This window comes from uncultured Desulfovibrio sp., assembly GCF_902477725.1.
Lineage (GTDB): Bacteria > Desulfobacterota > Desulfovibrionia > Desulfovibrionales > Desulfovibrionaceae > Desulfovibrio.
The window spans coordinates 1-41,105 of sequence record NZ_CABSIF010000020.1; the positions used below are offsets into that span (position 1 = coordinate 1).

The window sequence follows — 41,105 nt, forward strand, 5'->3', positions numbered from 1 at the left end:
CCTGTCGACGGCGTGAAAGGCCGTTGTCCTGGGCCGGCTAGACGATGGGGACGCGGTGTTGTTGGCTGGGCTGCAAGGACTCGAACCTTGATTAACGGAGTCAGAATCCGTCGTCCTGCCAATTGAACGACAGCCCAACGCGAGAACCGTGTATATGTGAAACTGCTGGGTAGTGTCAACAGAAAATTTGAAAAAAATGTTATAGCCTGCATTTTTATACTCTGTCTTCCACCTCGAACGAGGTTTGGGGAAGAGGCGCATGGGCAGGCATGTGAATAGAAGGGCGAGGAGGTGGTGCGTTTTTTTAGATTTACCCGCTGGCGAAACAGCTCTGGTACTTGATGACTGATTGTTAAACTTTGGACTTAAGCTTGACAATATCTTGCATAAAGGTATGTTTTCCCACATGCGCCAATGGTCGGCAGACCGTAAAATTGGTGCTGCAAGTATCGGTTTCCAGCTGTTTCCGCGGCAAGACGCCTCATGAAGACTGCTCTGTTCTTTATAGAACAAGGTGGTCTGTGCGGCGTAGGTGCGGCTGGAGTTTGTTTGTTTAGCTTAACCTGTACGGAGGAGTTTGGGTATGGCATCAACAAAAGCCTATAATGAAGACAAAGTAGCCCTTATTATTGGCTGCTTCATCTTCTTGCTGGCGCTGGGCAAGTTCGCTGGCCTGGATCTGCTGGGCTGGGGCCTCAAAATGGGTATGTGGGTCAAAAGCCCGCTTGATTGCTGGTCTTCGGCCTCTAAGGGCGCATTGCCTGGCGTGGGGGCTCTGATCGCCAGCTATGTGTTTATTGCCGCCGTCATGTCTGTGGGCATCAAGCTCATGAAGGGCAACATCGGCAAGTTCCTTTACGGTTTTACCTGCATTTTCTTCATTGCCATCGCCTGCTACACTGTGGGCGCCAACGCTTACATTGCAGCCAACCCCACGGAAATCGCCAAGCAGGGCATCACCTGGTCGCTTGGTCTGAGCACCGAGGCTGGCCTTATTGTGGCCTTGGTCATGGGTATTCTGCTGGGCAACCTTACGCCCGGTTTTGCTGAATCCCTGCGCGAAGCCTGCCGCCCCGAACTTTTCGTCAAGATCGCCATCGTTATTCTTGGTGCCGAACTTGGCGTGAAGGCCGCCGACGCCGCTGGCTTTGCCGGTCACGTTATTTTCCGAGGCCTGTGCGCCATTGTTGAAGCCTATTTGCTGTACTGGTCCGTTGTTTACTACGTGGCTCGTAAGTACTTCAAGTTCAACAAGGAATGGGCCGCTCCCCTTGCTTCGGGCATTTCCATCTGCGGCGTCTCGGCGGCCATTGCCACCGGCGGCGCCATCCGCGCTCGGCCTGTGGTGCCGATCATGGTTTCCTCGCTGGTCGTGGTGTTCACCTGCATCGAAATGCTGATCCTGCCCTTTATCGCGCAGCACTTCCTGTACACCGAACCCATGGTGGCTGGTGGCTGGATGGGCCTTGCCGTTAAGTCTGACGGCGGCGCTATCGCCAGCGGCGCCATCACTGAATCCCTGATTCTTTCCAAGATGGCTGGCCTCGGCACCAAGTGGGAGCCAGGCTGGGTCGTGATGGTGACCACCACCGTCAAAATCTTCATCGACATGTTCATCGGCGTGTGGGCTCTGGTCCTCGCCTACATCTGGACTGCCAAGTTCGACAAAACCCGTGGCGAACGCACCATGACCTGGAGCGACGTTATGGATCGTTTCCCCCGCTTCGTGCTGGGGTATCTTGGCACCTTCCTGATCCTGTTGTTCTTCTGCCTGTCTTCGCCTGAACTGCACAAGCTCGGCAAGTCCATGGCTGGCGCCCTCAACGGCTTCCGCGTCATGTTCTTCCTGCTGACCTTCTTCAGCATCGGTCTGGTGTCCAACTTCCGCAAGCTGAAGGAAGAAGGCATTGGCCGTCTGGCAGTTGTGTACATCGTGTGCCTGTTCGGCTTCATCATCTGGGTGGGCCTGTTCATTTCTTATGCCTTCTTCCACGGCATGACCCCGCCTGTGATGGCTGGCTAGTCCAATATACGGAGTAAGTTATGGAAACGAAAACTGAAGTTAAGCTTCACGAAGAAATCGAGAAGATGGAATACGAACCGCTGGATCCCGTTGAACTCAAGCTCGTTCACTGGAGCTGGGGCATCGGCGTGGTTCTGCTGGTTGTGCTCTTTGTCATCAGCAAGTTTGTCATGACCACGCACTAGACGTGCCTGACGCCCATTGATATGAACGCCGGGGAGGGTTTCCTCCCCGGCGCTCTTGTGTGCTGCGACTGTAACGAGCTTGCAGCCCCCTGCAAGGTTCAAATGAATACGTCCGGCTGTCACGGCCAAGGTTGCGCGCCATTGGCATGCAACGGGTGGTGCGCTATACTGTCCACCCCGCATGACCATATCTGCGGCGCATGACTGCCCCTTGCACCCGGGCTTGATAACTGTTCGTTCGGCATCTGCTGGCGAAACTGTGCGAAGGATAAGGCTATGCCGCATTATCATCTGCGCTTTATGAAAGGCCCCAATTATACGCTGAATTTGGAATTTGAGGCTGTTGTGGAGGCATCTTCCTTTGAGGAAGCCTTGAAGCCCCACACAGACTGGCCCATAACAGAAAGTTATGACCACGCCACGGCTACGGCCTGGAATCCCGGCACCTGCATGTATTATCAGGAAATGTGGGAAGCGGCCCTGCTGCCCGAAGGTGAGAGCAAGTAATGACCCCGCGCTACATAGTCAGCGCCTGTCTGGCAGGTGAACGCTGCCGCTATGACGGCGGCGACAATACCTGCGCGCTTGTGGTGCGGCTGGTGGAAGAGGGCAGGGCAGTGCCTGTCTGCCCGGAGGTTCTGGGCGGGCTTGAAACGCCGCGCAGCCCTTGCGAACGGCTGGGCAACCGCGTTGTGAACCGTGACGGGCAAGACGTGACGGATGCTTTTGAGCGTGGCGCGGCCCTGGCAGTGGAGCTTGCCCGCAAGAATGCCTGCAACGCCGCAATTATTAAGAGCCGTTCACCGTCCTGCGGATTTGACCGTATTTATGACGGCAGCTTTAGCCATACATTTTGTGCGGGGGATGGCGTGTGGGCAGAGATGCTGCGCGCCGAGGGCTTTGCCCTGTTCAGCGAAGTCTCGCTCCCTGACGAATCCTGACCAGCATCAGACAAAAGCTGCTTGTGCGATAAGGCCGGGCGCGAGTCGGAAATTTCCGATAACGCGCCCGGCCTGTTTTATTTATGTGGCACAAAGCACAGCTTTGCAGACTGCCGTGATGCAGACAACCAGAGCGCCAAGCTCTTTCGCGGACGCGATACGTTCTCGCGCCTGCGTGGCGGCTCAGCCTCAAATATGCGCAGAATGCCTTTACAGCGAATTTTCTCAGGCGACAGGCTGTGCGGTGGCAATGCCGCGCTCAGCAAGCGCAGCAACAACCTTGGTGCAAAATTCCGGCAGCAATTTTTCGGCTTCCGGGGTCAGCCCCACCTGCATGGTGTGGTAGTCAAAAGGCTGTAGGCCAAAAACAACGGCCTGCACATCATGCCCGGCCATGCTGCATGTGATCAGTGTATCCAGAAGATCAGTCTGGTGCATGGAATCGCGGAAGCTCAGGCTTTTGCGCAGGTCTTCACCTTCCAGCATATAGATGGTGCCGGGTTTTTCCGGCCCAAGCACCACGTCAAGAACCACCAGCGTATCGCAATCCATCAGCGTGGACATAAGCAAAAGGCCTTGCGTGCCGCCATCTTCAAGCCGAACATTTTCCGGCCAGGTATACTTGGTCTGCAAATATTCCACGGCGCGTACGCCAAAGCCTTCGTCTGTCAGCAATATGTTGCCGACGCCCATAATCATTATTCTTTTTTGTTCCACGTTGGCGCTCTCATGTGGGGGTTGCTGCCAGTGTGCGCACGGCGTCCCAGGTGGATGCAATGCCGCATATCTGTGCAGTATGCCAAAATATTTTTCTCTGGTCTATGTTGTTTGCGCAACTGAGTTGCAGGCTGTTTGTGAGGATGCTGCAGCGGCAGCTCAAAATAAAAAAGGGCGGGGAAGCCCCGCCCTTTTCAAAGCCAATTTACTGCGTGTTCAATGCGCTGCTACAGCACCTTGAACTTGTGCACTTCGTTGGTTTCTCCATCGATAACGTGCACGGCACAGGCGATGCAGGGGTCGAAGGAGTGGATGGTGCGCAGGATTTCAACCGGGCGCTTGGGATCGGCCACAGGGGTGCCGACAAGCGCATGCTCGGCAGCACCCATAACGCCCTTGGCGTCCCGGGGTCCGAGGTTCCAGGTGGTGGGCACCACGAGCTGGAAGTTGCCAATCTTGCCTTCTTCAATGCGGATCCAGTGCGAAAGACCGCCACGGGGGGCATCCAGGAAGCCCACGCCCTTGGCATTGGCAGGAACAGCGTAGTCTTCGACGATCTGCTTGTCCTTGCCAATGTTGTTTTCGTACTCGTTGAGCCAGTTTTCGGTCTGCTGGGCGATAACCAGAGTCTGGATACCACGAGCGGCAGTACGGCCCAAGGTGGAGAACAGGGCTTCGGGGCCCACGTTCAAGGCCTTCAGCACGCCGTCAACCGCAGGCTTGATAGTCTTGTGGTTCTGGGCGTAGGCCACCAGGACCTGAGCGAGAGGGCCGGTTTCCATGGACTGACCCGCGTAGCGGGGAGCCTTGAGCCAGGAATAACGGTCGGTGTCGCCCATCTTGGTGAAGAAGGGTTTGGTCTCGCCTTCGTAGGGGGTGCGGGCCTTGTCGCCTTCGTACCAGCTGTGGCGCACGTGTTCTTCGATCTTGGAAGGATCAAAGGGCTGCACCGAGCCGATCTTGCGGTCATAAATGACGCCGGGCTTGTACCAGCGGCTGTTGAGGTCGCGTTCGCCGCCAGCAGCGGGGAACTCGCCAAACGCCATGAAGTTGTCGGTGCCGCCAATGGCCGCCCAGTCCTTGTACTGACCGGCAACCATGAGCAGGTCGGGAATGTAGACCTGTTCAATGAATGTGCGGGCCTTCTTGTACAATTCGCGGAATTCCTTGATGCGCTGGGGCGTCAAGGCTTCGTAACAGGTCACGCCGCCAGCCACGGTGAACTGGGTGTGCGGGTTTTTGGCGCCGAACACGGCCATGCCCTTGGCAATTTCCACCTGGGCGCGCAGGGCTTCCAGATAGTGGGCGGTGGCAACCAGGTTGGCTTCCGGCTCCAGGTAGTAGCTCGGGTGGCCGCCCAGGAAGTAGGCGTTGGTGAAGGGGCCAAGCTGGCCGCTTTCAATAAAGGTCTTCAATTTGGCCTGCACGGCGGCAAAGTCTTCAGCCTTGGCGGGACGCGGCGAAATGGACTGGGCCAGCTTGGCTGCCTTGGCCGGGTCGGCCTGCAGGGCATTGGCCACGTCCACAAAGTCGAGGGCGTGCAGGTGATAAAAATGCACCACGTGGTCATGCATGAACTGCATGGCCAGCACGAGGTTGCGGATATAGGTGGCGTTGGCCGGGATGGGCTTGTTGATGGCGTCTTCGAGCGCGCGTGTAGAGGCAAGGGCGTGCGTGTAGGTGCAGACGCCGCAGGTGCGCTGGGTGAAGTGCTGGGCATCACGCGGATCGCGGCCCTTCAGGATGACTTCAAGGCCACGGTAAAGTGTGCCGCAGCTGCGGGCGTCCTTGATTTTGCCGCCTTCAACTTCAACTTCAATACGCAGATGCCCTTCGATGCGGGTCAGCGGGTCCACCACAATGGGCCCGGTGTAGCTGCTCTGGGGCGTTTGTTTGATCTGGCTCATGATTCCCCCTAGTTCTGGTAGAACGGCGACATTTCGTCCCAGAAACCGGGTTCGCTGCAACCAATGCAGGGATGCCCGGCAGCCACCGGCCAGTTGGTCTCATTGAAGAGAACCTTGGGACAGTTGTTGTACGTCTGCGGGCCTTTGCAGCCCACTTCGTAAAGGCACCAGCCCTTGCGCGCTTCTTCCGAATTGAAGGAAGGCGCAAACTCGCCGGCGTCGAAGTGCTTGCGGCGTTCGCAAAGGTCATGCACGCTCTGACCAAAGAACATGAGCGGGCGGCCCAGTTCGTCCAGTTCAATCTTCTGGCCCTGCAAAAAGGCCACAAGTGCGCCGACCATATTGAGGGGGTTGGGGGGGCAGCCGGGAATATTGATGCCCTTGACGCCCAGGCTGGCAAAGCATTCGTTCACGCCCTTGGCGCCGGTGGGGTTCGGCTTGGCAGCCTGAACGCCGCCGTAGCAGGCACAGGTGCCAATGTTGACCACGGCCTTGGCCTTGGGCAGAATTTCTTTGCAGATGTCGTACATGGTATGGCCGCCAATGTAGCCATACTTGTTGTCCATGCCCGTAGGAATGGCGCCTTCGACCATGCAGACAAAGCCATTGGGGTTTTCCACGGCGGCATGCAGGGCCTGTTCGGCGGCTTCGCCGGCGGCGGCCATGATGGTTTCGTGGTAGTCAAGAGAAATGGTGTCAAGAATGACGGCATCAATAAAGGGTTTGTAAGTGCGCAGCAGCGCTTCGGAACAGCCCGTGCATTCAGCGGCGTGCAGATACACCACTGAAGGACGACGCCCGGTCAGCGCAGCGGCCACCTCGGAGGCGAATGAGGGGCCAAAGCCCATCGTCACCGCCACCGCCGTGCAGAATTTCATGAAGTCACGGCGGCTTATGCCCTGGCGCTCTAAACGCTCTTCTCCGCCTTTTTTGCCCAGACCCACGGCAATACGCATAATAGCCTCCTGGCAAAAGTGAGTGAAAGGCTTTGCTCGGCCCCGCCACAGGGCCCGCTTGCGGCGCAACAAAATCGCGCCAACTCCGCATCAAGACAGCGGCGCTACAACGTACAAAAGGCCGCTCTTTTTGCGGCGCTGTCAGCAAACAAAAATCAGAAACTCGGGCGGTGCGTCACAGAGCGTATTGTCATAGCTATCCCCAGAATGCCACACGCCACAGGGCGACCACCTGCTTCTTAGAATCCTATACTTCTACATGCAAACGGTCAATAGGAAGGAACTTTTTTTGCTTTCTCTTCATCAGCTGTACAGGAAATTTTTCAGGCAGGCTTGGTGGTTGCCTCGCCCCTTTGCTTGCGCTACGGTGCCTGAATCGCACGGCATTGCAGCCGGAGACATGCGGCAATTTCCAACACAAGCACAGCAGAGGACGGCATGAAAACGGAATCTCTTTGTCTGCACGCGGGCTATGAACCGGGCAATGGCGAACCCCGCGTTCTGCCCATAGTGCAGAGCACTACCTTTAAGTACAACACCACCGCCGAAGTGGCGAAGCTTTTTGATCTTGCCGAAGCGGGCTTTTTTTACTCCCGCCTTGGTAATCCTACGGTTGATGCCGTGGAGCAGAAAATCGCCGCGCTTGAAGGCGGCGTTGGCGCGCTGTGCACTTCGTCCGGTCAGGCGGCGAGCATGCTGTCCTTGCTCAATGTGGCCCAGAGTGGCGACCATGTGGTGAGCGCCGCCAGCATTTACGGCGGCACGTTCAATCTTTTTGCCGTTACCCTCAAAAAACTGGGCATTGAAGTTACCTTTGTGGATCAGACCGCCTCCGAGGAGGAACTGGAAAAGGCCTTCCGCCCCAACACGCGCGCCGTGTTTGGCGAAACGCTCTCCAACCCCTCCATGGACGTTCTGGATATTGAGCGTTTTGCCAATCTGGCCCACAGGCACAGGCTGCCCCTGATCATCGACAACACCTTTGCCACGCCCGTGCTTTGCCGCCCCTTTGAATTCGGGGCCGACATCGTAGTCCATTCCACCACCAAATATATGGACGGCCACGCTCTCCAGGTGGGTGGCGTTGTCGTGGACAGCGGCAACTTTGATTGGGCCTCCGGCAAATTCCCCGAATTTACCGAACCCGATCCCTCCTACCACGGCCTCGTGTACTCTCAGGCTTTCGGCAAGGCCGCCTACATCGTCAAGGCGCGCGTGCAGCTCATGCGCGATATGGGCTGCTGCCAGAGCCCTCAGGGCGCGTTCTACATCAATCAGGGCCTCGAAACCCTGCCCCTGCGCATGGAACGCCACTGCCGCAATGCCGAGGCCATCGCCGCCTATCTGGAAAAGCATCCCGCCGTGGAATCCGTCAATTATCCGCGCCTGCCCGGCCACCCGCAAAAAGCCCTGGCTGACAAGTATATGCCCAAGGGATGCAGCGGCGTCATCTCCCTCTCCCTTAAAGGTGGACGGGAAGCAGGCGCACGCTTTATCGACAGCCTTAAAATGATCTCTCTCCAGGTTCACGTGGCCGACATCCGTACCTGTGTGCTTCATCCCGCCAGCTCCACCCACCGCCAGCTGACCGATGATCAGCTGCGCGAAGCCGGTATCACCCCCGGCATGGTGCGCCTCTCTGTGGGCGTTGAGCATGTGGACGATATTATCGCCGATCTGGAGCAAGCTCTGGGGAGCTAGGGTCTTTTTGGCCGCTGACTGCGTCAGGCGGGTTTTCTGTTTGGGTCATGCACGTGTCTATGTGTGCTCCCCGCGCAGAGAATCCGCCTTTCTTGTCAGCGGGCAACCAAAAAGGTTGTGGAAAACTGACCTTCCGAGCGGCCAGTTTTCCACAACCTTTTTACGATGAAACTATATTGAATCTTTGAGCTTTTTTTAGCGTCTGTAGCCCATGGCGCGCCGGATTTTCTTTGGGTCGCCGCCGCCGTCAAAGCCTGCTTCGATCAACCGTGTTGCCATGGCATCCCTGGCATTGCGGCTTGTGCCGCCCATAACCACAGCCAGGATGCGGGTATTGCCGCGCTGGGCTGTAACAATAAGATTGTAGCCCGAGGCCACAGTCCAGCCCGTTTTCAGGCCATTGACGCCGCGCACAGAGCCGAGGAGCGCGTTTGTATTGGCCATTTGTCTGTTCCTGTGAGTAAAAACGCGGGTGCTGTGAAATTTTTGCGCGCCGGGGTGGGCGCGAAGGTAGGCGCGGGTCAGGCTGGCAATATCGCGAGGGGTGGAGCGCTGCCCTGCGGCGGGCAGACCCGTGGGATTTTTGAATTCCGTGCGGTTCAAGCCCAGCCCTTTGGCTTTTTGATTCATGGCGCGCACGAACTGCCGCTCGTTGCCAGCCACACGCAGGGCAAGCGCCGTAATGGCGTCATTGCCGGATGCAACAGCAGCACCGGTGAGCAGCTGCCTGACCGCCACGCGCTCCCCGTTGCGGAGGTGCATGGACGAGCCGCCCACGGTGGACGCGGCAGGTGTGATGCGGATTTTTTCGTCAAGGCTTAGCCGGTTGGCGCTGACGGCATCCATGGTCAGGAACATGGACATCACCTTGGTGAGCGATGCAGGCGGGATGGACATGTCGGCGTTTTTTTCAAAAAGCACCTTGCCAGTATCCATGTTGACCAGAATAGCCGCGCGCACGCCTCTGGCTGCACGAGATTCTGTTGCACCTGCAAGCAGCATTGCGCATATGGCGCAAAAAAGGATGCTGAATACCGCCACGCGCCGCAAGCAGCTCAGAGCTGATGGCGAAAACACCGCATCGCGGGGTTTGCCGTCTTGCGGACGTCTGCTGGGCTGCAATCTGCCGGGCTGATCGCCGGGGGCAAGCCTGCCAAAACCGGAATGTATGGTATCTATCTTATCCATTGTGCCTATAGGTGCGGTTGCCTTCTTCCACTGCCTGGATGGCAAATGCCAGCAGCACAGGGCCCACAATAAGGCCTACCGGCCCAAAGCTCGCCAGACCGCAAAGTATGGCGATGATCAATACAAAGAACGGGGCCTTGATGCCCTGCTGCAAAAAGAGCGGACGCAGGATGTTATCCACGCCAGCCACCACCACAACTCCCCAAAGGGCCAGGCCCACAGCTGCCATGCTGTTGCCCGTGAACCAGAGCGAAAGGCAAAGCGGCGCCCACACTATGGCCGTGCCAATGGCGGGAATGGGGGCCACGAGCGTGGCGAGTAGGCCCCAGAATGCTGGCTGGCGCACCCCTGCAAAGGCAAAGGCAATGCCGCACAAGATGCCCTGCGCCGCAGCCACCAGCACAATGCCCAGCAGAATGCCCCGTAACGCCCGGTGGATGGCAGCCGTAAAGCGGCAGAGCATTGCTTGCGGTATGTGGAATATCCTGCCGGAAATCTTGCGGATGTGGCGGGCATAAGTGGTAAAGATCACCGTGAGCGTAAAGAACAGAAAGCTTGTCCACAGCACTGTCATGGTGCCGCCGAGAAAATCCATGCTTCGGCTCAAAAGCAGGCTCATGGCGTCGCCAAAAAATGCATCCAGTTTTTGCAGAAAGTCGCTGACCATCTTTTCTGCGCGCGGATATTCTGCAAGGCTTAGCCGCCATTGCTGAATATTGGCCACCCACTCGGGCGGCAACTGAAAGTTGTTGGCTTGCAGTTCGCGCAAGCGCGCAAAACCAGCCGCCGCCTGCGGCGTCACCAGCAGGGCGAGCATGGCAATGGGAACTAGTATGGAAGAGAGGAGAGTGGTTATGTACGCATAAAGGGGAAGGGTGCTTGAAAGGCTAAGCCGGAATTTACGCCAGCGGGGGCCGCTCCGGGTTTTTTCAAGGCGTTTGCGCCACATCCGGCCCTTCATTTGTAGTGTCCGGTAAAGCGGCAACGAAAGGCATGACAGACAGGCAGCCATGAATATGGTCACCGGATTGTGCCAGAGCAGCATATACAGCGCGAGCGCGGCCAAGAGGTAGAGCAGACGCGGCAGCGTTAGAGTCATAGTAGGCCTTGGGTTATGTGGGCGCTGTTTTTTTACCAGCGCCGGAACGTTGGAACGCGCAAGAGTAGCAAAAGCGGGCGGGGTCTGCCAAGAGGCGCAAAGGTATAAATACGCCCGCGCGGGTCAGGGCTGGCAGCCGTGCGGCATATGCCAGTGCGCATCACGGCGCAACGGCCCGACCGGAAAGTTTTTGTCAGGCGCGCCCTGGCCGCCCTGCGGTTGTGCAGGGAGGCCAGAGCGCGCCATGTGGTCGCACTGCGGTATGTTTGCGCGTTGACGCGCTGCGGAAAATACGTCTGGGATAAAACCGTTGCCGCGAAGCCAGAAAGGCGCGGCGTCGGCTGGCGGAGACCAGGGCAGCAGCCCCGGCCCTAATTCAGCACGTTGCTGCCTTTAAAGCTGATGTTGATCACTTCGTAGGTAACCCGGCCACGCGGAATATCCACGGTCACTTCATCGCCTACTTCGCGGCCCAGCAGGGCCTGGCCCACAGGGGAAAGGAACGAGATGGAACCCTTGGCGGGGTCGGCCTCGTCAGGGCCGAGAATGGTGAAGGAGCGTGCTTCGCCGCTGTCCACATCCTCAACCTCAACTGTAGAGCCAAAGATGACCTTGTCGCCCTTCAGGGAATCAAGATCAACGACCTGATAGAGCGCCATGCGGGATTCAATGTATTTGATGCGGGCTTCAGCCATGCCCTGACGTTCCCGCGCGGCGTCGTACCCGGCGTTTTCTCGCAGGTCGCCTTCTTCACGGGCTTCTTTGATGGCCTGGATGATGGCGGGCCGTTCGCTCTTCAGGCGGGCCAGTTCGTCTTCCAGCTTTTTGTAGCCTTGCACGGAAATGGGGATGCTTGTCATGGTTGCCATAATCTGACCTCACAAACGAAAAAAAAGCGCCGCTGCCCAGGCAGCGGAGCAAGCAATGGGGGGTATTTTCCGAAAAAAAGGCTGCACGGGCCGCAGTGACTGTGCGCTAAACCCGGCTGCGTTAACCGGGTGATAATCCGTAACAGCAAGGACACACTACCTACTGGGCGCAAAACGGTCAAGCCCCGAAGCGCGCGGGCTGGGGAAGGCCTGCCCTGCCTCTGCATAATGTCATGTAATCGACATGAGGTTCAGGCTTGCGCGGCAGTGAGCCTGCGTATATGTTGGAGATGCGCCCAACGCGGCAGGCGCTTGCGCCCGCAGGGCAGAGCTGCGTAAAACGCTTGGTTTGAGCGGCATATAACAACTGTATGAACAACGGCAGACTATGAAAAAATATTTGCGTTATCTTGGGTCGGTGCTTGTCACGGCGGTGTTTTTTCTGGCTGTGTACCTTTTGTACCATAAGCTTAAAAGTTACAGCATAGCCCAGATTCGCGAAAGCATAAGCCAGATATCGCACGGGCGGATTCTCTGCTCGTTGCTGCTGATGGTGGTCAATTACATTATTCTTGTGGGCTACGACTGGCTGGCGCTCAAGGCCATTCACAAAACCCTGCCTTTGCCCCGCGTGGGGCTTGTTTCATTTGTGGGGCAGGCTGTCAGCTATAACTTTGGCGCGCTGCTGGGCGGCACCAGCGTGCGTTACCGGTTTTATTCAGCCTGGGGTTTTTCGCTGGCAGAGATTGTGCGCTTGGTGCTGATGCTGGCGGTCACATTCTGGGTTGGCGCTCTGGGGCTGTGCGGTCTGATTTTTATCATAAGCCCGCCTGCCATTCCTGATGATCTGCTGGCAAAAATGCCCATGACAGACGTGCGCATTCTGGGCGTGGTGCTGCTGCTTATTGCCTGCTCCTACCTGATTTTATGCTGTACCGTGCGCAAGCCCGTACACCTGTTTGGTAAGGAATTTGTCTTTCCGCCGCCGCATATCGCCTTTGCTCAGGCCCTTGTGGCCGGGGTGGACATTATCGCCGCAGCGGGCTGCATGTATGTGCTGCTGCCCGGCAACATGGGCATATCGTTTCTTGATTTTCTGCCAAGCTACCTCATGGCCCAGGTGGCTGTGGTGCTTACGCACATCCCCGGCGGGGTTGGTGTTTTTGAGCTTGTCATCCTGCACCTTACCCATACAACACAGGCACAGGCCGTATTTGCGGCGGTGCTGCTGTTTCGCATCATTTACTTTATTATACCGCTGCTGGCAGCCGCATTGCTGCTGGCTGTTTACGAGGTGCGCCAGCGCAGCGACATGCTGCGCGAAACTGGCCGCTGGCTTTCCGTACTCTCGCATTCCATTTCTGCCTATATGGTTTTTGCAGCGGGCGTGATTTTGCTTGTCTGCGCCATGCTGCCGCCCGGCAAGCATATGCTGCACGCCTTGCGCAGCATGATTCCTTACGAGGCGCTGGCTGTGGGGCATTTTCTTACGGCTATTTCGGGCGCGATGCTGCTCTTTGTTTCATACGGGCTTGAGCGGCGGCAGTCGCGCGGGTTCCAGATGGCGGTGCTGTTTCTTTGCCTGGGGATTGCGGGAGCCCTGCTCAACGGTTTTTCGTGGATAACCGCATCCATGGTCAGTATTGTGCTGCTGACTGTGTGCATGGCCCGGCGACGTTTTTACCGTTCGTCCTTTTTCTGGGAAGAACCCATTCCCGCCTACTGGCTGTTCGGTGCGCTGGGGGTGCTGGCCTTGATGGCTTCCATTGCCTGGGCGCTTTATCATCCCTCGTGGAATAAAGCCGCTGCCTGGGGTTTTGACCGCCCGCATATGGCCGCGCAAACACTGTTTGATTTTCTTGGCATCGCCGTGGGGCTGGCAGCGGGCTGGATGTGGCGCGTTGCCTTGCGATTACGCGCCCGGCGGCAAAAGGCCGCGCATCACGGGTAACGCGCTGAACGCATATCGTTATTGCAGTGTGTTTTATTGAAGAAGAGGCCTTCCGTGCTTACGGAGGGCCTCTTCTTTGTAAACGGGCTTGTTGGGTCTGCTGATCTGGCGGGTAGGAAGGTCTGCGCCCGTCTGCACGAATCTGATTGCGCGGGGCATGTCTGCGCCTTGCGGCGCGGACTAGACGGGTAATACAGAAAGAGTGGTCGGCCACACTGAGCGCGCACCGCGCATGGCTTTTGGCAGCATTTCAATCAGTTCGCCAATCTGGGTGCCGGGGTTGGGCGCGCAGAGCTGCGCCAGCAGGCGCGCCATGCGGGCCGCCGCCGTGCAGGCCTCGCCCATTGCCGCGCCGCCGCACAAAAAAGCTGTTGCCAGCCCTGTCACCAGATCGCCTGTGCCGCCAATGCATTCCATGGCCGGAACCGAGGGGGAGTCCACCGTGGCGATCACGCGGCCATCCACAACAATGTAATCTTTTGATCCCTTGATAATCAGATTTTTCGGGCAGTTGCCGTGCTCAAGAGCGCGTTGCAAAAGCGGCGGCACGTCGTCCTCGCGCGCCAGCAGAAAACCCCGCGTATAAAAGGGGTGGGGGGCTTTTTCATCTGCCAGAAAGGCCAGTTCGCCCAGATCCGGCGTAAAAAGGTCGTAGGCATCGGCATAACCGCTCATTTTTGCCACATACATAAAGCCCGCATCTGCCACCATGACTGGCGGCACGGCAAGGGCCTGAACGGCCATGAGCACCCGGTTGTGCCAATCCTGATCAGGGAAAAGATAGTGAAAGGTCAGCCCCGCAGGGGCAATGCCCGCCAGGTTTTGTTCCAGCCATGCGTAAATGGCTCGGCTGCCCGCGCCGGAACCAGGGTCGCCCGCCAGCAGCAGACGCGGCGGAGCAATGCCCAGTTCCTTGCAGGCAAGAATAGCAGTGGCGGCAAGGGCCGCAGTGCCCCGCTGCACGGGCACTGCCTGACCATCGGGCAGGTGGAGCAGGCCGCCTGCGACCGTGCTTTCGTCCTCAAGGCCAGCAGGGCAGAGTGCAAAATCCGGGTCGGGCAGGGTCCCTGCTATGCACCACATGCGACTTGTCTCCGTAATTCTTCAAAGGCCTTTTGCAGGCTGTAGCAACAGAGGGTCTGCCCAAGAGTCAGGGGGTCCGGGGCTTCATCAAGGCGCAGGCCGCACAGCCGATGCGCCACCCACGGCACATCAGGGCAGCCTCCGCCCGAAATATTCACAATGCGCCCGTCAGCAGCATCAAGGGTAATTTTCATGTTGGCGGCGCGCACCATCAGCCAGCGGTCATCCAGATGTTTTATCTGAAACAGGGACACTGGCTCCAGCAGCACATCGTGGGCGCTGACTACTTGGCTGGGCGCAAGACCTTCCCGCTCCAGAACATCCAGAACGCGCGCCTGACTCACCAGTTCAAAAACCACCACCATGTCGCAGCCTGTGCGCAGTTCCGGCGGCGGCCCTTTGACTTCCACATCCAGCCCGGCCTTGCGCAACAGGCGCTCGGCGCGGATAACCTCGCCTGTGTGGTCAAAAACCAGCAGGCCCCGGTCATTACAGCCGCGCTTGCCGCCGCCGCGAGAATCCATATCCGAACCTTTGCCGCCGGGAGAAAACAGGCCGCGCAGTTTTTGCGCAAAGCCCTGCAGCAGGCTGGTCTGAGAACTGTTCTGCGTCATGATTTCTCCCGAAACGTCTGGCTCGCCGGATATGTTGCAGCACTCATGCCGAGAGCTGGGGAATTGCAGCTTGCAGCCATCATTGGCTGATCAAGGCAACAGTGGCGGCGCGGGCGTTTTTGTTCACCCGCGCCGCCAGTCCCCCAATCTGACCGTTAATCCTTGCGGATGTCTATGCGCGTTATGCCTTCGCCTTCTTCAGTGGTGCTGACGGCAAATCCCCGGTTGCGGGCAGCGCGACTGACATTTTCAAGGCTGGCGTCGTTATCCACCAATACGCTGAAAGGCCCCTGTTCATCGGCCTTGGCAGCGGTAAGAAACATGAGCACGGGCTGCGGGCAGGAAAGCCCCCGGGTGTCGATGGTGGTAGACATTACGCGCCTCTCTTGCAGTTGAAAAATCCGATGCACAGGCAGATGGCAAGTCCAGCAAGGGTGGCTGCCATGCCGTGAGGGCCGACCCCTGCGGGGCTGGAGGCCAAACCGAAGTTATGGGCAACTGCGGTGCCAACGATCAGGCCAACAGCAAATACGGCGGCATCGTTGTCGCCTTCGCCAGCCATAAAGAGCTGACGGCCAGGGCAGCCGCCCGCAAGGGCAAAGGCCAGACCGGCAGTAGCCATGCCGAGGAAGTTCCAGAGGTTGTCGGGCTGGGCGATGGGCTGGTTTTCAAAGCCGGGCTTGAACGCGCCGAAGTACAGGTTCAGAACAAGGGCCGCGCCCAGCATGGCCAGAAAGCCCAGTGCCAGATGCCATTGCTTGAACAGCATCACGTCGCGCAGCGCGCCCATGGTGCAGAAGCGGCTGCGCTGGGCCAGAAAGCCCACGATCAGCCCCACGCCAATGGAGAGTATAAAGGGTGCATGCTGCGCGCCGGGGCCTTTGACGGAATAGAAGAGCACGCCGCTCTGCGGCTGTTCTGCAACCTGCGGATTGAGCAGATACAGGGCCACGAAGGAAAGCATGATGCCGGGCAGCACCAGGCCGGAAATTTTGCTCTGGCCCTGACTGCGGCCCAGCGAAAAGCCCATGCGGAAAAATATGGTGCCAATGCCCACGCCGCAGATCAGGCCCGCAAGACCAAAGAGCGCAAAGGCATCGCCGCCCGCAAGGCGCAGGATAACGCGCCAGGGGCACCCCAGAAAGACCAGCGCGCCAATACCCGCTATGCCCCCAAGCAAAAAGCGGGTGATGGGGGCCGAGCCGCCGCGCGGCTTGTATTCGCCAAAGGCCAGCGCCGCGCCAAATGCGCCAAGCACCATGCCCATGATTTCGGGCCGCAGGTACTGCACAACGGCAGCGCGGTGAAAGCCCAGCGCGCCAGCAATATCGCGGTTAAAGCAGACCACGCAGATGCCCATGTTGCCGGGATTGCCCATTTGCTGGAGCAATACGGCAAGCACACCGAACACAAGTCCGGTGGCAATGATACCTGTTGTGGTGGAGAAAAAGTTGAAGCCTGGTTTCATGAAATCCTCCTTTTGGGGCCACAGGCCCGTGGCGAAGCCGATGTATGAAACGGCAGCGCGAACGGAGGATTTGTCGGGTCAGTGGTGCAGGGCAGGGAAACCTTGCGCCAGCCCCAAACCGGGCCGCCGTTCGCGTAAGCTCCACAACGTGAAGCTCCTTGCTGTGCGTCAGGTTTTGCGCTTGGGCATGGTTTCCTCTGCTCTGTATCTGCTGCCGCAGCCCGATGGGGAGCGGCACGTCAGCGTGGTGAATGAATTTCTGTTCCTGTGCGCGGTTTATGGTTCGGCAAAGCCCTGTTGAGGCTCTTTTCTGGACCGGGCTGTTTGTAGGGCGTGCCTGCCGCTGGGGCAATTTTTCGCGTCTGTTTTACGATGCGGTGGTCAGGTTCACGCTGTCTTCGCCGTCGCGCTCGGCGAGCATGACGTCCACGTGTTCCTGCCTGCTGGTATTGATGACGCGGCCCACGTAGTCCGCATGGATGGGCAGTTCGCGGTGACCACGGTCGATGAGGGTCAGCAGTTCCACGCAGCGCGGACGGCCGTAGTCGAGCAGGGCCTCAAGGGCGGCTCGGATGGTGCGCCCGGTGTAGAGCACATCGTCAACCAGAATGATAACCTTTTCGTCCACGCTTTCGGTGATGCGCGACTGCCCGATGCTGGGCTTGCCCACAAGGCTTGTCCAGTCATCGCGGTACAGATTGATATCCAGGGTTCCGAGAGGCATGACGCGGTCAAGGCGTGTTTGCAGCAGGGCAGCTATGCGCCGGGCCAGGTCTGCGCCGCGCCGTTCAATGCCCACCAGCATTACATCCTGGCACGCAGCGTGGCGCTCAAGTATCTGCGAGGCGAGGCGTTCAAGTACGCGCGCCATTTCGTCTTTTTCCAGTAACCGGGTCGTGGACATGGTTCCTCCAAGGGTGGATATGCCCGTCATTCTAGCCGTTTTCGGCTTTAAAGAAAAGCCCTGCGGTAATTGACAAGCCCCACGCATGACCTTAGTTAGTAAAACACTCGAATCATGGAGGACGTATGATCGAATTGACCGACAGCGCCCGTAAGGAACTGGATTCGTTCTTTACCGGCAAGAAAAAGGATCCCATCCGGGTCTACATGACCGCAGGTTGAGGCGGCCCGCGCCTTGCCCTGGCTCTGGATGAGCCTAACGACCAGGATCAAACCGAGGAACAGGCCGGCTACACCTTCTGCATCAACAGTGCCCTTCTGTCAGAAGTGCAGGGTGTAAAAATTGATTTAACCTACATGGGCTTTGCGGTTGAACCCGCAGTGCCCTTCGCTTCTGAAGGCAACAGCGGTGGTTGCAGCAGCTGCTCGAGCGGCTGCAGCAGCAACGCGTAAGGCGGGGTGGTTTCCCGCTGGCCGGACGAAGCAGGCCAGCCTGTTTTTCGTTACTCTACAATATAATACATATCGAGCGTATCGAAAAACATCGGAGGAACCATGCTTGAACTGACCGAAAGCGCCCAGAAGGAACTGGCGGCCTTTTTTGAAGGTAAGGAAAAAAGCACCATTCGCGTTTACCTCGCCCCCGGCGGGTGCAGCGGCCCGCATCTGGCCCTTGCCCTGGACGCCGCGACGGATGAAGATATGAGCGAAGATCAGGGCGGATTCACCTTCTGCATCAACAAGGAGCTTCTTGCTCAGGTTGAAGGCGTGAAGATTGACCTTTCCTACGCGGGCTTCACAGTTGAGCCCACGGTGCCCCTGCCCCAGACGGGCGGTGGTTGCTCCGGCTGCTCCGGCGGCTGCGGACACTAGAAGCAAATGACTTGTAAACCGGGTGGCAGCCTTTTGCTGCCGCCCGGTTTGACCATGTTGGCAAAGTCAGCATGGTCGGAAATCAGGAGCAGGCTGCGGCTTTGCCGCGCCGTAAAGCGACAGATTTCCGTGCCTTTCCGCCCGGCGGCCTTGCCGACGAAGGCGGCGCAAAACCCGTGAAAGGGTTTTGTTATCAATATTGGACGGCAGCCTTTTGCTGCCGTCCGGTTTGACCATTTATCGTCGGGGCGGCGCAGGCTGCCCCTTGTGCTGTTATATAACCCCCACAGGTTCATGGACACTTTCGGCGCATTGCTCTCAAGCAACGACAGGCAGATATATCTGGAACGCAGCGGCATGGTCACGCGCTGCCGCCTTGCCTGCGAGGCTCTGGACAAAGGGCGCAGCGTGGCCCTTGTGGCCCGCACCCGCGAAGAATTCCACGCGGCCCGCTCCCTTGCGGCCCTTTTTTCTCCCGAAATTTCTCTGGCAGATCCGGCAGTTGTGCACCCTGCATGGCAGTGGCCCTGCCTGGGGCTGCCAACCCTGAGCCAGTGGCAGGACAAGCCCTCATGGGCTGCCCGGCTTGCCGCGCTGTATTCCCTCACCCTTGGCAAACCGCGAGTGCTGGTAGTCAGTGTTGAAAGCCTGCTGTTGCGCTACATGCCGGTCAATTTTTTCCACACGCGCACGCTGGAACTTGGCAAGGGCAGCGATTACGCCCCCGAGCTGCTGCTGGAGCAGGCGGTGGAGTGGGGGTACGAGCGCGTTGCCATGGTCACGCGGCCCGGCGAAATGGCTCGGCGCGGCGACATTCTTGATCTGTACCCCTCTGGCTATGCCCGACCCGTGCGGCTGGAATTTTTTGGCGACACGCTGGAGGAGATGCGCTTCTTTGACGCGGAGACCCAACGGTCCTTGCATGGATGCGATGAACTGACCCTGCTGCCTGTCAGCCCACTGGCCTTTGATGCGCGCGAGACCGATGCCACGCGCAAGCGTTTTGACCGCATGTTTGCCGAAGGCCGCATTGGCGAAAACGACTGCTATTCCTTTAAAAAATCGCTGGATGCTGGCGGCGCGGGCCTGCTGCCCGGTTGCGCCGTAGAAGCTCCCAGCCTGCTGGAAGACTGGCTGCCGCAGGACTGCCTGTGGCTGCTGCCCGGAGAGGCCGACAGCGCCGAGGTCCTGCGGGATGGCCGCCTTGCCCTCAAGGAGCGGCTGGAGGCCGAGGACGCGCCCCTGCCGCAACCCGCGGCGCTGGCCCTGCGTAAAAGCTCGCAGCCCGCACCGTGGAACGCCTTTCAGCGCGTGTACGCCGAACCTCTGGTCATGGGCGTGGAGGAACGCGGTCTGGATTTTGCGGAAAGAACTCTGCATTCCTTCAGTGATCTTTTTCCCCTTTCCGGCGCGCAGGATCGCCCCTGGCAGCACCTTGCCGCCGCTCTCAAGGAGTGGCAGGGCGCGCGCAGGCAGGTGGTGCTGAGTTTTTCATCTGGCCGCAGCCGCGCCAAGTTTCTGAAACTGGCAGAGCAGGATGGCATCCTTCCTGCCCAGCGCTACGCGCCCGACCAGCGCGGTCTTTTCGCGCTTGTTTCACCCTTCCGCCAGGGGGCGGATCTGGCGTGGGACAACTCCCTGGTTCTGGGCGAGGATATCCTGTACCCCAAGGCGGAAAAGACGCCCCGCGTTTCTTCGCGTGTTTTCAAGGGGCTGGATTCCTTTGACGATCTCAAGGCTGGCGACCTGCTGGTGCACCGAGATTACGGCATTGGCCGTTTTGCCGGTCTGCACCACATGGACGTCAACGCTGTTGCCAACGACTTTTTGCTTATCGAATACTCCGGGCGCGACAAGCTCTACGTGCCTGCCGACCGAATGGGGCTTATCCAGCGGTTCAAGGGCTCGGAAGGCGTGGAACCCGCGCTGGACCGGCTGGGCGGCACGGGCTGGACTTCGGGCAAGGAGAAGGCCCGCAAGGCCATTGAAAAGATCGCCGCCGACCTTGTGGAAATGTATGCCTACCGCAAGGTGACCAAGGGCTTCCGCTATGACCCTCCGGGTGAGCTGTACCACGAATTTGAGGCGACTTTTGGTTTTGAGGAGACTCCCGATCAGGCCAAGGCCATTCAGGACGTGCTGGACGACATGGACAAATCCCAGCCCATGGACAGGCTCGTGTGCGGCGATGTGGGCTTCGGCAAGACGGAAGTTGCCCTGCGCGCCGCATTCCGCGCCGCTTCCGAGGGGCGTCAGGTGGTGCTGCTTTGCCCCACCACGGTGCTTGCCGAGCAGCATTATCAGACCTTTCGCGCGCGTCTGGCGGGCTTTCCCGTCAATGTGGGGCTGCTCAGCCGATTTGTGACGCGCCCAAGGCAAAAGGAAGTTCTCAAGGCCGCTGCCGCCGGGCAGGTGGATATTCTCATTGGCACCCACCGTGTGCTTTCAAGCGATGTCAAACTTCCCAATCTTGCTTTGCTGATTCTAGATGAAGAACAGCGTTTCGGCGTGCGCCACAAGGAAAAGCTCAAGGCCCTCAAAAAGAACGTGGACGTGCTCACCCTGACGGCCACGCCCATTCCGCGTACCTTGCAGCTTTCCATGTCCGGCATACGCGAGCTTTCCATCATTGAAACCGCGCCGCAGGATCGCAAGCCTGTGGCCTCGGCCGTGCTGCGGCGGGATGATTCCGTGCTGCGCAAGGTGCTTGAGCGAGAGATTGAGCGCGAAGGCCAGGTGTTCTGGGTTTACAACCGCGTGCAGGGTCTGGAGCGGGTGGCCGAATACGTGCATACCCTCGTGCCCACGGCCCGGGTAGGTATGGCGCACGGGCAGATGTCTGAAACCGAGCTTGAAGACACCATGCACAAGTTCTGGCATGGCGAGCTTGATGTGCTGGTGTGCACCTCCATTGTTGAATCGGGGCTGGATTTTCCCCGCGCCAATACGCTGGTGGTGGATCAGGCACAGATGTTCGGCCTTGGGCAGCTCTATCAGTTGCGGGGCCGCGTGGGCCGCAGCGACAGGCAAGCCTACGCCTTTTTTGTGGTGCCGGATGCGGAGCGCCTCACCTCCATTGCGGAGGAACGACTGCGCATCATTATGGATATGGACTATCTGGGGGCCGGTTTTCAGGTCGCCATGGAAGACCTGCGCCTGCGCGGCGCGGGCAACATTCTTGGCGAGGTGCAGTCGGGGCACATGTGCCGCGTGGGCCTTGATCTCTACCTTGAAATGCTGGAGGAGGCCGTGGGCCGCCTCAAGGGTACGCCAGAAGCGCAGACCGTGGAGACGGAACTTACTTTGGGCTTGCCTGCGCATATTCCCGCATCGTACATTGAGGACGGGCGCGAAAGGCTGCGCTGCTACAAAGCGCTCACATCGGCCTCTGGCGGCGCGGCGCGTGAGGAAGCGGCCCTCGGCATACGCGACAGGTTTGGCCCCTTCCCTGAAGAACTGCGCAACTTCCTTGCCGTGCTGGATTTCAAGCAGTTCCTCACAGAGTTGCAGGTGCAAAAGGCCGATGTGCACATCAACCATGTGCGGCTTGTCTGGCCGGACGGGCAGACCGCCGTGCAGCCCGAGCGCATTGTAGCCCTTACGGCTTCCATGAAGGACGCGCGCATGCTGCCGCCTGCCGGGCTGCATCTGCCGATGCCGTCTGATGTTTCATTCCCCGAGGGGCTGGACAGGTTGCGTACCGCTCTTGAAGGTATTCGTGTTAAAGCCGGGGCATAGGTGCTGGTTTGTGGCTGTGTCTGTTTTTCAGGTCGTAGAACTGGTCTGAATATATGGGAAAAATGGTGAACGGATTCATGCAGCCCCTCATCGGTTTGGCGCATTTTTTCCAGATCGGCGCTCGGTCTGCCCGCCTGGCGCGTCCACTCGGCGTGGCGCTGGCCTGCTGTTTTTGCCTGATGCTGACGGCCTGTTTTGAAACCCGCCTCCCCGATGGCGTGGTGGCCACCGTCAATGGCGAGCCCATCAGTCTGCGCAGGTTGCAGACCCTGCTCGACAGCCGTTCTCCTTCCCTTGGGGCCATGCGCACTCCTTCGCTGGAAAACATGCGGCGCGAATACGGCGAAGGGCTGGGCACACTGATTATCTATGCGCTGGTGCGACAGGATTTGCAGCGGCTCCAGATGTCGGTCAGTCCTGCCATGCTGGAAACAGCCGTGGCAGAAGTAAGGAACGATTACGGCGGCGGCGACGGACTGGAAAAATATCTGGCCGAAGAATCAATTGATCCTTCCGAATGGCGCGCGTTGCTGCTTGACCATCTTTCCATGCTCACATTTGAAAAGCGGGTTCTTGCAGCGGGCATCCGTGTTTCGCTGCCTGAACTGCGCGACTACTACCAGACCCACGAAGACGATTTTCAGATGCCGGAAACCTTGCGCGTCTGCCTGATTTCTGGCGAATCGCGCAAGGACGTGGAAGGCTTTTGCGCAGTATTTCCCGGTGGCATGAGCGAAGCGCGCAGCAAAGTGCAGCTCCAGTGCCAGAATGTGCGGCCCAACGATCTGCCCCAGGGATGGCGCAAGGCCGCTGCCGGACTCAAACCGGGGCAGTGCGCACCCGTGCGGCAGGAGGAAGGCCTGTGGCGCAGCCTTGGCCTGATTGAAAGCCGCCCGCCAGCGCACATCAGTCTGGCGGAGGCCTATCCGCTTGTGGAAGGCATCCTGCGGGAGCAGAAGATGTCTGAGGCTTTTGAGCGCTGGCTTGAAAAGGCTCTGACCAATTCCGTCATCATGGTGGGCAAGGAGCTTGCCCCCGATCTGCTTGCGCCCCCACCGTCACATTCTGAATGGCAGGGCAGTGATGCCCCCGCCGCGCCGGATGTTTCTGGCGCTGCGGAGGACATGAAGGCTCTGCCGCCAGGCAAGGATGATGTGTACGAGGGCGATGTGCTTGAAGGTTCCCACGATCCCAAGGCCAATGGCGCATTGGAAAATCAGGGGCATAATCCCGAAAACTCCCCCGCTTCAAAAGCCTCGGGCGAGCAGCCGCGCAGACGCGACAGCGGCGGCTCTGCGCGGAGGCGCTGAGGGTTTGCCTGCAACATGGCCTGGCTGCTGACTGCCTGATGGCTGCGGTTGCGGCAGTTGCATTGCATGTTGCGCTGGATTGGGATATAATTTTACAGATAAAGCGCGGAATTTTTGCGCGCAAGCAGGGAGTATAACGTGAGAAAAACGCTTATTTTGGCGCTGGTTATCTGTTTTATGACCGCTTTTGGCGCTCAGGCCGCACAGATCAACAAGGTGGCGGCCGTGGTGAATGGTCAGGTCATCACCATGTTCGATCTGCAAAAAAACGCTGTTCCTGATCTTATGCGTGCGCGTATCAATCCCAATGATCCCGCCCAGGCCAAGGCCGTGGACGCCGTGCTGCGCAAGGCGCTGGATGGTATGATCATGGATATTCTGGTTGCGCAGGAAGCCAAGCGTCTCAAAATTTCCATTTCTTCTTCTGAAATTGATGGTGAAATCACCAAGATCATGAAGGGGAACAACCTCACCAAACAGCAGTTTGAAGAACGCCTGGCCCAGCAAAAGACCAGCGTCAGTGAACTGCGTGGCAATATTGAAAAAGGCTTGATTCGCCAGCGTGTTATGGCAATGGAAGTGGGCCGCCGGGTTGTTGTGACCCCTGATGAGATCAAGGCCTACTACGATGCGCACAAGGATACCATGTATGACCGCTCCGGCCTGCACATGGCCCTTCTGGTGTATCATCCCAATGCCAACGCTGCGGCATTGGCTGCGCAGATCAAGTCTGGCGCGGTTTCGTTTGAGGAAGTGGTGCGCAAGTATTCCATCGCTCCCAATAAGGAAAACGGCGGCGACATGGGCGCAGTGGAGTGGGACAAGCTCAACCCCGAGTGGGAGGCCCGCCTCACCAGTATGAAACCCGGCGATGTAACTGATATTTTTGAGCTTCAGGGTCGCAAGGCGCAGGTGCGTCTGTACCGCCCTGGCGGCGGTGAAATCAAGATGCTTACCTTTGAGCAGGCCAGGCCGATGATCGACGGCATCCTGCGCCAGCCCAAGGCTATGGAGCGTTTTGAGGACTACACCAACCAGCTTCGCAGCCGGGCCGTTATTGATATCAGAATGTAGCGGGGCCGCCACGGGTGGTTCCGGCTTTTTGCTGGCAACCGCCGCCCCCTCAGGGCGGCAAGACCATTATCGAGGCTTTTCATGACCTTAGTGGAATTGGGCGCTGCTTTGCGCGTTGAGCGCGAAAAGCGGGGTCTGGACATGGAAGATGCGGCAAACAGGCTGAAAATCAGCGCCCGTCTTCTGCGCGCTTTGGAGGAAGGGGACGAGACGTCCTTGCCCCCTCTGGCGTACACCAAGGGGTTTATCCGTTCATACGCGTCCTATGTTGGCCTTTCGGCTGAGGAAGTCAGCGAGGCGCTTGGGGCGCTTGAGGCTGCTTCTGAACCCGTTGCGCCGCAAAATGTTTATGAGCCCGAGATGGTCCTCACTCCGAGGCGTAACCTCAAGCCCATTTTGGCCGGGCTTTTCATGGTGTGCGTGATCGCAGTGGTGATGGTTGCCTGGCAACAGGGGGTGTTTGACTTCCTGAGTCGGCAGACGCGCCGTCTGGCGCAGCCCGCCCCCTTGCAGAGCGCCGAATCTGTTGACCCCGGCAATCTGGCCAGTCGGCCTTCCGCCCCTGCTGCTCAGGGTCAGACTCCGGTGCAGACGTCTGCCCAAGGTTCTGCGCAGGCTCCGGCGGTTGCCAGCCAGCCGCAAGGCTCTGCTGCCCCTACACAGGGGCAGACCCCGGCCCAGGCAACTGCGCAAAACTCTGCGCAAACTTCGGCGCAGGCTTCGGCCCAATCGGCAAGTCAGCCTGCTGCCCCAGGTCTGCCCCCGGTGCGCGGCACTGCCGCAAACGCGCCTGCCACGGGCACGCCTGCTTCAACGGCTCCGGCTACTCCGGCGGCTTCTGCCGCTGCGCAGGGCAGCGATGTGCCCGTAGGCACCCACAAGCTTATTATCACCGCCACAGAAGAATGTTGGGTTCACTCCAGCGCTGACAAAACCGACACTCGCCAGTTTTCGCTACATAAGGGCGATACTTTTGCCCTCACGTTCAGCAAGAGCCTGGAGTTGAAACTCGGCAACGCTGGCGGTGTGCGCCTGCGGTATGACGGTGAAGAACTGCCCCCGGCGGGGCAGAGTGGTCAGGTGCGCAATCTGGTGTTTCCCCCTGCGGACAGGCCATGACCGAATGGGCAGATCACGCGCTTGTGCTGCGAATCGGGCACTTTCGCGAGGCGGATCTGTGGCTGAAAATGCTTTGTCGCAAACACGGCCTGCTGACGCTGTTCGCCTTTGGCGGTAGCCGCAGCAGGCGTCGTTTTTGCGGCTGCCTGGATGTGCTCAACAGTCTGCATTGCAGGGTAAAGGCCTCGGGGCGCGGCAGCTTTCTCAATCTTGAGGAGGCCGTGCTGCTGGGCGGGCCGCAAAACTTGCGCGGAAACTGGCGGCGCATGGGGCTGGCGGCCAACTGCCTGCGGTTTGTGGAAGCGCTTGGCGTCAATGACGAAGGCGCGGACGAGGCCTTTCTGCTGGTTGAAGATTTGCGCAAGACGCTGGAAGAAGCGGAAAACGTGCCCTCGCTGCTGCCCCAGTTTTTCCGCCTGCGGTTTGCTGGCGTTTTGGGGTTTGCGCCTGATCTGGGCAGATGCGGCACCTGCGGCGCGGCCATAACCGGCCCCGCGCAGTTTGTGGTTGACGAGGCCCAGTTGCGTTGCCCTTCATGCCGCGCGGCAGTAGGGCCTGCGCGGTATGGCGTGGAACTGGGCGCGTCCGGGCTTGACCTTTTGCGTCATGTGCAGCAAGAATTTCCCTCCGGCTGGCATGCGGAAGATCTGCCTGCGGCAGATCGACGCGCGTGCGCCAAGGTTATTGACGGTTTTGTGCAATATCACCTGGGTCTCTCGTGGGAAGGGGGCTACTTTCGTCACGTGTGATCGTGTTTGCATCGAAATTTACGATTCGGTTTGGGATGGTTTGGGGCGGCGTTAGTATTGAACAGCCGCGCGTATGCGTCTGAAAAAGGCTACGAACAAAGGACAGCGCATGTATTTTCAGGATGTCATTTTAACTTTGCAGAACTACTGGGCCAACCAGGGTTGCGTCATTGAACAGCCTTCGGGTGTGGAATGCGGTGCCGGTACGTTCAACCCCAACACGTTTTTGAGGGTTATTGGGCCGGAACCGTGGAGTGTGGCCTATGTGGAACCCTCCCGCCGTCCTACGGATGGCCGCTACGGCGAAAATCCCAACCGCCTGCAACGGTATTTCCAGTTTCAGGTGATCATGAAGCCCTCGCCGGACAACGTGCAGGATCTGTATCTGCAAAGCCTCAAGGCGCTGGGCATCAACCCTGCGCAGCATGACATCCGTTTTGTGGAAGACGACTGGGAATCCCCCACCCTCGGCGCCTGGGGCCTTGGCTGGGAAGTGTGGCTCAATGGTATGGAAGTGAGCCAGTTCACCTATTTTCAGCAGGTGGGCGGCATTGATCTTTCGCCCATCAGCGTGGAACTGACCTACGGCCTTGAGCGCCTTACCATGTATTTGCAGGGCGTTGAATCCGTGTATGATCTGGCCTGGAACAAAAACGTCACCTACGGTCACATCTACCACCAGAATGAAGTGGAGCAGTCACGCCACAATTTTGAGGCCAGCAATCCTGAAATGCTGTTGCGGCATTTCAACGATTTTGAAGGTCAGTGCAAAGTCCTGCTGGAGCAGGGGTTGCCTTGGCCTGCCTATGATTACTGCCTCAAGTGCTCGCATACATTCAACCTTCTGGACGCCAGAGGAGCCATCTCCATCACGGAACGCACCGGCTATATCGGCAGGGTGCGCGCTCTGGCGGCTGGAGTGGCGCGACTGTACGCAGCCCAGCGTGAAGAACTGGGCTATCCCATGCTCAAAAAGGATGCGAGGTAAGCCGTGGCGACCTTTGTGCTTGAAATCGGCAGCGAAGAGTTGCCTTCCCGTTTTCTGGCCCCCGAAGAAGGGGAGCTGGCCTCACGTTTTAGCGGCGCTCTGGACGAGGCCGGGCTTGAATACGGCGCGCTGCGCGTCATGAGCACGCCCCGTCGCGCGGTGGTGATTGTTGAAGACCTCAACCCTGTGCAGGTTGAGAGGGAAGAGGTCGTCTCCGGCCCGCCCGTGCGCGTGGCCTATGACGCCGAAGGCAAGCCCACCAAAGCCCTTGAGGGTTTTGTGCGTACCAATGCCTGCGCTCTTGAGGACGTTTTTCGTGTAGAGACGGACAAGGGCGAATACGTAGCCGTGCGCAAACGCACCGGCGGCGCACCTGCAGCCGGTTTGCTTGCTGATATCTGCCCCACGGTGATTACCGCGCTTTCGTTCCAGAAACGCATGCACTGGGGTTCATATTCCCTGGCCTATGCCCGCCCGCTGCGCTGGTTACTGGCGCTGCTTGATGATGCCATAGTGCCCTTTACCGTTGGGCCCATGACCTCTGGCCGTGAGACTTGCGGGCACCGCATCCACGGCGCTGGCCCCTTTGCTGTGGCGCATGCCAATGAATTTCTAGCCACTCTCGCCGGGCCCTGCGCCATTACCATTGATCCTGCCCAACGCCGCAACATCATTATTGAGGGCGGCAATGCCCAGGCGGCTGCCGCTGGCGGCAAAGTGCTGTGGAAAGACAGCCTGCTGGACGAAGTTCAGGGCCTTGCCGAACACCCTGTGCCGCTGCTGGCCGATTTTGATCCCGCCTATCTTGAGGTGCCGCGCGAAGTGCTGCTCACCAGCATGGAAAGCCACCAGAAGAGCTTTGGTATTGAAGGGGTCAATGGCGAACTGCTGCCGCATTTTCTGACCGTGCTGAATCTCACCCCCGAAGACATGGGTGTGGTCAAGCGCGGCTGGGAACGTGTGCTGCGCGCCCGGCTTGAAGACGCCCGCTTTTTCTGGCAGGCCGACTTGCGCGATACCTTTGACCACTGGCTGCAAAAGCTGGATACGGTCATCTTTATCGGCGGGCTTGGCAGCATGGGCGACAAAACCCGCAGGCTTGAGGATCTGTGCCGCTGGCTTGCCGAAAGCTGCGCGCCCGACCTTGCCGATGATGCCGCGCGCGCCGGACGCCTTTCAAAGGCAGATCTGGTGAGCGGCCTTGTGGGTGAGTTTGATACCCTTCAGGGCATCATGGGCGGCATCTATGCTGGCCGTAAAGGCGAAAGCAAGGCTGTGGCCGAAGCTCTGGGCGAACAGTATCTGCCCGCCGGGCCGGATTCTCCGCTGCCCAAGAGCCTCGCAGGCGCGCTGCTCTCTATGGCGGACAAGGCCGACACCCTCGCAGGTTGCTTCGGCCTTGGCATGATCCCCACTGGCGCTGCCGACCCCAACGGCCTGCGGCGTTGCGCGTTGGGCATCATCCGCATCATGCTTGAGTTCGGTCTTGCGGTTGACGTGCGGCAGTTCTTTGCCAAGGCGCAACAGCTTTATGGCGATCGCCAGTGGAAGCTTGCCCCGCACGATGCTCTGGACAAGCTCATGGAATTTTTTGCTGCGCGTCTGCGCAACTATTTCATGAGTCAGGGACAGGACACGCTGCTGGTGGATGCGGCCCTTGGCGCGGGCGCAGAAGACGTGAAGGACTGCGGCGCTCGCCTTGCGGCGCTGGCAACATTCAGTCTGGCGGCGGACTATGAAGCTGCGGTGCAGACCTTCAAGCGCGTTGCCAATATCCTGCGCAAGCAGGGTCAGGCTGAGGAACTTTCTGACCACTGGGACCCCGCCTTGCTGCGTGAAGACGCGGAAAAAGCGCTGGCATCCACGCTGGAAGAAATGTTGCCCCGCCTTGATGCCCTGTGGGCCGCCCACGACCATGCCGCCGCGCTGGCTTGCCTGAGCGCGGTACGCCCCGCTGTGGATGCCTTTTTTGCAGGTGTGATGGTTATGTGCGATGATGTGGAGTTGCGCCGCAACAGATTGAGCATGCTGCACGGCCTTGGCTCGCGGTTTGCGCGTCTGGCCGATTTTTCGGCTTTGCAGATGTAGGTTGTTCAACGGTTTTGCCGGAGGAGAGGGGCGCTTTTGACGGTTCCCCCTCACCTTCAAACAAGAAAATATTCGATAAAAAGACACGATTGCTTGACAGCTAATCGTGCCAGTGGTAAGAACCCTTCTTCGCGACAACGCGCTAACTTCTGTTTTCATGGCTTGCGCGGGCAAGCCCAACATATGTGGAGGATTCAAAGTGGCCAACCATAAGTCAGCCCTCAAGCGTCATAAGCAGAGCTTGCAGCGGGCAGGCCGCAATCGCGCCGCCCGTACCCGCGTGAAGAATGCCATCAAGCAGGTTCGCGCCGCCATCCAGAACAACGAACAGGGCCAGGCCAGCGAAGCTCTGTCCAGCGCCACTTCCGTGCTCGCCAAGGCTGCCGGTAAGGGTGCCCTGCACTGGAAGAAGGCCGCACGCAAGATTTCGCGTCTGGCTCATGCCGTTAACGGCATCAGCGCCCAGTAGTTTTTCTTATTGGTTTGAGGCGTGCTTGCCCAAGGGGCAAGCACATTCCCTTACGGGAAGTTGCAGATAATAATTTTTAACAAGTTCACAGGCTTTTCAAAAAATATTTTGAAAAAAAGCTTGACGGCGACTGTGACTTGCGTTAGTTTCCTCTTCGTTGAACGCGCTCGTAGCTCAGCTGGATAGAGCAACAGGCTACGAACCTGTAGGTCAGGAGTTCGAATCTCTTCGGGCGCACCACAAGAAAGTCAAGCCCTTACGGTTAATCACCGTAAGGGCTTTTTCTGTTTTTGGTGGCTGTTTGGTGACCAAAACAGGCTCTACACCAAAGACAGGGGCAAGCCCCTTCAACGGGCAGTTTTTCCGACAGGTTTCTGATCAATTCCCCCAGCCATTTCAGGAGCACATCAACTCCCTGCCAGCATAAAAAATTCTTCAGGGCGCAGAATTGTTACGGTTTTGCCGGAGAATGGCCCGAACAGTCCGCTTTCCTCCTGCTGCCGCAAGATTTTGTACAAGGAAATTCTGTGTACGCCCAAAAGGCTGGCCATCTCCTGCTTGGAAACTCCCATATCGGCTGTAAGGGGGTCGCTGCCTGGGATTATGTGTTGTGCCAAAAATTTGCAGGTACGGGCCAACACGTTATCAAGGTACAGTGAGGAAGCCTGATTTGAAAGTACCCGCAATTTGCGGGACATGGAGCAGAGCAGGTTGATGAGCAGATGAGGATAATCCTTGCAGATTTCTTCTACATTTTCAGCCGTAAAAGCATAGCTCACGCAGCTTGTTGCGCACGAAAAAAAACTCTCGGCTGGCATGGGATCAAAGAACGGGGTTTCGCCAAAAACGCACCCTTCGTGAATATACCAGAGGATTTTTTCTACCCCTTCCATATTCTGATTCGTCAGCCGAACCCTGCCCCGATCTAGAAAGTACAATTCCCGCCCGAATGGAACACGATGTCCTTTGTCCCAAACAAGCTTTCGCCCCAGATGCAATACTGAACGCCAGCTGGAATTCATTTCGCGCATTTCCTTGAAGGCCAGGCTGCGTCCACAATTGATGCCGCGATTTTCCATGTTGCCTCCCTAGAACAGTTGCTCTGGCTTTCTGATAACAGCCTTTTGCTTCAAAATGCAATTAATTGTGAAAAATGTTGCAAATGAAACACGTGTCTTCACCGACTTCATATTATTTTGGCCCATAGAGTGGATCAAATACCTTGTGCGCTGTTCCTCGCCTTCTGCCGGATATTGGCGCATTCCGCAAACATCAATTGATCTGGAGGAATTTAATATGGGCCATCCAACAATCTACCCCACAGGCGTTACCATATTCAAACCTGAAAAATGCTGGGGCGGGTACACCATCTTTCAGGCTCAGGAAGTTGGCGCTGTGCTTATGGATATGAACGGACATGAAATAAATGTCTGGAAGGGCGTTCACGGTATGCCCAATAAAATTTTCCCCGGCGGGTACCTTGTGACAAGCAGAGGCCGCCGCAGTGGTAAATTCAGTGTGCAGGACGGCCTTGATGTTGTCCAGGTTGACTGGGACGGCAACATAGTATGGAAATTCGATCAAAATGAATTTGTTGAAGATCCTGGCTACCCTGGACGCTGGCTTGCACGTTATCACCACGACTTCCAGCGCGAAGGCAACCCCGTAGGGTATTACGCCCCCGGCATGGAACCCAAGGCGCTTGAAGGAAAGACTCTTATCTTGGCGCACCGCAACGTGCGAAATAGCGCAATCAGCGACAAACAGCTGCTTGATGACCTCATCCTTGAGGTGGACTGGGAAGGGAACATTCTCTGGGAATGGTCGTGCAACGAGCATTTCGGCGAAATGGGTTTCCGCGAAGGCCCCAAAAATACGCTTTGCCGCAACCCCAACTACCGCCCGACCCAGCCCGAAGGCATGGGCGACTGGATGCACATCAACTCCATGTCTGCGCTTGGCCCCAACAAATGGTACGATGCTGGTGATGAACGCTTTCATCCCGACAATATTATTGTTGATGGTCGCGAGGCCAACATTATTTTCATCATCAGTAAAAAGACCGGAAAGATCACCTGGAAGATAGGGCCGGACTACGACACCTCCCCCGAGCTCAAGGCCATAGGCTGGATCATCGGTCAGCACCATGCGCACATGGTGCCTCACGGTCTGCCGGGCGCTGGCAACATCCTTGTTTTCGACAACGGCGGATGGGGCGGATACGACGTGCCCAATCCCGGCTCCCCCACGGGAGTGAAGGCAGCCTTGCGCGACCATTCCCGCGTTCTTGAGATAGACCCTGTTTCGCTCAAGATTGTCTGGCAGTACACACCCAAGGAAGCCGGATTTCTTGAGCCAATGGACAGCAACCGCTTCTACAGCCCCTTCATCAGCGGCATGCAGCGTCTGCCCAACGGCAATACCCTCATCACCGAGGGTTCTGACGGGCGCGTATTCGAGGTTACCCCCAACCACGAAATAGTGTGGGAATTCATTTCACCTTACTGGGGCAAACATGTGCCCATGAACATGACCTACCGCGCATACCGTGTGCCTTACGAATGGGTGCCACAGGTGGCAAAGCCAGTAGAAACGCCTATTGAGCCGCTGAATGTTTCTACCTTCCGTGTGCCCGGGGCCGCCGCAGCAGGAGACCGCGCCAAAGAAGTTACCGTTGAGGGCTGCCAGCCCTACGAAGGCAGTAACGCGCTCTGCGTGGCTTCTGTGGAAGATCCCAAAGGCTAGGGCGTTAGAGAAAAATCGCGTTGAAGTGCTTCCGGGTTCGCCTCTGCCTAGTAGCGGGGCGAACCCATGATCCCCGCTTTCACAGGAGATCCTCATGATTATCAAGACTTCAGACCTGACGCCCGGGCTGCTTGCCAAATGGGGCATCAATCTGGCACTCCCCCTAGCCTTGTATTTCGTTCTTCCTCGCAGCGGAAACCTTACTCCCCCCATGATAGCTTTTTTGGCGATCACGCTCTGGGCCGTAATTGCCTGGGCTCTGGACACGCTGAACGATATTGCCGTGGGTATCCTGCTCCCCATTCTTTACGTGTTGCTTTGCAGCACACCCCAGAAGGTGGTTTTCGCTTCGTGGCTTTCCGAGGTGCCGATTATCGTTATTGGTGGGTTCACCCTGGGCAAGATCATTCAGGTGACAGGCCTTGGCAAACGCATTGCGCTGACGTGCGTCAAGCTCACGGGAGGCAGTTTTGCCGGGGCGCTTGCAGGCATTACCCTTGGCGCTGCCATTGTTTCTCCCCTTGTGCCTTCCATCATGGGCAAGGCAGCGATTTTCTGCGCCGTGGCGGTGAGCCTGTGTGATGCCCTGGATTTCAAGCCCAAAAGCCGCGAAGCCACTGCCGTCGTGCTGGGCACCTGCATTGCTGTGGGGGCAACCAAGCTGGCCTATCTTACAGGGGCAGGCGATCTGGTTATGGGCATGGGCATTGTGGACAAGGTCATGGGTATTCAAACCAGCTGGATTGAATACGCCAAGTTCAACTTCCTTCCCGCCATGCTGTACACGGCCATGTCGCTGGCAATTGTGCTGCTGGTGCTGCGCACTTCGGTCAACAAGAGCGCCCTGTGTGCCGCAGTGGAGCAGAAACACGCGGAGTTGGGTGCTGTTACAGACGAGCAAAAGCGTGCCCTTGTTCTTCTTTGCCTCACTCTGGTGCTGCTTGCTACAGACAAACTGCACGGCCTCAGTGCGGGCTCTGTGATGGTTATCATTACGGCCTTGTCATTCATGCCCGGCATAGGCCTCATGGACGGCAAGCGTATGGCCTCAATCAACTTTGCGCCGCTGTTCTTCATCATGGGCTGCATGGCTATCGGCAGTGCAGGCGGATTCCTCAAGGTTACACAGTGGCTGGCAGGCCTTGTGTTGCCTCTGTTCAGTGAAACAGGGGCCTGCATGGCCTCTGTGTGCTCATACGTTGTGGGTGTTGTGCTGAACTTTCTGCTCACACCGCTTGCGGCCACCTCGACCCTCTCTGCCCCCATTACCGAACTCGGCATGCAGATGGGCCTGGATCCACGCATCCTGTACTTCTCGTTTCAGTACGGCCTGGACAACCTGATATTCCCCTACGAATACGCCTTGTATCTCTATTTCTTCAGCTGCGGCTACATCAACTTCAAAGAAATGGCCATGGTCATGGCTTTACGCATGGTGCTGACGGGCGTTTTTGTGGCTTTTGTGGCCATGCCCTACTGGCGCATGCTTGGATAATAGGAATCGACACAAGGAGGCGGAAGGATGAAAAAGCTGGGCATACTACTTTTGGCAGCAGGATTGCTGCTCGGAAGCGCACCCCAGTGCAGAGCGGTCAATTTTGACGTCAAGGGAAGCTGGCAGTTTGCCTTTGACTACATCAACGGCGGCAACTTCATGGGAAAGGACCGCAACGGCAACAACGTTAGGGGGCAACAGTGGGCTGCCATACACCAGCAAAGGGACGAGTTTGAAGCTATCCAGAGGTTGCATCTGCAACTGAATGCCAAGGCTTCAGAAAACCTTGCCGGTACCGTTTTTTTTGAAATTGGCGAACAGCGCTGGGGCATGGCTACTCAGGGCGGAGCGTTGGGGGCAGATGGCAGCAACGTGGTCAAGGTCAAAAACGCCTATCTTGATTGGGTCGTTCCCAACACCCCGCTGAAACTGCGCATGGGCCTTCAGGGCATAAAACTCCCCGGATTTGCTCTGGACAGTCCCGTTTTTCAGGACGATGTGGCCGGAATAGCGGCATCGTGGAAAATGAACGATGCCGTCAGCATTACCGGCGTGTGGATGCGCCTGCTCAACGACAACTGGAGCGGTACTACCTCACAGCCTGCCAGCTACATGGATAATTTTGATCTGTTTGCGCTGACCGTGCCTGTGACGGTGGACGGACTCAAAATTACGCCCTGGGGTATGGGCGGAGCCATGGGGCCAAACAGTCTCATGCCCGCCGCAGTTACCAACATGCCCGGTGGCAGCAAAAAAGTTGCTTTGACCAATCCCATAACAGGGCAGGCTATCGATGGCCTGGAATTGCGTGATGGTTTGTACCCGGCGGCTTTCAGCTCCGGCAGGGGCACCTCCAGACTGTGGAACGATGATTACAGCTCCATGTATTGGGGTGGGCTGACCGGGCAGTGGACCAGCTTTGAACCTCTCAGGATTTCATGGGATTTCATTTACGGCAGCGTTGACCACGGCAAGGAAGACCTGAACCGCCGGGGCTGGTTTGGCATGCTGCTGGCAGAATACGCTTTGGATTGGGGGCTTCCCGGTCTTTACGGCTGGTACTTCAGCGGCGATGACGACAACCCCAATAACGGTTCGGAACGTCTGCCTTACCTTGCCACCACCAATAATCTGACCAACTCGCTCTCCACCTTTGGTTACCGGGGCAATCCCATCATGGGCGGCGGCAAGGGCGTGCTGGGTGTCAACCCCAGCGGTACATGGGGCGTAGGCACGCGCATCAAGGACGTGAGCTTTCTTGATGACTTAAGCCATACCCTGCGCGTCAACTACTTTGGCGGCACCAACAACACAAAAATGGCCTCATACATCACCGGGCGGCATGCCACTGATGCTTCAGGAAGGCAAATCTACCGCAATAACACTGACTTCAACTCGTTCGGCACGTATCTCACCACAGCCGATACGGGTACGGAAGTCAACCTCGACAGCAAGTACAAGGCCGCGGAAAATCTGACGTTCATCCTGGAACTGGGCTATATCCACCTTTGGCTGGACAATGACGTATGGGGCCACTACCAGAACATCTCTGGCACAAGCCTCAATGTCAAGGATGCATGGAAGGCATCGTTCAATGTCGTCTATTCGTTTTAGACCCGAGCGATATTTCAGTACATGCAATGTTCACGAACTCGGAGGAATATGATCATGAGATTTCGTGCTTCTATTTCCCTGTTGGCAGGTCTGCTTGCCCTTGGACTGTCCACGCAGGCTCCTGCATATGAGGTGCATGACGGCCCCACCGGCGTCATCAAGCTCGTGCCCGAAAAAACCTTCAAGGGCTACACGCTCTTTGCCCCCACGGTCAAGTGCACAACCACTTATCTGATTGATATGAATGGCGACGTTGTGCACACGTGGAAGAGCAAATACCCTCCCGGCCTCTATGCCACGCTGTTGCCCAACGGCAATCTGCTACGCGCAGCCGCCCCCAAGGATCAGCCGGTCAAGATTGGCGGCGCAGGCGGCATTATTGAAGAACTGGACTGGAACGGCAACGTGGTGTGGTCGTACACCATGCTTACGGAAAACGAGATCCAGCACCACTGCTTTGACCGCATGCCTAACGGCAACACCATGATTCTGGGTTGGGAGCGTAAAACGCCCGCTGAATTTCAGGCCAAGGGCCGCAAGCCCGGCACGTGGCCTGAAGAAGTCAAGATCAAGGGGCAGGCCGTGCGTGATTTCTGGGTGGATTTTGTGCGCGAGGTGGACAAAAACGGCAAAACTGTCTGGGAATGGCATGCCTGGGATCATATCGGCACCGGCCCTGATCAACTGGACATCAACTTTGCCCTGCCCACACCCGTGGGGCCGGGATACGACAGCTTTGACTGGTCGCATTTCAACACAGTGCAGTACCTGCCCAAGACCGACCAGATTTTGCTGAATTCCCGTAACTTCAGTGAATTCTATATTGTTGACAAAAAGTCGGGCAAAATCGTCAAGCGCTGGGGCAACCCCGCCGCCTACGGCAAGGGGACGCGTCCCGAATGGTACTACGACGGCACCCAGCAGGTTTTTGGCGAACACAACGCCACCATGTTGCCCAACGGCAACGTGCAGATATTCGACAATGGCTCGGAACGGCCCGAGGGCAACCGCTCCCGCGTGATCGAGGTCGACCCGGCCAGTGGCAAGATCGTATGGCAGTACGCCGCCAATGGTTCCAACAGCTTTTTCAGCTACCGGCAGGGCGCTGCGGAAAGACTGCCCAACGGCAACGTACTTGTGACATCCACGCACCAGGGACATCTTTTTGAAGTAACCCCCGCAGGTGAAGTCGTATGGGAATTCGTTAATCCCATCATGGCAGGGCAGGCCAAGCCTGTTTTTTCCGACCATGAGGATGCCGTGCCCAATGCCCATCAGACATTTACCAATATGATCCACAGGGCTTATCGCTACGCTCCCGATTATCCCGGCCTCAAGGGTAAGGATCTGAGTGTTAAAGCCCCGTTGTTGCCCGGCTATCCGAAATTCCTTGAAGTTTGGAAGCCCACCGCAGTAAAATAGAATCCAACACGCGAAAACGCACAGCCCCTGAGCCTGTTACAGACTCAGGGGCTGTGCGTTTGTGAGCCAATGATTGTTGTTCGGTCAGTTTGGGCAGCATGGTGAATGCACATGAAGAAGGACTTTGCTACCGCATGGTACAAGAATAGCCCCGAAGGGCAATTCTTCGGGGCTATTGCTGGGGGAGTTTAACAATCGGGCAGGTCAGCTTGCCACAGTCTGAGCGTATTCCTCGGCTGTAATGCATCCGCCTTCATCGGGGGCAGTAGGTTGCACCTTTACCAGCCATCCCTGATTGTAGGGATCGTCGTTGAGCAGTTCCGGGGCGTCTGCGAGGGCTTCATTAATGGCCGTGACCTGACCGGAGACGGGCATGATGGCATCACTGGTCACTTTTACGGATTCAATGGAAGCGCAGGATTCCCCCTGCCGGAAGCTTGCACCCACTGCGGGCAGATCAACAAAGATCACCCCGCCCAGTTGATCCTGGGCAAAGTCGGTAATGCCGATAAGGCAGGTGCCGTCAGGCTGGCTTTGCGCCCACAAATGTTCCGCATGGTATTTTCTGTCGTGAGGAAAGTTCACGGTATTCTCCTTGGCGGTCGCCGGGTCAGTTGGATTCCACGCGCACTCTGGGCGCCATAATGGACATGGACACAATTTCATCCAGCGTGGGATGGGCAAACATGACTTTGTGCAGGTTTTGCGCCGTATAGCCTTCCTTGATCAGCAGCAGGGCCACCATCACGAGGTGCGAAACTCCCGCGCCAACAGCGGCAATGCCTGCAATTTTGCCATCGCTCCAGACTGTTTTGACAAATCCGGCTGTGCCGCCGCTTGCCTGCGCAATGGGATTCAGGGACAGGGCCGCCTGGGAGACTTCCACGTTCTTGCCTTCGCGCAGGAGGGCCTCCGCCGTCTGACCAACGCGCATGACTTCCATGGCTCCGTATACGCATGAGGGCACCGGGCCGGACTGATATTCTTCGGCGCTTTCGCCCAAGATGCGTTCCGCCACATACACAGCTTGATGTTCCGCAGCGTGGGCCAGCAGCACAAGGCCGTTGACGTCGCCCACGGCATAGACGTTAGGGGCGGCTTCAAGAAAGGCGTTTGTCTCAACATAGCCGCGCTTGTTGAGATTGCAGCCCCATTGCTGGGCGTTCAGCCCGGCGGTGTTGGGTGTGCGGCCAACGGCCACCAGGGCCTTGGCTGCGCTGATGACCGTGCCGTCTTCAAGGGTGAGCTGCGCCTGTCCGTCAACAGTGCGTAAATCTTTGGCCCGTGCGCCTTCGTGACAGGTTATGCCGTTTTTTTGCAGTGCCCGGCGCAATTCTGCGGCGATATCGGTATCTTCCAGAGGTGCGATGTGGGGCGCAGCCTCCACTATGGTCACCTTGCTGCCCATGGCCGAGAAAAAGTCACCCAGTTCAAGGCCGATGGCTCCAGCGCCAATGATGACAAGACTTTCAGGAACAGATTCAATGCCCAGCAGGTCAGTGCTGTCCAGCACGCAGTCGTGATCGGGCGTCAGACCGGGAAAGGCTGCGGAAGATGACCCGCAGGCCAGAAGAATATGCTGTGCAGTCAGATCTGTAGTGCCATCTTTGGCATGAACGCGCACAGTACCCGGTGCAATGCCTTCGCCGCGCCCGGTGAAGATTGTCACGCCCATGCTGGCAAGGCTTTTGCCAAGCGTTTTGCTCGTCCCCGAGGTGAAGCGGCTCACGCGCGTTTGGAGCGCTGCAAAGTCCACGGCAATTTCGCCCTTGGCTACGCGGGTTCGTTGCTGGGCATGCAAGAGGGCCAGCGGGGCCACAGCGCCGAGCAGCATCTTGGTGGGGATGCAGCCGCAGTTCAGGCAGGTGCCGCCAAGGTGCGTTTTTTCCACCAGGGCAACGCTTCTGCCTGCCTGGGCAAGAATACGCGCTGCCGTGGTTCCGCCGGGGCCGCCGCCCAGAATAACAATATCAAAAGATTGCATGACGCCCCCTATTTAACGATGTCTGCCTTGAACAGGTGCTGGCGCGAGGCGGAGCGGTACATGAGCAGGTTCTGCTCCGGCAGGGGTTCCAGCCCGCGCATGTCCCACACCATATCCGCCGTGATGGGGGTGATGCTGTAGGGCAGAGTGGGTTGGCCGCATGCTTCGGCCACCAGTTTTGCCGCCGCTGCGGCATCTTCCCTCTTGGGCCAGTCCCAGCCATCGCCAGCGGGCAGCGGCATGGCCAGAAAGCGCACCGCGCCATCGGGCGTGGCCTGCACAAGGGCTATGGTTTTTGCCAGTTCTTCCTTGCTGGGAGCGCCGCCAAAAATTTTTGTGCTTGCCTCAGGGCCGCCCACAAGATTGCAGACTGCGTGCACATCCTTGATCTTCAGCAGCTTTTCCAGCAGCTCCGGTTTGCGGCCATCGGTCTGCAACCAGACCTGCAAGCCGCCAGCTGCCAGGCGATCAACAAGAACCGCAAAATTATCTTCCTGCCCGGCAGGGCATTGTGAAGGGTAAAGCCCTGCGATTTTGCCGTGGAGCATGTCGCTGCGGGTTACGCAAGCCTCCAGTGTATGGCCCGAGAGCAGGTAGGCGATGATTTCGCCGGAACCCTGCTTGATGACCTCGCCATCGGCGAAGAGGGGAAATTCCACGCCTTCAGGATTGCGGTAAATGGCCTTGCGGTTTGTGCGGTAGAACGTGTTGAATTCCTGCGCGTCAGCCTTGAAATCTATGGTGTCATATGCCAGCCCGCGTTCGGCAAGAAAGGCCTTGACGATCTTGCAGCGGATGCAGTCCGGCGCTGTATAAAGGGTTATGCCCATGTGAGCCTCCTGTTACAAAAAACCGTGGATGCAGATGCGTAAATTCCTGTTTTAGCCGGAGGTTAGGCAATGTCTTCGAGCGACTTGCCACCCGTGCGCGCACCCCATACGCCAACGATAATGGCGGGGATGATGCACAGCATGCTGAAAATATAAAACACTCCGTCAAAGCTGTATGCTGCATAGACAACAGGAATGAGAGGTTGTGAGAAAGCAACGGCCAAACGACCGATTGAAGAGTGGAAGCCCGTGGCAGTGTTGCGCAGGTGGGTGGGGTAGGATTCCGCCGTGTAGGAAAACACGGTGAAGCCCACGCCCATCACAAAGGCTGTAAGCACCGCGCCGATGATGACCACCATCCAGTACTGACTCACATTGCCGAAGATGGGGGCCAGCACGGCCATCACAAGCAGCATGATGACAATGGGAATCTTGCGTCCGCCCTTGTCGGTAAAAGCACTGGAGGCAAACAGCCCGAGCGGTACGCCAATGGAAATGAGCGTGGTGGCCATAAGTGTGTCTTCAAGGGGGAAGCCGTGAGCCTTGAGCAGGGTGGCAGTCCAGTTGGTGACCACAAAGGTTGCCGGGTTGGTGCAAACCACCAGCAGAAGAATAACCAGGGTGCGCTTGAGATACTTGGAGCTGCACATGCCAAGCAGCACTTCCTTGAGCGGGGGCTTGCTGGTCAGGCATTTGCTGGCCGCATTGGCAAGGTCGATATCCCTGCCGGTAAGGTCTTTCATCACGGCTTCCGCCTCAGCAATGCGACCACGGGCCACCAGCCAGCGGGGCGATTCATCCAGGTAGCGCCAGGCGATGATAAGAGCGATGTAGCCAACGCCGCCCATATAGAAAATGTAGCGCCAGGCTTCTTCGTGCAGGGGAATAATCAGGCGGCAGAGCATGCCAACGACCGGCACGGCGCAAAAACCAACGCCCGCGATCATGTTTTGCCATTTGCCACGGCTCTCGGCCGGGGCCATTTCTGCGATATAGGCTTTT

At 57.9% G+C, this 41,105-nt stretch carries 38 protein-coding genes and 2 tRNA genes; 22 read left to right on the top strand and 18 right to left on the bottom strand.

The annotated features are described in order from the left end of the window. Positions 1-62: 62 nt before the first annotated feature. Positions 63-137, bottom strand: a tRNA-Gln gene (locus tag RDK48_RS14210). A gap of 446 nt (positions 138-583) precedes the next feature. On the opposite strand from RDK48_RS14210, the gene RDK48_RS14215 reads away from it, so the two are divergent. From RDK48_RS14215 to RDK48_RS14230, 4 genes are all read left to right on the top strand, one after another. Further along, positions 584-2,023 carry a putative sulfate exporter family transporter gene (locus RDK48_RS14215; protein ID WP_298998023.1) on the top strand — a complete coding sequence of 480 codons (1,440 nt, stop codon included), beginning with the start codon at positions 584-586 and terminating at the stop codon, positions 2,021-2,023. A 20-nt stretch (positions 2,024-2,043) separates the two neighbouring features. Continuing rightward, positions 2,044-2,208: a hypothetical protein gene (locus RDK48_RS14220; protein WP_022660002.1), complete on the top strand. Its 165-nt coding sequence runs from the start codon at positions 2,044-2,046 to the stop codon at positions 2,206-2,208. A gap of 276 nt (positions 2,209-2,484) precedes the next feature. After that, complete coding sequence (locus RDK48_RS14225; protein ID WP_240825083.1) at positions 2,485-2,715, top strand: hypothetical protein; 231 nt, start codon at positions 2,485-2,487, stop codon at positions 2,713-2,715. Beyond that, positions 2,715-3,149 carry a DUF523 domain-containing protein gene (locus tag RDK48_RS14230; protein WP_298998024.1) on the top strand — a complete coding sequence of 145 codons (435 nt, stop codon included), beginning with the start codon at positions 2,715-2,717 and terminating at the stop codon, positions 3,147-3,149. Before RDK48_RS14225 ends, RDK48_RS14230 begins: the two co-directional genes overlap by 1 nt. A 225-nt stretch (positions 3,150-3,374) precedes the next feature. Here RDK48_RS14230 and RDK48_RS14235 read toward each other — a convergent pair whose 3' ends face one another. From RDK48_RS14235 to RDK48_RS14245, 3 genes are all read right to left on the bottom strand, one after another. Next, complete coding sequence (locus RDK48_RS14235; protein ID WP_298998025.1) at positions 3,375-3,848, bottom strand: HyaD/HybD family hydrogenase maturation endopeptidase; 474 nt, start codon at positions 3,846-3,848, stop codon at positions 3,375-3,377. A gap of 245 nt (positions 3,849-4,093) precedes the next feature. Further along, a complete protein-coding gene (locus RDK48_RS14240) occupies positions 4,094-5,773 on the bottom strand; it encodes a nickel-dependent hydrogenase large subunit (RefSeq protein ID WP_291444855.1) in 1,680 nt (559 codons plus the stop codon). Between the two features lie 8 nt (positions 5,774-5,781). Further along, positions 5,782-6,729 (bottom strand): hydrogenase small subunit, encoded by a 948-nt coding sequence (locus RDK48_RS14245; protein WP_192112984.1) that lies wholly within the window; start codon positions 6,727-6,729, stop codon positions 5,782-5,784. A 438-nt stretch (positions 6,730-7,167) separates the two neighbouring features. Between RDK48_RS14245 and RDK48_RS14250 the strand changes: the two genes are divergently transcribed. Further along, complete coding sequence (locus tag RDK48_RS14250; RefSeq protein WP_298998026.1) at positions 7,168-8,430, top strand: O-acetylhomoserine aminocarboxypropyltransferase/cysteine synthase family protein; 1,263 nt, start codon at positions 7,168-7,170, stop codon at positions 8,428-8,430. 195 nt (positions 8,431-8,625) lie between these two features. Here RDK48_RS14250 and RDK48_RS14255 read toward each other — a convergent pair whose 3' ends face one another. The 3 genes from RDK48_RS14255 to greA all read right to left on the bottom strand — a co-directional run bounded on the left by RDK48_RS14255 (position 8,626) and on the right by greA (position 11,577). Continuing rightward, positions 8,626-9,618 (bottom strand): D-alanyl-D-alanine carboxypeptidase family protein, encoded by a 993-nt coding sequence (locus RDK48_RS14255; RefSeq protein WP_298998028.1) that lies wholly within the window; start codon positions 9,616-9,618, stop codon positions 8,626-8,628. Continuing rightward, positions 9,611-10,717, bottom strand: a complete 1,107-nt coding sequence (locus tag RDK48_RS14260; protein WP_298998029.1) for an AI-2E family transporter — start codon at positions 10,715-10,717, stop codon at positions 9,611-9,613. Before RDK48_RS14260 ends, RDK48_RS14255 begins: the two co-directional genes overlap by 8 nt. Before the next feature lie 371 nt (positions 10,718-11,088). After that, the gene (greA, locus tag RDK48_RS14265; RefSeq protein ID WP_022660011.1) at positions 11,089-11,577 is read right to left on the bottom strand and encodes a transcription elongation factor GreA; all 489 of its coding nucleotides are present in this window, start codon (positions 11,575-11,577) and stop codon (positions 11,089-11,091) included. A gap of 397 nt (positions 11,578-11,974) precedes the next feature. Here greA and RDK48_RS14270 point away from each other — a divergent pair, with 397 nt between their 5' ends. Then, positions 11,975-13,537, top strand: coding sequence for a lysylphosphatidylglycerol synthetase family protein (locus RDK48_RS14270; protein ID WP_298998030.1), 1,563 nt, complete (start codon positions 11,975-11,977; stop codon positions 13,535-13,537). A gap of 180 nt (positions 13,538-13,717) precedes the next feature. On the opposite strand, the gene RDK48_RS14275 is transcribed toward RDK48_RS14270, so the two are convergent. The 4 genes from RDK48_RS14275 to yedE all read right to left on the bottom strand — a co-directional run bounded on the left by RDK48_RS14275 (position 13,718) and on the right by yedE (position 16,702). Next, on the bottom strand, positions 13,718-14,620 hold the full coding sequence (locus tag RDK48_RS14275; protein WP_298998031.1) for an NAD(P)H-hydrate dehydratase: 903 nt from the start codon (positions 14,618-14,620) through the stop codon (positions 13,718-13,720). Further along, a complete protein-coding gene (locus RDK48_RS14280; protein ID WP_298998235.1) occupies positions 14,608-15,144 on the bottom strand; it encodes a DUF3343 domain-containing protein in 537 nt (178 codons plus the stop codon). The genes RDK48_RS14275 and RDK48_RS14280 overlap by 13 nt, the downstream gene beginning before the upstream one ends. Positions 15,145-15,389: 245 nt before the next feature. Further along, positions 15,390-15,608: a sulfurtransferase TusA family protein gene (locus RDK48_RS14285; protein WP_240825068.1), complete on the bottom strand. Its 219-nt coding sequence runs from the start codon at positions 15,606-15,608 to the stop codon at positions 15,390-15,392. Continuing rightward, positions 15,608-16,702: a YedE family putative selenium transporter gene (gene yedE, locus RDK48_RS14290; protein WP_215647806.1), complete on the bottom strand. Its 1,095-nt coding sequence runs from the start codon at positions 16,700-16,702 to the stop codon at positions 15,608-15,610. The genes RDK48_RS14285 and yedE overlap by 1 nt, the downstream gene beginning before the upstream one ends. A 148-nt stretch (positions 16,703-16,850) precedes the next feature. On the opposite strand from yedE, the gene RDK48_RS14295 reads away from it, so the two are divergent. Then, complete coding sequence (locus RDK48_RS14295; RefSeq protein WP_298998035.1) at positions 16,851-17,003, top strand: hypothetical protein; 153 nt, start codon at positions 16,851-16,853, stop codon at positions 17,001-17,003. A gap of 66 nt (positions 17,004-17,069) precedes the next feature. Here the strand turns inward: RDK48_RS14295 and pyrR are convergent, their stop codons facing one another. Further along, a complete protein-coding gene (pyrR, locus tag RDK48_RS14300) occupies positions 17,070-17,606 on the bottom strand; it encodes a bifunctional pyr operon transcriptional regulator/uracil phosphoribosyltransferase PyrR (protein ID WP_298998037.1) in 537 nt (178 codons plus the stop codon). Positions 17,607-17,731: 125 nt separating this feature from the next. Between pyrR and RDK48_RS14305 the strand changes: the two genes are divergently transcribed. Continuing rightward, entirely contained in the window at positions 17,732-18,058 is a 327-nt protein-coding gene (locus tag RDK48_RS14305) for an IscA/HesB family protein (RefSeq protein WP_308588039.1), read from the top strand. A 102-nt stretch (positions 18,059-18,160) separates the two neighbouring features. Then, the gene (locus RDK48_RS14310; RefSeq protein ID WP_192112994.1) at positions 18,161-18,478 is read left to right on the top strand and encodes an IscA/HesB family protein; all 318 of its coding nucleotides are present in this window, start codon (positions 18,161-18,163) and stop codon (positions 18,476-18,478) included. Here RDK48_RS14310 and RDK48_RS14315 read toward each other — a convergent pair. Beyond that, the gene (locus tag RDK48_RS14315) at positions 18,475-18,843 is read right to left on the bottom strand and encodes a hypothetical protein (RefSeq protein ID WP_298998039.1); all 369 of its coding nucleotides are present in this window, start codon (positions 18,841-18,843) and stop codon (positions 18,475-18,477) included. The two genes, RDK48_RS14310 and RDK48_RS14315, sit on opposite strands and share 4 nt — an antisense overlap. On the opposite strand from RDK48_RS14315, the gene mfd reads away from it, so the two are divergent. The 9 genes from mfd to RDK48_RS14360 all read left to right on the top strand — a co-directional run bounded on the left by mfd (position 18,773) and on the right by RDK48_RS14360 (position 30,253). Next, on the top strand, positions 18,773-22,216 hold the full coding sequence (gene mfd / locus RDK48_RS14320) for a transcription-repair coupling factor (protein WP_374042286.1): 3,444 nt from the start codon (positions 18,773-18,775) through the stop codon (positions 22,214-22,216). The two genes, RDK48_RS14315 and mfd, sit on opposite strands and share 71 nt — an antisense overlap. 65 nt (positions 22,217-22,281) lie before the next feature. Beyond that, a complete protein-coding gene (locus RDK48_RS14325) occupies positions 22,282-23,526 on the top strand; it encodes a peptidylprolyl isomerase (protein WP_298998044.1) in 1,245 nt (414 codons plus the stop codon). Positions 23,527-23,640: 114 nt separating this feature from the next. Further along, on the top strand, positions 23,641-24,600 hold the full coding sequence (locus RDK48_RS14330) for a SurA N-terminal domain-containing protein (RefSeq protein WP_298998046.1): 960 nt from the start codon (positions 23,641-23,643) through the stop codon (positions 24,598-24,600). Between the two features lie 81 nt (positions 24,601-24,681). Beyond that, on the top strand, positions 24,682-25,719 hold the full coding sequence (locus RDK48_RS14335; RefSeq protein ID WP_298998047.1) for a RodZ domain-containing protein: 1,038 nt from the start codon (positions 24,682-24,684) through the stop codon (positions 25,717-25,719). Then, positions 25,716-26,468: a DNA repair protein RecO gene (locus tag RDK48_RS14340; RefSeq protein ID WP_298998049.1), complete on the top strand. Its 753-nt coding sequence runs from the start codon at positions 25,716-25,718 to the stop codon at positions 26,466-26,468. The genes RDK48_RS14335 and RDK48_RS14340 overlap by 4 nt, the downstream gene beginning before the upstream one ends. Positions 26,469-26,577: 109 nt before the next feature. After that, complete coding sequence (gene glyQ / locus RDK48_RS14345) at positions 26,578-27,456, top strand: glycine--tRNA ligase subunit alpha (RefSeq protein ID WP_298998051.1); 879 nt, start codon at positions 26,578-26,580, stop codon at positions 27,454-27,456. A 3-nt stretch (positions 27,457-27,459) separates the two neighbouring features. Continuing rightward, positions 27,460-29,544: a glycine--tRNA ligase subunit beta gene (gene glyS, locus RDK48_RS14350; protein ID WP_298998054.1), complete on the top strand. Its 2,085-nt coding sequence runs from the start codon at positions 27,460-27,462 to the stop codon at positions 29,542-29,544. 199 nt (positions 29,545-29,743) lie between these two features. Continuing rightward, positions 29,744-30,013, top strand: a complete 270-nt coding sequence (gene rpsT, locus RDK48_RS14355; RefSeq protein WP_192113003.1) for a 30S ribosomal protein S20 — start codon at positions 29,744-29,746, stop codon at positions 30,011-30,013. Positions 30,014-30,176: 163 nt separating this feature from the next. Then, a tRNA-Arg gene (locus tag RDK48_RS14360) sits at positions 30,177-30,253 on the top strand. 167 nt (positions 30,254-30,420) lie between these two features. Here RDK48_RS14360 and RDK48_RS14365 read toward each other — a convergent pair. Next, positions 30,421-31,092 (bottom strand): Crp/Fnr family transcriptional regulator, encoded by a 672-nt coding sequence (locus RDK48_RS14365; protein ID WP_298998057.1) that lies wholly within the window; start codon positions 31,090-31,092, stop codon positions 30,421-30,423. A 217-nt stretch (positions 31,093-31,309) separates the two neighbouring features. On the opposite strand from RDK48_RS14365, the gene RDK48_RS14370 reads away from it, so the two are divergent. The 4 genes from RDK48_RS14370 (at position 31,310) to RDK48_RS14385 (ending at position 37,289) form a co-directional block, all read left to right on the top strand. Continuing rightward, positions 31,310-32,758 (top strand): aryl-sulfate sulfotransferase, encoded by a 1,449-nt coding sequence (locus tag RDK48_RS14370; protein ID WP_298998059.1) that lies wholly within the window; start codon positions 31,310-31,312, stop codon positions 32,756-32,758. Between the two features lie 94 nt (positions 32,759-32,852). Further along, entirely contained in the window at positions 32,853-34,253 is a 1,401-nt protein-coding gene (locus tag RDK48_RS14375) for an SLC13 family permease (protein WP_298998061.1), read from the top strand. Positions 34,254-34,280: 27 nt separating this feature from the next. Then, positions 34,281-35,867: an outer membrane homotrimeric porin gene (locus RDK48_RS14380; RefSeq protein WP_298998063.1), complete on the top strand. Its 1,587-nt coding sequence runs from the start codon at positions 34,281-34,283 to the stop codon at positions 35,865-35,867. Positions 35,868-35,921: 54 nt separating this feature from the next. Further along, positions 35,922-37,289, top strand: a complete 1,368-nt coding sequence (locus RDK48_RS14385; protein WP_298998066.1) for an aryl-sulfate sulfotransferase — start codon at positions 35,922-35,924, stop codon at positions 37,287-37,289. 204 nt (positions 37,290-37,493) lie between these two features. Here RDK48_RS14385 and gcvH read toward each other — a convergent pair whose 3' ends face one another. The 4 genes from gcvH to RDK48_RS14405 all read right to left on the bottom strand — a co-directional run. Continuing rightward, positions 37,494-37,874 carry a glycine cleavage system protein GcvH gene (gcvH, locus tag RDK48_RS14390; protein WP_298998068.1) on the bottom strand — a complete coding sequence of 127 codons (381 nt, stop codon included), beginning with the start codon at positions 37,872-37,874 and terminating at the stop codon, positions 37,494-37,496. Positions 37,875-37,899: 25 nt separating this feature from the next. Further along, a complete protein-coding gene (locus RDK48_RS14395; protein ID WP_298998070.1) occupies positions 37,900-39,273 on the bottom strand; it encodes an NAD(P)/FAD-dependent oxidoreductase in 1,374 nt (457 codons plus the stop codon). Between the two features lie 8 nt (positions 39,274-39,281). Beyond that, positions 39,282-40,103, bottom strand: coding sequence for a glutaredoxin family protein (locus tag RDK48_RS14400; RefSeq protein ID WP_298998073.1), 822 nt, complete (start codon positions 40,101-40,103; stop codon positions 39,282-39,284). 62 nt (positions 40,104-40,165) lie between these two features. Next, the coding region (locus RDK48_RS14405; protein ID WP_308588042.1) for an MFS transporter at positions 40,166-41,105 on the bottom strand (940 nt) is incomplete at its 5' end.

Bases quoted from the DNA above. Each gene is read 5' to 3' on its own strand.
- RDK48_RS14215 (WP_298998023.1), top strand. From the start codon at position 584: ATGGCATCAACAAAAGCCTATAATGAAGACAAAGTAGCCCTTATTATT.
- RDK48_RS14220 (WP_022660002.1), top strand. From the start codon at position 2,044: ATGGAAACGAAAACTGAAGTTAAGCTTCACGAAGAAATCGAGAAGATG.
- RDK48_RS14225 (WP_240825083.1), top strand. From the start codon at position 2,485: ATGCCGCATTATCATCTGCGCTTTATGAAAGGCCCCAATTATACGCTG.
- RDK48_RS14230 (WP_298998024.1), top strand. From the start codon at position 2,715: ATGACCCCGCGCTACATAGTCAGCGCCTGTCTGGCAGGTGAACGCTGC.
- RDK48_RS14235 (WP_298998025.1), bottom strand. From the start codon at position 3,848: ATGATTATGGGCGTCGGCAACATATTGCTGACAGACGAAGGCTTTGGC.
- RDK48_RS14240 (WP_291444855.1), bottom strand. From the start codon at position 5,773: ATGAGCCAGATCAAACAAACGCCCCAGAGCAGCTACACCGGGCCCATT.
- RDK48_RS14245 (WP_192112984.1), bottom strand. From the start codon at position 6,729: ATGCGTATTGCCGTGGGTCTGGGCAAAAAAGGCGGAGAAGAGCGTTTA.
- RDK48_RS14250 (WP_298998026.1), top strand. From the start codon at position 7,168: ATGAAAACGGAATCTCTTTGTCTGCACGCGGGCTATGAACCGGGCAAT.
- RDK48_RS14255 (WP_298998028.1), bottom strand. From the start codon at position 9,618: ATGGATAAGATAGATACCATACATTCCGGTTTTGGCAGGCTTGCCCCC.
- RDK48_RS14260 (WP_298998029.1), bottom strand. From the start codon at position 10,717: ATGACTCTAACGCTGCCGCGTCTGCTCTACCTCTTGGCCGCGCTCGCG.
- greA (WP_022660011.1), bottom strand. From the start codon at position 11,577: ATGACAAGCATCCCCATTTCCGTGCAAGGCTACAAAAAGCTGGAAGAC.
- RDK48_RS14270 (WP_298998030.1), top strand. From the start codon at position 11,975: ATGAAAAAATATTTGCGTTATCTTGGGTCGGTGCTTGTCACGGCGGTG.
- RDK48_RS14275 (WP_298998031.1), bottom strand. From the start codon at position 14,620: ATGTGGTGCATAGCAGGGACCCTGCCCGACCCGGATTTTGCACTCTGC.
- RDK48_RS14280 (WP_298998235.1), bottom strand. From the start codon at position 15,144: ATGGATTCTCGCGGCGGCGGCAAGCGCGGCTGTAATGACCGGGGCCTG.
- RDK48_RS14285 (WP_240825068.1), bottom strand. From the start codon at position 15,608: ATGTCTACCACCATCGACACCCGGGGGCTTTCCTGCCCGCAGCCCGTG.
- yedE (WP_215647806.1), bottom strand. From the start codon at position 16,702: ATGAAACCAGGCTTCAACTTTTTCTCCACCACAACAGGTATCATTGCC.
- pyrR (WP_298998037.1), bottom strand. From the start codon at position 17,606: ATGTCCACGACCCGGTTACTGGAAAAAGACGAAATGGCGCGCGTACTT.
- RDK48_RS14310 (WP_192112994.1), top strand. From the start codon at position 18,161: ATGCTTGAACTGACCGAAAGCGCCCAGAAGGAACTGGCGGCCTTTTTT.
- mfd (WP_374042286.1), top strand. From the start codon at position 18,773: ATGGACACTTTCGGCGCATTGCTCTCAAGCAACGACAGGCAGATATAT.
- RDK48_RS14335 (WP_298998047.1), top strand. From the start codon at position 24,682: ATGACCTTAGTGGAATTGGGCGCTGCTTTGCGCGTTGAGCGCGAAAAG.
- RDK48_RS14340 (WP_298998049.1), top strand. From the start codon at position 25,716: ATGACCGAATGGGCAGATCACGCGCTTGTGCTGCGAATCGGGCACTTT.
- glyQ (WP_298998051.1), top strand. From the start codon at position 26,578: ATGTATTTTCAGGATGTCATTTTAACTTTGCAGAACTACTGGGCCAAC.
- RDK48_RS14365 (WP_298998057.1), bottom strand. From the start codon at position 31,092: ATGGAAAATCGCGGCATCAATTGTGGACGCAGCCTGGCCTTCAAGGAA.
- RDK48_RS14370 (WP_298998059.1), top strand. From the start codon at position 31,310: ATGGGCCATCCAACAATCTACCCCACAGGCGTTACCATATTCAAACCT.
- RDK48_RS14375 (WP_298998061.1), top strand. From the start codon at position 32,853: ATGATTATCAAGACTTCAGACCTGACGCCCGGGCTGCTTGCCAAATGG.
- RDK48_RS14380 (WP_298998063.1), top strand. From the start codon at position 34,281: ATGAAAAAGCTGGGCATACTACTTTTGGCAGCAGGATTGCTGCTCGGA.
- RDK48_RS14385 (WP_298998066.1), top strand. From the start codon at position 35,922: ATGAGATTTCGTGCTTCTATTTCCCTGTTGGCAGGTCTGCTTGCCCTT.
- RDK48_RS14395 (WP_298998070.1), bottom strand. From the start codon at position 39,273: ATGCAATCTTTTGATATTGTTATTCTGGGCGGCGGCCCCGGCGGAACC.
- RDK48_RS14400 (WP_298998073.1), bottom strand. From the start codon at position 40,103: ATGGGCATAACCCTTTATACAGCGCCGGACTGCATCCGCTGCAAGATC.